Annotated in this window: 54 protein-coding genes and 1 tRNA gene (2 of these 55 cut by a window edge); 43 read left to right on the forward strand and 12 right to left on the reverse strand. The window is 48.7% G+C overall.

The features are described 5' to 3' along the window. Positions 1–676: the 3' portion of a MarR family winged helix-turn-helix transcriptional regulator gene (locus tag POREN0001_RS00360; protein ID WP_004332125.1), read on the forward strand. 41 nt of this gene lie to the left of the window's left edge; the window shows 676 of its 717 coding nt (coding positions 42–717); the start codon falls outside the window, past its left edge; its stop codon occupies positions 674–676. Here POREN0001_RS00360 and POREN0001_RS00365 read toward each other — a convergent pair. Genes POREN0001_RS00365 through purN form a run of 5 tightly spaced genes read right to left on the reverse strand, consistent with a single transcriptional unit; the run spans position 670 to position 4,343 of the window. Continuing rightward, complete coding sequence (locus POREN0001_RS00365; RefSeq protein ID WP_004332224.1) at positions 670–1,428, reverse strand: ABC transporter permease; 759 nt, start codon at positions 1,426–1,428, stop codon at positions 670–672. The two genes, POREN0001_RS00360 and POREN0001_RS00365, sit on opposite strands and share 7 nt — an antisense overlap. A 5-nt stretch (positions 1,429–1,433) precedes the next feature. Further along, positions 1,434–2,135, reverse strand: a complete 702-nt coding sequence (locus tag POREN0001_RS00370; protein ID WP_004331987.1) for an ABC transporter ATP-binding protein — start codon at positions 2,133–2,135, stop codon at positions 1,434–1,436. Between the two features lie 20 nt (positions 2,136–2,155). Further along, entirely contained in the window at positions 2,156–3,100 is a 945-nt protein-coding gene (locus POREN0001_RS00375; RefSeq protein WP_004332258.1) for an ABC transporter substrate-binding protein, read from the reverse strand. Positions 3,101–3,111: 11 nt separating this feature from the next. After that, positions 3,112–3,765, reverse strand: a complete 654-nt coding sequence (gene nth / locus POREN0001_RS00380; protein WP_004332133.1) for an endonuclease III — start codon at positions 3,763–3,765, stop codon at positions 3,112–3,114. Then, entirely contained in the window at positions 3,762–4,343 is a 582-nt protein-coding gene (gene purN / locus POREN0001_RS00385) for a phosphoribosylglycinamide formyltransferase (RefSeq protein ID WP_004332100.1), read from the reverse strand. The genes nth and purN overlap by 4 nt, the downstream gene beginning before the upstream one ends. Positions 4,344–4,524: 181 nt before the next feature. On the opposite strand from purN, the gene POREN0001_RS00390 reads away from it, so the two are divergent. From POREN0001_RS00390 to spt, 4 genes are all read left to right on the forward strand, one after another. Further along, a complete protein-coding gene (locus POREN0001_RS00390) occupies positions 4,525–4,761 on the forward strand; it encodes an acyl carrier protein (protein ID WP_004332124.1) in 237 nt (78 codons plus the stop codon). A gap of 7 nt (positions 4,762–4,768) precedes the next feature. Then, positions 4,769–6,025, forward strand: coding sequence for a beta-ketoacyl-ACP synthase II (gene fabF / locus POREN0001_RS00395; protein ID WP_004332178.1), 1,257 nt, complete (start codon positions 4,769–4,771; stop codon positions 6,023–6,025). A gap of 213 nt (positions 6,026–6,238) precedes the next feature. After that, complete coding sequence (locus tag POREN0001_RS00400; protein WP_004332123.1) at positions 6,239–7,135, forward strand: ribonuclease III family protein; 897 nt, start codon at positions 6,239–6,241, stop codon at positions 7,133–7,135. Between the two features lie 19 nt (positions 7,136–7,154). After that, positions 7,155–8,345: a serine palmitoyltransferase gene (gene spt / locus POREN0001_RS00405; RefSeq protein WP_004332021.1), complete on the forward strand. Its 1,191-nt coding sequence runs from the start codon at positions 7,155–7,157 to the stop codon at positions 8,343–8,345. Positions 8,346–8,538: 193 nt separating this feature from the next. Here spt and POREN0001_RS08915 read toward each other — a convergent pair whose 3' ends face one another. From POREN0001_RS08915 to POREN0001_RS00430, 5 genes are read right to left on the reverse strand one after another with little or no spacing between them, the layout of a single operon-like run. Then, positions 8,539–8,931 carry a helix-turn-helix domain-containing protein gene (locus POREN0001_RS08915; protein ID WP_004332154.1) on the reverse strand — a complete coding sequence of 131 codons (393 nt, stop codon included), beginning with the start codon at positions 8,929–8,931 and terminating at the stop codon, positions 8,539–8,541. Further along, positions 8,922–11,735, reverse strand: coding sequence for an excinuclease ABC subunit UvrA (gene uvrA, locus POREN0001_RS00415; protein ID WP_004332079.1), 2,814 nt, complete (start codon positions 11,733–11,735; stop codon positions 8,922–8,924). The genes POREN0001_RS08915 and uvrA overlap by 10 nt, the downstream gene beginning before the upstream one ends. An 11-nt stretch (positions 11,736–11,746) precedes the next feature. Then, positions 11,747–12,532: a TrmH family RNA methyltransferase gene (locus POREN0001_RS00420; RefSeq protein WP_004332213.1), complete on the reverse strand. Its 786-nt coding sequence runs from the start codon at positions 12,530–12,532 to the stop codon at positions 11,747–11,749. After that, complete coding sequence (locus POREN0001_RS00425) at positions 12,516–13,289, reverse strand: biotin--[acetyl-CoA-carboxylase] ligase (protein ID WP_004332071.1); 774 nt, start codon at positions 13,287–13,289, stop codon at positions 12,516–12,518. The genes POREN0001_RS00420 and POREN0001_RS00425 overlap by 17 nt, the downstream gene beginning before the upstream one ends. Continuing rightward, on the reverse strand, positions 13,270–13,659 hold the full coding sequence (locus POREN0001_RS00430) for an MmcQ/YjbR family DNA-binding protein (RefSeq protein ID WP_004332003.1): 390 nt from the start codon (positions 13,657–13,659) through the stop codon (positions 13,270–13,272). Before POREN0001_RS00430 ends, POREN0001_RS00425 begins: the two co-directional genes overlap by 20 nt. Positions 13,660–13,713: 54 nt before the next feature. Here POREN0001_RS00430 and rdgB point away from each other — a divergent pair, with 54 nt between their 5' ends. The 30 genes from rdgB (at position 13,714) to POREN0001_RS00580 (ending at position 48,407) form a co-directional block, all read left to right on the forward strand. Then, positions 13,714–14,304, forward strand: coding sequence for an RdgB/HAM1 family non-canonical purine NTP pyrophosphatase (rdgB, locus tag POREN0001_RS00435; protein ID WP_004332206.1), 591 nt, complete (start codon positions 13,714–13,716; stop codon positions 14,302–14,304). Further along, positions 14,301–16,610 (forward strand): type IX secretion system anionic LPS delivery protein PorZ, encoded by a 2,310-nt coding sequence (gene porZ / locus POREN0001_RS00440; RefSeq protein WP_004332129.1) that lies wholly within the window; start codon positions 14,301–14,303, stop codon positions 16,608–16,610. The genes rdgB and porZ overlap by 4 nt, the downstream gene beginning before the upstream one ends. Positions 16,611–16,640: 30 nt before the next feature. Next, on the forward strand, positions 16,641–18,044 hold the full coding sequence (locus tag POREN0001_RS00445; protein ID WP_004332057.1) for a C1 family peptidase: 1,404 nt from the start codon (positions 16,641–16,643) through the stop codon (positions 18,042–18,044). 386 nt (positions 18,045–18,430) lie between these two features. Continuing rightward, entirely contained in the window at positions 18,431–19,942 is a 1,512-nt protein-coding gene (locus tag POREN0001_RS00450) for a PAS domain-containing protein (RefSeq protein WP_040579872.1), read from the forward strand. 77 nt (positions 19,943–20,019) lie between these two features. Continuing rightward, positions 20,020–20,925 carry a nucleotidyltransferase family protein gene (locus tag POREN0001_RS00455; protein WP_004332218.1) on the forward strand — a complete coding sequence of 302 codons (906 nt, stop codon included), beginning with the start codon at positions 20,020–20,022 and terminating at the stop codon, positions 20,923–20,925. A gap of 47 nt (positions 20,926–20,972) precedes the next feature. Beyond that, complete coding sequence (locus tag POREN0001_RS00460; RefSeq protein WP_004332115.1) at positions 20,973–23,015, forward strand: M13 family metallopeptidase; 2,043 nt, start codon at positions 20,973–20,975, stop codon at positions 23,013–23,015. A 117-nt stretch (positions 23,016–23,132) separates the two neighbouring features. Continuing rightward, positions 23,133–24,470, forward strand: coding sequence for a dGTP triphosphohydrolase (gene dgt / locus POREN0001_RS00465; protein ID WP_004332029.1), 1,338 nt, complete (start codon positions 23,133–23,135; stop codon positions 24,468–24,470). Positions 24,471–24,688: 218 nt separating this feature from the next. Then, a complete protein-coding gene (locus tag POREN0001_RS00470; RefSeq protein ID WP_004332106.1) occupies positions 24,689–25,465 on the forward strand; it encodes a ParA family protein in 777 nt (258 codons plus the stop codon). Positions 25,466–25,489: 24 nt separating this feature from the next. Next, the gene (locus POREN0001_RS00475; RefSeq protein WP_004332045.1) at positions 25,490–26,344 is read left to right on the forward strand and encodes a ParB/RepB/Spo0J family partition protein; all 855 of its coding nucleotides are present in this window, start codon (positions 25,490–25,492) and stop codon (positions 26,342–26,344) included. A 9-nt stretch (positions 26,345–26,353) separates the two neighbouring features. Beyond that, on the forward strand, positions 26,354–27,181 hold the full coding sequence (locus POREN0001_RS08920; protein ID WP_004332118.1) for a DUF5683 domain-containing protein: 828 nt from the start codon (positions 26,354–26,356) through the stop codon (positions 27,179–27,181). Continuing rightward, positions 27,181–28,590 (forward strand): lytic transglycosylase domain-containing protein, encoded by a 1,410-nt coding sequence (locus tag POREN0001_RS00485; protein ID WP_004332195.1) that lies wholly within the window; start codon positions 27,181–27,183, stop codon positions 28,588–28,590. The genes POREN0001_RS08920 and POREN0001_RS00485 overlap by 1 nt, the downstream gene beginning before the upstream one ends. A 22-nt stretch (positions 28,591–28,612) precedes the next feature. Then, a complete protein-coding gene (locus tag POREN0001_RS00490; protein WP_004332281.1) occupies positions 28,613–29,800 on the forward strand; it encodes an ABC transporter substrate-binding protein in 1,188 nt (395 codons plus the stop codon). Between the two features lie 187 nt (positions 29,801–29,987). Then, positions 29,988–30,060 (forward strand) — tRNA-His (locus POREN0001_RS00495). Between the two features lie 66 nt (positions 30,061–30,126). After that, on the forward strand, positions 30,127–30,756 hold the full coding sequence (locus tag POREN0001_RS00500; protein ID WP_004332048.1) for an IMPACT family protein: 630 nt from the start codon (positions 30,127–30,129) through the stop codon (positions 30,754–30,756). Further along, the gene (locus POREN0001_RS00505; RefSeq protein WP_004332132.1) at positions 30,753–31,712 is read left to right on the forward strand and encodes a bile acid:sodium symporter family protein; all 960 of its coding nucleotides are present in this window, start codon (positions 30,753–30,755) and stop codon (positions 31,710–31,712) included. Before POREN0001_RS00500 ends, POREN0001_RS00505 begins: the two co-directional genes overlap by 4 nt. Before the next feature lies 1 nt (position 31,713). Continuing rightward, on the forward strand, positions 31,714–32,187 hold the full coding sequence (locus POREN0001_RS00510) for a DUF695 domain-containing protein (protein ID WP_004332084.1): 474 nt from the start codon (positions 31,714–31,716) through the stop codon (positions 32,185–32,187). Positions 32,188–33,289: 1,102 nt separating this feature from the next. Then, the gene (locus tag POREN0001_RS00515) at positions 33,290–35,071 is read left to right on the forward strand and encodes a BSAP5a family pore-forming toxin (RefSeq protein WP_083797810.1); all 1,782 of its coding nucleotides are present in this window, start codon (positions 33,290–33,292) and stop codon (positions 35,069–35,071) included. Positions 35,072–35,258: 187 nt separating this feature from the next. Further along, complete coding sequence (locus POREN0001_RS00520) at positions 35,259–35,651, forward strand: GmrSD restriction endonuclease domain-containing protein (protein WP_004332221.1); 393 nt, start codon at positions 35,259–35,261, stop codon at positions 35,649–35,651. A gap of 709 nt (positions 35,652–36,360) precedes the next feature. Next, positions 36,361–36,855 (forward strand): hypothetical protein, encoded by a 495-nt coding sequence (locus POREN0001_RS00530; RefSeq protein WP_004332210.1) that lies wholly within the window; start codon positions 36,361–36,363, stop codon positions 36,853–36,855. A gap of 370 nt (positions 36,856–37,225) precedes the next feature. Next, complete coding sequence (locus tag POREN0001_RS00535; protein ID WP_004332194.1) at positions 37,226–37,495, forward strand: co-chaperone GroES; 270 nt, start codon at positions 37,226–37,228, stop codon at positions 37,493–37,495. Positions 37,496–37,574: 79 nt separating this feature from the next. Next, on the forward strand, positions 37,575–39,221 hold the full coding sequence (gene groL / locus POREN0001_RS00540; protein ID WP_004332101.1) for a chaperonin GroEL: 1,647 nt from the start codon (positions 37,575–37,577) through the stop codon (positions 39,219–39,221). Positions 39,222–39,332: 111 nt separating this feature from the next. Next, the gene (locus POREN0001_RS00545; protein WP_040579883.1) at positions 39,333–39,797 is read left to right on the forward strand and encodes a peroxiredoxin; all 465 of its coding nucleotides are present in this window, start codon (positions 39,333–39,335) and stop codon (positions 39,795–39,797) included. Further along, positions 39,794–40,867 (forward strand): recombinase RecA, encoded by a 1,074-nt coding sequence (gene recA, locus POREN0001_RS00550; RefSeq protein WP_004332309.1) that lies wholly within the window; start codon positions 39,794–39,796, stop codon positions 40,865–40,867. The genes POREN0001_RS00545 and recA overlap by 4 nt, the downstream gene beginning before the upstream one ends. A 35-nt stretch (positions 40,868–40,902) precedes the next feature. Continuing rightward, complete coding sequence (locus POREN0001_RS00555) at positions 40,903–41,901, forward strand: GNAT family N-acetyltransferase (protein WP_040579885.1); 999 nt, start codon at positions 40,903–40,905, stop codon at positions 41,899–41,901. After that, on the forward strand, positions 41,888–43,057 hold the full coding sequence (locus POREN0001_RS00560) for a DUF7033 domain-containing protein (protein ID WP_004332131.1): 1,170 nt from the start codon (positions 41,888–41,890) through the stop codon (positions 43,055–43,057). Before POREN0001_RS00555 ends, POREN0001_RS00560 begins: the two co-directional genes overlap by 14 nt. Before the next feature lie 4 nt (positions 43,058–43,061). Further along, positions 43,062–43,304: a polysaccharide deacetylase family protein gene (locus POREN0001_RS08925; protein ID WP_004332202.1), complete on the forward strand. Its 243-nt coding sequence runs from the start codon at positions 43,062–43,064 to the stop codon at positions 43,302–43,304. Further along, complete coding sequence (locus POREN0001_RS00565; protein WP_004332173.1) at positions 43,280–44,554, forward strand: glycosyltransferase; 1,275 nt, start codon at positions 43,280–43,282, stop codon at positions 44,552–44,554. The genes POREN0001_RS08925 and POREN0001_RS00565 overlap by 25 nt, the downstream gene beginning before the upstream one ends. 8 nt (positions 44,555–44,562) lie before the next feature. After that, positions 44,563–45,657, forward strand: coding sequence for a bifunctional 3-deoxy-7-phosphoheptulonate synthase/chorismate mutase type II (locus POREN0001_RS00570; RefSeq protein WP_004332203.1), 1,095 nt, complete (start codon positions 44,563–44,565; stop codon positions 45,655–45,657). A 39-nt stretch (positions 45,658–45,696) separates the two neighbouring features. Continuing rightward, positions 45,697–46,077, forward strand: coding sequence for a 2-amino-4-hydroxy-6-hydroxymethyldihydropteridine diphosphokinase (locus POREN0001_RS00575; RefSeq protein WP_004332215.1), 381 nt, complete (start codon positions 45,697–45,699; stop codon positions 46,075–46,077). A 38-nt stretch (positions 46,078–46,115) separates the two neighbouring features. Further along, the gene (locus POREN0001_RS00580) at positions 46,116–48,407 is read left to right on the forward strand and encodes a RelA/SpoT family protein (RefSeq protein ID WP_004332107.1); all 2,292 of its coding nucleotides are present in this window, start codon (positions 46,116–46,118) and stop codon (positions 48,405–48,407) included. Positions 48,408–48,467: 60 nt separating this feature from the next. On the opposite strand, the gene POREN0001_RS00585 is transcribed toward POREN0001_RS00580, so the two are convergent. Further along, positions 48,468–48,728: an RNA recognition motif domain-containing protein gene (locus POREN0001_RS00585; protein ID WP_004332052.1), complete on the reverse strand. Its 261-nt coding sequence runs from the start codon at positions 48,726–48,728 to the stop codon at positions 48,468–48,470. Between the two features lie 807 nt (positions 48,729–49,535). Between POREN0001_RS00585 and POREN0001_RS00590 the strand changes: the two genes are divergently transcribed. From POREN0001_RS00590 to POREN0001_RS00620, 7 genes are all read left to right on the forward strand, one after another. Beyond that, on the forward strand, positions 49,536–52,085 hold the full coding sequence (locus POREN0001_RS00590) for a TonB-dependent receptor (protein ID WP_004332054.1): 2,550 nt from the start codon (positions 49,536–49,538) through the stop codon (positions 52,083–52,085). A 385-nt stretch (positions 52,086–52,470) separates the two neighbouring features. Further along, on the forward strand, positions 52,471–52,881 hold the full coding sequence (mce, locus tag POREN0001_RS00595; protein WP_004332086.1) for a methylmalonyl-CoA epimerase: 411 nt from the start codon (positions 52,471–52,473) through the stop codon (positions 52,879–52,881). Between the two features lie 31 nt (positions 52,882–52,912). Continuing rightward, the gene (locus POREN0001_RS00600; protein ID WP_004332160.1) at positions 52,913–54,466 is read left to right on the forward strand and encodes an acyl-CoA carboxylase subunit beta; all 1,554 of its coding nucleotides are present in this window, start codon (positions 52,913–52,915) and stop codon (positions 54,464–54,466) included. Between the two features lie 22 nt (positions 54,467–54,488). Then, positions 54,489–54,965, forward strand: coding sequence for an OadG family protein (locus POREN0001_RS00605; RefSeq protein ID WP_004332187.1), 477 nt, complete (start codon positions 54,489–54,491; stop codon positions 54,963–54,965). A 7-nt stretch (positions 54,966–54,972) separates the two neighbouring features. Then, complete coding sequence (locus tag POREN0001_RS00610) at positions 54,973–55,164, forward strand: hypothetical protein (RefSeq protein ID WP_004332205.1); 192 nt, start codon at positions 54,973–54,975, stop codon at positions 55,162–55,164. Positions 55,165–55,202: 38 nt separating this feature from the next. Further along, positions 55,203–55,628 (forward strand): biotin/lipoyl-containing protein, encoded by a 426-nt coding sequence (locus POREN0001_RS00615; RefSeq protein WP_004331992.1) that lies wholly within the window; start codon positions 55,203–55,205, stop codon positions 55,626–55,628. Between the two features lie 37 nt (positions 55,629–55,665). Further along, a complete protein-coding gene (locus POREN0001_RS00620; protein ID WP_004332091.1) occupies positions 55,666–56,826 on the forward strand; it encodes a sodium ion-translocating decarboxylase subunit beta in 1,161 nt (386 codons plus the stop codon). Positions 56,827–56,924: 98 nt separating this feature from the next. On the opposite strand, the gene POREN0001_RS00625 is transcribed toward POREN0001_RS00620, so the two are convergent. Then, a complete protein-coding gene (locus POREN0001_RS00625; protein ID WP_147286665.1) occupies positions 56,925–57,188 on the reverse strand; it encodes a hypothetical protein in 264 nt (87 codons plus the stop codon). A gap of 337 nt (positions 57,189–57,525) precedes the next feature. Between POREN0001_RS00625 and rplS the strand changes: the two genes are divergently transcribed. Continuing rightward, positions 57,526–57,671, forward strand: partial view of a 50S ribosomal protein L19 gene (rplS, locus tag POREN0001_RS00630; RefSeq protein WP_004332247.1) — the 5' portion only. The gene runs 220 nt beyond the window's last position; 146 of the gene's 366 nt are visible here — the first part of the coding sequence; it begins with the start codon at positions 57,526–57,528; its stop codon lies off the right edge, out of view.

A 57,671-nucleotide genomic window follows, 5' to 3' on the forward strand; every position in this document is an offset into this window, starting at 1 on the left:
GGAGGCATACGGAGCCATCTGTCCCGAGGGGGAAGAGACGGATCTCGCCTCTTTTTCCGCCTTCCTGAGTGAGCGAGTACGCTACCGAGCCGATCGCTTGCCTGGGGGGCAAGAAGTCCCCAAAACAGAGCAAGATGAGGTGCTCCTTGAGGCTGCCATGGCGCGCGAGATTAGCCACCTATTCCGCTACATGCGGGGGTATTTTAGGAAGGCTTTGCGCTCCAATAAGTCGGTTATTACGATGGATGATTATACCTATTTGGTTTGCCTTCTGAGGATACCCATGATGACCAAGACCGAGCTAAACAACCTCAATGTGATGGAAAAAACAAGCGGTACGGAGGTAATCAATCGGCTCTTACGTCGTGGGCTTATAGAGCAGCACGTAAACGAAGAGGATCATAGGAGCTTCTATGTCTCCATTACGGAAAAAGGGCGTGAAGAGGTAGTGAAATTATTCCCCGAACTCAAGAAGATTGTTACGATATTCTTCTCGGGGATTACTTTACCGCAGAAAATTGTACTGCATCAGCTGCATCAGAGGCTTGCGGACTGCAATCAGGTGTTCTTTTTGGAGCATCGAGATGAGAATATCGAGGAACTTTACCGCCGAGTCAATGAGAAGGTGGCAGGGGAGACTTCTCCCGGAATAGAAGGGCAAGGCGACTCCTACTGAGCGCGTCGCCAAGGGGCTAAGAGATACTCCGCGCAGTCGGTGAGCACAAAAAGTAGGAAGCCCGTAGCTCCTAAGAAGGCGATGCCGGCATACATATCGAGGTAGTCTACTCGCATCCAAGCGTTAACTATATAGTACCCCATACCCCGCGAGGTGCCGTATGTCTCCGTAACAAAGAGTACAGAGACAGCGGTGCCTATGGCTATGCGTAGAGCCGAAAGCAGGGCAGGTACAAGAGCCGGTAGTAAAAGATGTCGCAGCATGGCCGGCGTCGAAGCCCCGAGTGAATGCATCACAATGTAGTTGTCTTTGGGGATGGCAGCAAGGGCATCGCGTAGAGAAACTATGAGCTGGAAGAGCACGATTAGGAGGATCATGATAATTTTTGTGCCCTCTCCAAGTCCCCCCAAGAGCATGACAATAGGAAGCAACGCGAGCTTGGGAATGGGGTAGGAAAAGTAGATAAAGGCATTGAAGACCTTGCCAAAGTGCCGGTAGCGGTGCATGGCAAGGGCAATGATGAGGGCGATAAGGAGAGCAAGTGCAAGCCCTACCCCAATGCGGCCAAGGCTAGCTGTGAGATGCCCGGCCATACCCTCTTGCCAAGCCGTAGGCATGTGGGTATACACAGCCCAAGGGGTGGGGAGGAGTGCCTTTTGCATTACAAGGGAAAGAGTAGCCCAAAGAAGGTGAAGCAACAAAGCCCCCAAGAGAATGTATCCTAAACGAGCAAAAAGAGACTTATTGGGCATGAGGGTTAGGCTAGCTGGGTCAATATGGTACGTATCTCCTGCTCAGAGGGGGAGTGTAGGTCGGCAATAATTTTCCCGGGTTTCCCCCCTATGAGTAGAACGTGATCGGCCAGCAGTGCTGCCTCTCTAGGGTTGTGCGTGACCAAAAGGCACGTTGTGGGGAACTCCGCGAGCAGACTGCGAAATAGAGCATAGCTACGCTCTGCCGTTGCCATATCGAGGGCCGAGAAGGGCTCATCGAGGAGCAGAAGATCGGGCTTCATTACAAAGGCTCTTGCCAAGGCAACCCGCTGCCGCTCTCCGCCACTAAGGGTTTGAGGGTAACGCTTTAAGAGGTCGGCTAGTCCCAGCACTTGCACAATTTCCTCAAAAAAATCTGTGTCTACAATGTCGTGCCCAAGGTGAGCCGGTAGTAGGATATTCTCCCGTACTCTCTTCCATGCTAGGAGTCCGTAATTCTGAGGAACAAATGCCAAACGATGGCGCTTGGGGTTGGGGGCCTCTCCAAAAATCTGTACAACTCCTTGGGTTGGGGGCATTAGTCCTGCGAAAACACGCATCAGGGAAGACTTACCGCTCCCCGAAGAGCCTGCCAAAGCACAGATCTCCCCCCGAGGGATGCTGAGGTTTATATCCTCTACAGCCAAGGCACTATTGGCACCATGGCCGTAGGAGAGGGAGAGGTGTTGGGCGATGAGAGCCTCCATACCGTCGTAGGTGTTGGGTGTTATGGAAGGAGCTGTTGGGTGGAGTAGCCCTCGTCCACAAGTTTTTTACTCTTGAGCCATCGGTTCATCTCTTCTAGCTCTTGAGGGGTGGGGGTCGCTACGGGAGTGAAGTCGGGTAGCTCCATGACTAGCGCCGCCGTCTCGGAGATGCCAAGCTCGCTGATGAGTACCTTTACCCACTCTTCTCTAGGGTGTTGTTGCATGTATTGCACCCCGAGGTTGTATCCTTGATGCAGTAAGTTTACCGCCTCTTTGCGTTCGCTAGCCTCGCGTGTGAGGGCAATCCCCGTAAGGTTAATACCCAGTTCTTTTGTGGAAATAAGGGAGGTGAGCCCGCTCTCTAGCGCCATGGTGGCAAAAGGCTCGGGCAAAACGGCCGCGTCTACCTCTCCGTTGCGGAGCATCTCTAGGCGGAGGGGGATTTTTACGATCTCTACTTTCTCCACCTCTTCCGGTGCAATCCCAGCCTGATCTAGCAGTTTGTCGGTTGTGTACTCAATCACCGTGTTGCTACTAAGCGCCAGCTTCTTGCCTTTGAGGTCTTGCAAAGAGGAGATCGATTTGCCCTGCCCAACGATGAGGCGAAAGGCTCCATCGCACTTCATGTCTAGCACAATGGGCAGTTGGGCGGCATTGAGGAGAGCGGCAGAGGTGTAGTCTGTAACGGCACCGTCTAGTACCCCACCTTGTAGCGCAGCGTCGCGCTCTACGGGAGAGAAAAAGTGCTCAAGCCGGAGATCCAGCCCCAGAGAGTCGTATATGCCTTTGTCTAGCGCCACCGCAAAGGGTAGGTAATCGACCGAGGCCATTACGCCGAGGGAGAATTGTTGTCGGTCGGGATTCTCATCTTTTTCCTTGGATGTTTTCTTGCCACAACCGGGGAGTAGGGAAAGAATAAGTAGTGCAAGAGTTGCACAGCAAGAGGAGAGTTTGAGTCGCTTCATTGTAGGGTGTTTTATTTGTTTGTGGTGAGATTATTTTTCTGTGCATAGCGGCACCAAGAGGTAATGCCGCAAGAAGAGCATTTGGGCGAGCGAGCCAAGCAGACATACCGGCCGTGTAAGATGAGCCAATGGTGCGCCTTGGGGATGAGCTCGGGAGGGATATAACGCACGAGGGTTAGCTCTGTATCAAGGGGCGTTTTGGCACGGGTGGTTAGTCCTATACGCTCCGAGACCCTGAATACATGGGTGTCAACGGCCATCGTTGGCTGGTTGTAGAGAACGGCAAGGATCACGTTGGCAGTTTTGCGTCCCACCCCGGGGAGGGTCATTAGCTCCTCACGAGTGGCGGGGATGGAGCCTCCAAATGTTTGCACCACTCTCTGTGCCATTTTGCTTAGGTGCTCTGCTTTGCTGTTGGGGTAGCTGATGCTTTTGATAAGAGCGAGTATCTCCTCTTGGCTCGCTTGCGCCATCGCCTCTACTGTGGGTAGCGCGGCAAAGAGAGCCGGGGTGACTATATTAACTCGCTTATCGGTGCATTGTGCAGAGAGCATTACAGCCACCAGCAGTTCGTAAGGCGACCGGTAGTGCAGCTCCGTCTCCGCCACAGGCATGTTTTCTCCGAACCACGCCAGTATCCCTTCAAAACGCTCTTTCTTGGTCATATCTCTTCCTTCATCCGTTGTACCATCTGGCGTACTGCCACAGGGTAGTATAGGTGCTCTAAGTGATGAATGCGCTCGGCAAGCGAGTCGGGGGTGTCTACCGAAGGGTAGACGGGGCAGGTCGCTTGGCATAGCGTACTCCCATGGTCGTATTCAGCATCCACGTAATGAATAGTAATGCCCGAGACCACTTCTCCTGCTGCCAGTACGGCCTCGTGCACGAAGTGCCCATACATTCCTTTTCCCCCAAAGCGAGGTAAGAGGGCCGGGTGTATGTTGATAATGCGTGAGGGATAGTGCTCTACAATATTTTGAGGGATGCGAGAGAGGAAGCCTGCTAGCACAATGGCATCGATTTTCTCATCTTGCAATAGTTGCAATACGGCGGTGCCTTCGCGGAAGTCGGCACGACTAAAAACATGAGTAGCCACTCCCAATCTTTTGGCTCTTTGGAGCACTCCGGCTTGTGCATTGTCCGTAATAATTAGGGGGTATTGGAGCAGTTCGGAGGGTTGTTGTAGGATCAGATTTTCTGCATTCGAGCCATTACCGCTAGCGAGTATTGCTATTCGTATCATTCTTTTTTAGTCAAAAATCCGCACAAACTGTATTGTGTTGTGCAGAAACATTGTATATTTGCCCTCGCAAAGAGGATCGAGTTCCTAGGTAGTAATACCTATCTTTGCTGCAAAGATAGTGCGAAACGCGCGATTTTTGCACCCAAAATAAATAGTATAAACCCTCTAATAGAGTAAGGCAATGAACGAAATTGAAGCAAAAGTAATCGAACTCATCGTAGACAAACTTGGTGTAGATGCTAGTGAAGTAACCCGTGAGGCAAGTTTCGCCAACGACCTTGGTGCAGACTCTCTCGATACTGTAGAACTCATGATGGGCTTCGAAAAGGAATTCGATATGACGATCCCCGACGAAGAAGCTCAGACTATCAAGACTGTAGGCGACGCTATCAACTACATCGAAAGTCACAAGGCTTAATCTCGCCATGGAGTTTAAGAGAGTTGTTGTCACGGGTCTTGGAGCACTTACCCCGGTGGGTAATAGTGTGTCTGAGACGTGGGAAAGTCTCCTCCAGGGGAAGAGCGGTGCCGGTCCTATCACCCTCTTCGATGCGTCCCACTTTAAGACGCAGTTTGCCTGCGAAGTGAAGGGATTTAATCCCAACGATCACTTCGATCGCAAAGAAGCTCGCCGCTACGACCGCTACACACAGTTCGCTTTGGTTACTGCCAAAGAGGCTCTCGAAGATTCTGGTCTCGACCTCGAGAAGACAGATCTTGAGCGTGTAGGGGTAATCATCTCAGCCGGTATCGGAGGTCTCGAGACCTTTGAGCAGGAGGTGATGGACTATAGCCCCGAGAAGGGACCGCGCTTCAATCCGTTTTTCATCCCCAAGATGATCTCGGATATTGCTGCGGGGCTTGTTTCTATTCAATACGGCTTTAATGGTCCCAACTACTCGGTAGCTTCGGCTTGTGCCTCGTCTACCAATGCTATCATCGATGCCGCTATCATGATTCGTCTTGGTAAGGCAGATGTAATGGTAGCCGGGGGTAGCGAAGCGGCTGTTACCATTGCCGGTATTGGTGGATTCAATGCTATGAATGCCCTCTCTACGCGCAATGATAGCCCTGAGACAGCGAGCCGTCCCTTTAGTAAGAGCCGCGATGGCTTTGTACTAGGGGAGGGGAGTAGTATCTTAATCCTCGAAGAGCTAGAGCACGCTTTGGCTCGTGGAGCTAAGATCTATGCAGAGTTTGGAGGCTTTGGTCTCTCTGCGGATGCGCATCACCTCACAGCGAGCCACCCCGAGGGGCTTGGCGCAAAGCTCGTGATGCAGCGCACGCTAGAGGATGCAAACCTCAAGCCCGGTGATGTAGATTACATCAACGTGCACGGAACGAGCACGCCCGTAGGAGACATTAGCGAAGTGAAGGCCATCACGGCTGTTTTTGGTGATGAAGCTAAAAAGCTCAACATCAGTTCTACAAAGTCGATGACGGGTCACCTCTTAGGTGCTACGGGAGCTCTCGAAGCCCTTGTGGCTGTGAAGTCGGTTTGTGAGGATGTGGTTCCTCCCACGATTAACCATCAGCCGGATGATGAGGACCCGGAATTCCCTGCACTCAACTACACATTCGACAAGCCTTGCCACCGCACTGTACGTGCTGCCATGTCTAATACATTTGGCTTTGGTGGTCACAATGCTTGCGTTCTTTTCAAGAAATACGTTGGTAAATAACTTCAGATTTCTTTTAAGGAGAAGCGCGCAATGTCGTAATTATCACTATTAAAGAGGGATACTCAGAGAGTGGCTTTAACCGCTTTGTTAGTGGGTTAGGTTCCTTTGGGTATCCCTCTTGTTTTGTGATTTCCTATCTACTTTTAGCATCAACCACACTCTCTACATTAGCCAACTAACAAGGGATACGTAGCCGAATTTTACTGTCTACACATGTTTTTCTCTGCCCTTCTCTCACGATTCCTCCCCGCACTTACAAAGAAGAAAAAGAGGCTTGAGCCGGACTGGAAGACGCTGGAGCAGATCCTAGGGTTTGCCATCCGCGACAAAGAGTACTACCGTTTGGCTCTCATAGACCCCTCTACTACGGCTTCGGGTAATGGCGGTAAGCGAGCTGCCGGACGGAGTAAAATGACATCTAACGACAATAACGATCGACTAGAATTTCTAGGAGATAGTATTATTGGCGCAGTGGTTTCCGAGACACTCTATCGCACCTATCCCAATAGCCCTGTGGGGGCTTTGTCGGAGCAAAAAGCCAAGATTGTCTCTCGCAAAATAGGGGATACCATTGCCAAACGTATGGGCATAGATGGATTGATACAGCACTCGAGTGAAAATTTCCTAGCGAAGGATGCTCCGGGAAATGCCCTTGAGGCGATTGTGGGCGCCATATATTTAGATCGAGGATTCGACTTCGCCCATCAGTTTGTCAATCACAAAATGCTCGGGATTTATCGAGAAATCCGTGAGACGCAGCCCGATCTCGGAACCAATTTCAAGAATAAACTTATCGAGTGGGGTCTCAAGCACAAGTGTACGGTAGAGTTCTGTCTTATCGCACATGCTCCGGGGCCACGCGGTTATTTTGTCTCACAAGTATTCATAGACAACCAGCCTATGGGGCATAGCAAAGGCTCCACCAAAAAGGGATCGGAGCAAGGAGCTGCCAAGCTCGCTCTAGAGGCGATTGAGTCCGATAAGGACTTCCTTGAGTCTTTGCAGCATAATGGCTTAAAGCAGGAGGAGGTACTACAAAATGTCGATGCAGGCTCTTGTTGCTTGCAAAACGCGATTTCCTCCCGAGACGCCATGCCTATATCCAAATAGAAAGCAAATTAATCTCTCTATGCACCTACTTCAGGAGAAATTAGCACACTACACTGCCCCTCAGGAGGCACAAGCCAAGGGTATCTACCCTTATTTCCGAAAAATTGAGTCCGAGCAAGATACAGAGGTGATTATTGATGGCCGTCGTGTACTCATGTTTGGCTCTAATGCCTATCTGGGCTTGACCAACCACCCCAAACTCAAAGAAGCTGCTATTGCTGCAACAGAGAAGTATGGAACGGGGTGTGCCGGCAGTCGTTTCCTTAATGGGACGCTCGACTCTCACCTTGAGTTGGAGCAGCGATTGGCTCAGTTTGTGGGCAAAGATGATGCCATTATCTTCTCTACGGGTTTCCAAGTTAATCTCGGGGTTATATCTTGTCTTCTAGGTAGAGAAGACTATATAATTTGGGATGAATTGGATCATGCTTCCATTATCGAAGGGATCCGTCTCTCCTTTGCCAAGTCGTTTAAATTCCGCCATAATGATATGGCTTCGCTCGAGCGTCGCCTAGCTCAGTGTGCCCCCAACAAGGTGAAACTTATCATTGTGGATGGTGTGTTTTCTATGGAAGGGGATGTATGTAACCTCCCTGAGATTGTAAAACTTGCAGAGCGCTACAATGCCACCGTAATGGTGGACGAGGCACATGGCTTTGGGGTACTGGGGCAAAATGGTCGTGGAGTGTGCAACCACTACGGACTCACCGATAAGGTAGATCTTATCATGGGTACATTCAGCAAGTCGTTCGCCTCCTTGGGAGGGTTCATTGCCGGAGACAAAATCCTGATTAACTACCTTCGCCACCATGCTCGTAGCTATATCTTTAGTGCAAGTTGCACGCCTGCCTCTACCGCAGCAGCCGGAGCGGCTCTAGATATTATGCTGAGCGAACCCGAGCGTTTGGATCATCTCTGGGAGCTTACGAGGTATGCCCTTGAGCGTTTCCGCGCCCTAGGATTTGAGATTGGCAATACTTCTACCCCCATTATTCCGCTGTTCATTCGCAACAACGAAGCTACATTCTGCATTACACGCGATGTTTTTGAAGAAGGCGTGTTCGTAAATCCCGTAGTTTCTCCGGCAGTAGCGCCTGAGGATACCCTTATCCGTTTCAGCCTTATGGCTACGCATACTAAGGAGCAACTGGACTTTGCGATAGACAAACTCCATAAGGTCTTTGTAAAAAATGGGGTATTACCTCACTGATATTCCGGCTAATTTCGTTTGATTTTCTGCCCTAAAATGGGGGCGAAAATAGCTGATATTTTTCTTGGTTTAGCCTAGAAATCAAAAAGATTTAGCGCACGAGTTATTTGTTGATAGCTCGGGCGCTTTTTTCTTCTGCGCTTTTCCCGTTCTCTAAGTCGGCCTCTCGAAAGAGAGAGGAGAGCCTTCCTTTTTACTCGAATGGCTCGTCGTTGGAGTCGTGGTGTACGCTACCTTGGGATAAGCGATAGGCGTTGAAGGCTTTGAGTAGCCCCTCCACCTCGTTTAGAGAGATGCGCAGTTGCTCTATTACCTTGCGCTTGTTTTCCTCTTTATTGGGGTTTTGGAGGTAATGTTTTACGCCATCGCTGGTAAACTTTCTCTCGCGGATGAGGAAATGAATCAGCCGTAACGTCTCTATGTTTTGCGGCGTGTAGCGTCGGTGGCCGCCCCGGCTCCTTTCGATGGAGAGCCCAAAGGTATCTTCCCAATAGTAGAGGGTGTGCACGTCCTCCCCTATAAGTTCGCAAACTTCGTGGGGGGAGTAGAATAGCTTCTCGGGTGTTATTTTCTTCTTTAGGGGCATAGGGGTTGTAGTTTTTCTCGTAGATATTGCCCTGTAATAGACTGAGGCGAAGCTGCCACCTCCTCTGGAGTGCCGCAAGCCATGAGTAATCCTCCTTTGGCTCCTCCCTCCGGGCCGAGGTCTACAATGTAGTCGGCACACTTGATAATCTCCAGATTATGCTCAATGATGAGTACCGAATGCCCCTTCTCTATAAGGGCTTGCAGGGAGTGGAGTAGGCGAGAAATGTCGTGAAAGTGTAGCCCTGTAGTGGGTTCGTCGAAGATGAACAGTGTGGGGTCTACCGTGCGTTGTGCCAGGTAGTAGGCGAGCTTTAGACGCTGGTTTTCTCCCCCCGATAGCGTAGAGCAACTCTGCCCCATTTGCACATATCCTAGGCCTACCTCTTCGAGTACTTTGAGGCGAGAGACAATAGCTTTGGTGTACTCTTCTTCGGGGTATTGTTGGAAGAAAGCGACGGCTTCGGATATGCTCATCGTAAGGAGATCACTGATGTTGACCCCATGGTATTCCACCTCTAAAATCTCACGTTTGAAGCGCTTGCCTCCACAGGTATCGCAGGTGAGGATGAGGTCTGCCATAAACTGCATTTCCACCGCAATAGTCCCCTCTCCTTTGCACTCCTCACAGCGGCCTCCATTCTTGTTGTTGAAGCTAAAGAAGGAGGGCTTGTAGCCCATCTGGCGAGAGAGCGGTAGACGACTATACAGCTCACGGATCGAATCAAAAGCTCCGATAAAGGTAGCAGGGTTACTTCGCGCATTGCGCCCTGCCATATTCTGATCTACGTATTCTACGGCTTTTAATCTCTTGAGATCGCCTGAGAGAGAACCTGGCTCGTGTGTATCGAAGTAGAGCCGGAGATCTTCGTAGAGTACGTCGCGTACTAGGGTACTCTTGCCCGAGCCACTAATGCCGGTTACCACGGCCAAGACCCCGAGAGGGAGGTCGAGGGTTAGGTTTTGCAGATTGTTTTTCTGAGCGTTGTGTATGGTGATATGGTGTTTGTAGGCGCGACGTGTTGTGGGGATGGGGATAGAAAGCCGTCCGGATAAATACCCAGCAGTGTACCCCGGGGTCTCTTTTGTTATGGTTTTTGGGGAGCCTACATAGATCACTTCTCCCCCATGAATGCCTGCATCGGGTCCGATGTCTACGAGCGTATCTGCTGCACAAATCATCTTCTCGTCATGCTCCACCACCACAATGGTATTGCCGGCATCGCGCAGACGCTCTACCACCCCGATGAGTCGCTCCGTATCGCGCTCGTGTAGTCCTATGCTAGGCTCGTCGAGTACGTACATAGCTCCGTAGAGGTTGCTCCCTAGCCGGGTAGAGAGGGTGATACGTTGGCTTTCTCCTCCCGAGAGTGTATTGGAGAGACGATCTAAGGTGAGGTACTCTACCCCCACGTCGCAGAGTACTTGTAGTCGGCTTCGTATCTCGTAAAGAAGTCGCTCCGCGGCTTTGGCTTGAGCTTCGGGTAGTGTGATCCCCTCGAAGAAGTTACGGGCATCTAGGATAGAGAGTTGGGTAATTTGGTCAATTGTTTTTCCCTCAAATTGCACATATAATGCCTCGGGGCGCAGTCGCCTCCCTCCGCACGAAGGGCAGATGGCTTTCCCCCTAAAGTGGGCAAGCCGCACCCTGTTTTGCACTTTGTACCGCTCCTTCTCCAGCATCTTGAAGTAGCTGTTAATACCCACATATTCTTGGTATTGCTCGTGGTAGAATCCCCGCCAAACCTGCCGCTGTTGCTCCTCACTAAGGTCTTTATAAGGCGTGTGGATGGGGAAGTCTTCCTTACTGGCAAGAGCCATAAACTCCTTTTTCCAGAGGGAGGATTGGGGCCCGATCCAGCAGGCAACGGCGTCTTCGTAGATCGAGAGTGAGGGATTGGGGATAATCAAGTTGGGCGATAAGCCGAGGATTTTTCCGTACCCTTCGCATTCGGGGCAGGCTCCTGTGGCATTGTTAAAGTCGAAGAGATCGGGGCTAGGCTCAGCAAAGGTGATTCCGTCTGCTTCTAGTCGGTTGCTAAAGTCTAGTTTGATGGGGTTCTCCCCCTCTCCTATGATGCTGCAAGCCCCATGCCCCTCATAAAAGGCAATTTCTACCGAGTCGGCAAGTCGGGTCTCGAAGGCTCCATCGGCATGTCGCACCGACATTCGATCCACTACGAGGTAGAGAGCCTCTTCTTCTTCACTAGGAGAAAAATCTCCCAGGCGCACCACTCCCCTTTTTTCGCTCCAAACTCGGCTGAATCCGGAGCTTTGATAGATCTGGAGTCGGCTCGCAAGAGCCTCGCCGCGCTCCTCTAGAGGAGCCACTATGTAGATGCGAGCTCCCTCGGGGAGGGTGCCCACCGCTTTTACTACATCGTGGGGAGTATGTTTTTTGACCTCGGTGCCGGAGATGGGAGAAATGGTCTTACCAAAGCGCGCAAAAAGCATCTTTAGATAGTCGTAGATCTCCGTGCTTGTTCCCACGGTACTACGTGGATTGCGGCTGATTACGCGCTGCTGTATAGCCACGGCTGGCGGTATGTAGCGGATAAAGTCGCAGTCGGGCTTGGGCATTCTGTCTAGGAATTGACGTGCATAGCTCGATAGACTCTCTACGTATCTTCGCTGCCCTTCGGCGTAGAGTGTATCAAAAGCAAGAGAGCTTTTCCCCGAGCCACTAACCCCCGATACAACGGTGAGTTTCCCTCTGGGTATGGAGAGATCAATGTCCTTTAGGTTGTTTACACGATTCCCACGGATCTCTATATAGCCTTGGTCGTGCTTGATTGTTTCGTTCATAGAGGGAGAGGTTAGTGACGGTGCAGGCAGGCCAATACAATAGCAGTAGCGGCAGCTACGTTGAGGCTTTCTACCTGTTTGCCGTCCGGAGAAGAGGAGGGGATAGTAAGACGTTGGGTTACATATTGAGCGACTGTGGGGGAGATGCCTTGCCCTTCGTTGCCCATGATTAAAAGATAAGGGGAGGAGAAAAGGGGCGTGCTGTGGTGTGCGAGAATATCTTCGCCCTCTAAGAATGTCCCCAAAATAGCAACTCCATCCCTATGGGCTTGCCCTAGGGTATGGACGTCAGTTATCGGCGTTACCTTGACCCGTGCCAAGGCGCCCATCGTTGCCTGTACCACCTTAGGCGAAAAGGGGTCTGCTGTGCCCTCTGTGGTAAATACAGATCGGCAACCAAACCAATCGGCCGTGCGTAGGATGGATCCTACATTGCCAGGGTCTTGTACGTTATCAAGCAAAAGACTGGGAGCGGTAATGGTAGAAGCCGAGGGGGGGGTTGGGAGCTCTAGCAAGGCAATCATGGGGCGCGGAGTACGCAGTGTGCTGAGGGAACTAAAGTCGTATTCTTCCGGCAATAGCACCACATGTTGGATCTGACCCAAGCCCTCCACAAGGGGAAGGAATGAGGCGGTAGTAACCAGCAATCGGCAAGGGAAGGTAGCAAGGAGTTCTCCTATAAGTTTGGGCCCCTCTGCCACAAAAAGCCCCTCCGCACGGCGTACTTTGGTCTGCTGGAGGGCTACAATAAGTTTTTTCTCACGCTGCGAGAGTGTGTTGCTAGAGGTCGTGAACATATTCTATCTCCTTAAAGGCGAAGTGTTTGAGCCCATCTTCTACCATCATCACAAGGAGCCCATTAGGTTGAACATCGCGTATTATTCCCATAAACTCCCGTCCGTCTTGGGTATTGCGGAAGGTGGCTTTTTCGTCGCGTTTGTAGAGTCTCTCGAGGTAATCAAGGTGATACATATTGAGCGTGGGGGCGAGCGTGGCAATCTCCCCTAGGCGTTGCTCCATCGATTGGTAGAGGAGGGAGCGTACGAGAGAGAGGTCTAGCTCTTTCCCAACTATCTGATAAAGGGATATAGGGTTGGGGAGGTCGGAAGGGAATGTACGCTCATTGACATTAAGCCCTACCCCTACAATGCTATAATTGATGCGCATTTCCGAAAACGAATGTCCTACCAATATGCCTGCAAGTTTGCGCTCTCCGTAGTAAATATCATTGGGCCACTTGATGCGTAATAGCTCTGGAGAGGGTACGAGAGGGGCTACAGCCTCCCAAACGGCGAGTGCTGTAAGCTCCGAGACTGCCCAAGCCATGGGGGCATAGAAGTGAGGAAAGCGAACGAGAAAGGAGGGTAAAAGATTTTTCCCCTCCGAGGAGTACCATGAGTTCCCCTGCTGACCGCGCCCTGCCGATTGGTAGGGCACCTCTAGCACATAGGCGTTCGGGTCTTGAGGGTGTTGTGCAGCCCAATCGTAGAGGTAGGTGTAGGTGCTCTCTACGGGTGAGGTGGGGGATAGTACGCTAAAGCTGAGGGTGGGCATAATCTGCGAGGGAATCCGGTAGGGTAAGTGTGCAACGAAGTCGCTTGGGTAGCCCTTGTACTACAAGATAGTAGCTGTGTAGGAGCATCTTTTCTACTCGCTCCCAAGAGAGCGTCCCCCCTAAAATAACACTATTCCAATGCTTCTTATTCATGTGAAATGCAGGCTCTACCTCCTCAAATCGGAGCCGCCACTCTTCGGCGAGATCGGGGTCGCACTTGACCATCATTTGGGGATCTTTCTCTAGGGGAATAAGGGCAAACATCTTTCCACTTACCTTAAAAACGAGCGTTGTTTCGTCAAAAGGGAAACATTCTTCCACGCCCGGAAGAGATAAACATAGCTCCTGTATTTGGATAATATCTGCCATCTTGCTAATTTTGCTACCTGTGTGGAGTTTAGGAACTCTACACTCACAAAGATAATGGAAAAACTACTTTTCGCTACGAATAATACGCACAAGCTCGCAGAGGTGCGCCAAATCTTGCAAGAGCGATGTACTCTAATCAGTCTGGCAGAGGCGGGAGTGCAAAGCAATCCTGTGGAAGATGCTCCTACCCTTGAGGGAAATGCCCTTATAAAGGTGCGCGATGCTCATCGCCTTTCTCAGCTCCCTACGATTGCCGATGATACGGGGCTCGAAGTCAATTGCCTGGGAGGAGCTCCCGGAGTTCACTCGGCGCGATATGCCGGAGAGGCGCACAACGATGCTGCCAATCGGCAGAAGTTGGTGGAGGATCTTCGCTCTTTCTCTCCTCCTTACAAAGCTCGTTTTCGTACCGTGGTTGCCTATATTGATGCCGCCGGTGCCGAGCATCTTTTTGAGGGATGCGTGGAGGGGACGATCATACTAGAAGAGCGCGGAGAGGCGGGCTTCGGGTACGATGCTCTTTTTGTGCCGGAAGGGGAGGAAAGAACCTTTGCCCAAATGACGGAGCATGAGAAGAATGCCATGAGCCACCGAGCGCGCGCCATAACCGCCTTTAGTCAATACCTCAAACAATATCCCCTATGAAGCCATTACTTCGCCTTGCCCTAGCTTTGGGCGTTTGGGTTGTGTCGCTACTCCCCCTTGCCGCTCAGGAGGCTCTTTGGCAGCCGATCCTTGCCATGAATCACTATGAGCAAATAGAGGATACCCCGACCCATGTTTACCTTGTTGCCAATGGCAGTCTTTTTGGTATTGAGAAGAAACGCCCCGACCGCGTACACCTCTACAGTCATGCGGATGGACTAACAGATAATCGTATCTCTACCATCTACTACGAAGCTTCGGCGCAGCGACTATTCATATACTACCTATCCGGTAAAATGGATGTGCTCTCGCCCCAAGGGGTTGTGAGCAATACGGCCTTGTACGACAACTACCGTTTGGCAGACAAAAAGCTCCACCGCCTCATCGGCGCCGAGGACAAAGTGTATCTTGCCGGAGGCTTCGGCATCTCTCGAGTGACGCTGGAGCGCGCCCACATAGAGGCTACCTACTTTTTGGGTACTGAGGTGCGAGATGTTGCTCAGCTAGGGAGCGTGCTTTACGCTCTACGCCCCGATGGCTCGCTATTCCGAGGAGATGAGACGCGTAATTTACAAGACCCCTCTGAGTGGAAGCGCGTAGACCTCCCCCACAATGCGACTCAATTACTACAGATTGCAACCTATCAGGGGGATTTGCTTCTGTTGCACAAAGACGGTTCTCTCTACCGCCTCCCAAAAGGAGAAGGGGTTGCCACTCTTTTCTATTCGGGGATTGAGAATCTTCTTAGGGATCACAAAACGACGTTGGCACAGGGAGCGAATCAATTCATTCTTCTTGATGAAAAACAGGAGCCGCGCGCTCTTTCGCCTTTGGCTAGCCTCACCGACTTTGCCACGGCAGGCCTCCCCACGGAGCTTTGGCTTGCAGCTTCGAACAGAATAGAGCGCCTCACACTCTCAGGGGCTGATGCGAGTGGCGAAGAGTGGAAGCCTCAATACGATAGCCCTTGGGATAATAATTATTTTTACACTGTGCTATCCGGAGGCCGATTTTACGCCGTCTCCGGAGGGAGAGGAGGCGACCGTAACCGCATCCCGGGGTGTATAAAGATACAAGACCGAGTACATCCTTGGATCAAGATTACAGAGGAGGAGATACAGGGGCGTGTAAAACCTCAGTACTACGACGTGGTTTCCTTAGCCGTAGACCCTCGCGATCCTAAGCATTTTTTTGCCAGCACTTGGGGCGAAGGTCTGCTGGAGTTTCGTAATGATGAGCTGGTACAGCAATATTCGTTGGAGAATAGTCCCCTCTCAAGTGCCCTCCCCAATAAACCCTACAGCAATACTTTTGTACGAGTGGGGAGCCTGTCTTTCGACTCGAAAGGGGGGCTTTGGATGTTCCAAGGCTCTGTTCCCGAAAATATTGTCTACCTCGATGCTAAGGGAAATTGGCATAAGTTCCTAGAAATGAGTGTGCGTGATGCCAATGCTTTTGGCCCCTCCCTCGTACTCCCCGGGGATATTGTTTGGTGTACAATCGTGCATGGCGATAGAACGGGTGTGGTAATCGTAGATATAAACGGCACCCCCGATAATACAGCCGATGATGTGATTCGTAGTATTTCTCAGTTTGTCGATCGCTCGGGAAAGAGTATTGCCACGCGCACTTTTTACTGCATGGCTCTTGATAGAGAGGGTGTCCTTTGGTTGGGTTCGGATAAGGGTCCCATCATTGTAAACGCCCCCACTCGTGTGCATAAAGCCGCCTCTCCTGTGGCTTCTCGTCCCGTAGGAGGGGTAGAGCCTAACCTATACTACGTTCTTGATAACGTCCGTATCAATGCCCTTGCTGTAGACAGACTTAACAACAAATGGGTGGGAACGGCAAGCGACGGTCTCTATTTGCTCAGTAGTGATGGTACCAAAATATTGGCTCACTATCGCGCTGAAGATACTCCTCTCCTAAGCAACAATATAAATACCCTCTCGCTTGACAATGCTACGGGGTTGCTCTATATTGGCACTTCCGAAGGGCTGATTACTTTGCAAACAGGCAACTTCGATACGACTGAAGAGTCCTTGAGCTCTATCCATGTGTACCCCAACCCTCTGCGTCCCGAAGACCCGGACTTGGTCACCATCACAGGGCTCAATACCGGTATGGAGTTGCGCGTTACCAATGCTCAGGGAGGCTTAGTACATAGTGCCGTTGCCACGGGGAACGAGTATCCGCTCACCGTGCGCGCCTCGAGTGGAGAACGCTATGCCCCGGGCATTTACTCCGTACTCATCAGTGACCCTAAGAGCCGAAAAGCTCGCGTTGTGCGCTTTGCTGTCTTGTAAACAAACAATCCAAATAGAAATAATAGAACAATGAAAAAAAATCTACTCACCTCGCTATCGCTGGCGTTAGCTATCACGCTTTCTCTGCCGGTTGCAGCTCAAGTGGGCAAGGGTGGTCTTACCGAGCAAGATCTCTCTACTATCCGCTCAGGGTTTGATCAAAGCCCTGCCAATCGTGCTCTCCTCAATGCAATCCAAGCCAATGGAATGGTGCTTACCAGTGCCGCTCCCAAGGACTATCCTACAGGGGAATTCTCTAACCGAGTAGCGAGCCGAGGCATCGCCGACCAAAAGCAGAGCGGACGTTGCTGGCTCTTTACCGGTCTGAATGTGCTCCGTGCCGAGCTAATGCAAAAGAATAATGCAGGCGAGTTCTTCTTCTCGCATAACTATTCTTTCTTTTGGGATCAGCTGGAGAAATCCAATCTTTTCCTCCAAGGGATTATCGATACGCGTAAGAAACCCATCGACGATCGTACGGTAGCTTGGCTCTTCCGCAACCCTATTGGTGACGGAGGTCAGTTCACGGGCGTTTCGGACAACCTTACTAAGTATGGTGTGGTGCCGAGCGAAGTTATGCCCGAGACAACCAACAGCAATAATACAAGCCGTCTCTCTTCTCTTATCGCTAAGGTATTGCGCCAAGGGGGGATTCGCCTTCGTCAGGCTGCAGAAAAAGGGGCCAGTGAAAAGCAACTAGAACAGCAAAAACTAACCGTTCTCAAGAGCGTGTATCGTCTCTTGGTACTCAATTTGGGAGAGCCTCCTACGAAGTTTACCTACACGCTCCGCGATGCTCAAGGCAAGGCTATCAGTACAAAAGAGTACACCCCTAAGAGCTTCTATCAAGAGTTTATAGGGCGTGATCTCCGCAACGAGTACGTGATGATTATGAACGACCCCTCGCGTCCTTACTACAAAACCTACCAGATTGAGTACGACCGCCACATGTACGATGGTAAGAACTGGACGTACGTAAATGTTCCCATCGAAGAGCTAAAGACAATGGCCATTGCCTCTATAAAGGATAGCACAATGCTCTATTATTCTTGCGACGTGGGCAAGGAACTCGATAGCAAGCGTGGGGTACTAAGCTTGGGTTATAATGACTACGAAGCTATCCTAGGTTACCCCATTGATATGAACAAAAAGGAGCGTATTGAGACCGGCGATAGTGGTTCGACCCACGCCATGACCCTCGTTGCTGTGGATCTGAATGCAGCGGGTAAACCTACCAAATGGATGGTGGAAAATAGTTGGGGAGCTGCCTCGGGACACCAAGGTCACCTCATCATGACCGACGAGTGGTTTGATGCCTATACTTTCCGTATCGTAGTGGATAAGAAATACCTTACAGATAAAGTGCGCGCTGTGATGAACGACAAGCCTACCATGCTTCCCCCCTGGGATCCTATGTTCCGTGCCGAAGAGTAATACTTCGCTCTAAGCTCTAAGCAATCGAATGCTGCTATCTTTCTCTTTGGGTAGAAAGGTGGCAGCATTTTTCTTTTGCCCCGAGAGGGATTCCCTTTCTGCCTAGAAAAGGACAGAAAACTAGCCAGAATCGCCTCACTATATTGCCTGATTTTTGAAGAAATCTAGCCCAAGAAATGTTTTCTTTTAGGCCTGTGTGCAAAAAAATATAGGCTGTCGTTTCTCTTTTGTTCTGAGTGTGGGGAGATTCGATTTCTTCTCAATGTTTTTTTATCGTACAGAATTACATTATTAAGGTGATTCTCTGTACATTTGTAATGGTCTTGTGGGTACATTGTGTTGTAGCCCAAGCACAAACAAATAATCACAAGCATAAAAAAGAAAGTATGACTCCGACAAATCCCATATTCGATAGCCTAGACAAAGGCAAATTGCAGCGCATGCTCCAAATTCGTAGCGAGTACAGCGATGGTTTAATCCCTCTAGAAGAGGCTAGGAAACGTATGCTCCAAGATGTGGGGCGTATCACTCCTGAAGAGTTTGCCGCCGCTGAGCAACTGGTAAAGGGAGAGGAAGATCCCGATGAATGCCGCACGGAGGATGTGCACGAGATACTGCAAATCTTTGAGGGTCTTATTGAGCAACCCAAACTCTCACTCCCCTTTGGGCATCCCCTTGATGCCTATTTGCGAGAAGCAGAGAAGATGAAAGCCTTGCTCCAAGAGGGCGAAAAATTGCTGCAAGGAGCGTTTGCTCCAGAGCCCTGGATGGCTTTGATGCAAGAGATCATGCCCTATAAAGTGCATTTTAGTCGTAAACAAAATCAACTCTACTCCGTACTCGAGAGAAAGGGTTTTACTCGCCCCTCTACTACGATGTGGACATACGATGACTATGTGCGCGATGAGATGAATAAGGCAATGGATCTATTGCAGTTGGGCAATTATGCCGCTTTCCCTGAGGCCTTCCGCACCATGGCAACCGATATGCTCGACCTGATCAGCAAAGAGGAGCTGATACTCTATCCCACCTCGCTCAAATTAATTTCTGAATCAGAGTTTGAGGCGATGAAGCATGGGGACTACGAGATCGGATTTTTTGGTATCGAAATGCCCGAATACACGCCTTCTCGCACTCAGGCTCCTAAGGGCGACTTTATGGGAGAGCTTGCCGATTTGCTTGCACGCTATGGACTTGGCTCCAAGGGGCAGTCGTCAGACGAGGTCCTGCATGTGGCTGAGGGGCGATTGACTTTGGAGCAGATTAACCTTCTATTCCGCCATCTCCCCGTAGATCTTTCTTATGTGGATGAGAACGAACTAGTCAAGTTCTATACCGATACACCCCATAGAGTATTCCCTCGTAGTAGGGAGGTGATTGGTAGAGAGGTAAGCAAATGCCACCCGCCAAAGAGCGTCCATATTGTGGAGGAAATCATAGAGAAGTTTAGACGAGGCGAGCAAAGTAAGGCGGAGTTTTGGATCAATAAACCCGCTCTCTTTATCTATATCGTTTATGTGGCTGTGCGTGATGCCGAAGGGCACTTCCGAGGCGTTTTGGAGATGATGCAAGACTGTACTCATATCCGTAGCTTAGAGGGCTCCCGCACCTTGCTTACTTGGGACGAAGAGCAACAGGAGCCAGAGGCTTCGGAGGAAGAGAGCGGCAGCTCGGTACTATCTCCCGATACTAAGTTAAAAGACCTGCTCAAACGTTATCCCCAATTGAAGGAGGATTTGTCTTCGATCAACCCCAAGTTTGCGATGTTGCAGACACCTATTGCCAAGGTGATGTTGCCTATGGCTACCCTCAAAACAATGAGTGAACGCGCTGATATGCCTCTCAATGAATTGATGAGCCGATTGGCTGCGCTTATCTCCTCGTATGGAGGGAATTAACTTCTGAGAAGGGGTATCTAGCCAAAAAATCCTACCTTTGTAGGCGAAAGAGACGAAGGTATTTAGATTTGTAATATATGAAACCGACCCTTCTTGTAATGGCTGCCGGCATGGGAAGCCGGTATGGAGGCCTTAAGCAATTAGACGGCGTAGGACCCAATGGCGAGACCATTATGGATTATTCTATCTATGATGCACTGCACGCCGGGTTTGGCAAGGTTGTATTTGTAATTCGCCGGGATTTTGAAGAAGAATTCCGTTCGAAGGTGTTATCTAAATATGAGCACGCCATTCCTACGGAGGTCGTTTTTCAAGAGATTGATAAGCTCCCTCATCCCTTTGTTTGCCCGGAAGGGCGTGTAAAACCTTGGGGTACAAATCATGCTGTATTGATGGCTGCTGAGGCTATTCATGAGCCTTTTTGTGTGATCAATGCCGACGATTTTTATGGCAGGGAGGCTTTTGCCGTGATGGCAGAGGCTCTACAAACTATTGACCCTTCTACTAAGGGAGACTACTGTATGGTAGCCTATCACTTGGGGAATACGCTTAGTGAGGGGGGGACGGTCTCACGTGGCGTTTGCTCGGTAGACTCGGAGGGGTGTTTGCAAAAGGTAGAGGAGCAGACTGCTCTTGCTCGAGACCCTAAGGATCCCTCTCGCTGTCTTGATGGAAAGTCCGGGCTAGCCTTCCCATTGTCTACCCCCGTTTCGATGAACTTTTGGGGCTTCACGCCCGATTATTTCGACTACTCCCAAAAGGCTTTTGTACGCTTTCTAGAGGAGCATATTGCCGAGCCCAAGAGTGAGTTCTACATCCCCCTAATGGTAGATACCCTTATAAAAAGCGGAGAGGCAAAGGTGCGTCTTCTCTCGAGTACGGCGCAGTGGTTTGGTGTAACATACCAAGAAGATCGTAAAAACGTGGTAGCCCGTCTTGCCTCATTGGCTGCCGATGGTACGTATCCATCTCCGCTTTTCTAAAGCTATTCCTTTCTTTTTGCCCAAAAAACTTATTCATTATAAAACCTATGAAAGTAAAGATGTTACTTCTTCTGCCCTCTTTTATGGGGCTCATGCTCACAGGTTGTAGCGGTGGCAATGGTACAAAAGACCAGGATGCTATGCCGGCTATCGATCTCTCGGCACTAGACACGACGGTAAACCCAGCCGAAGATTTTTATCTCTTCGCCAATGGTGGTTGGATGAAAAACAACCCTCTCCCTCCTACTCATAGCCGTTATGGCTCATTTGATGTTCTCCGCGAACGCTCTATCGAGCAGATCCGCGACATCGTAGAAGAGCTTGCCGATAAGACGCAAAAAGAGGGTACTAATGAGTATCGCGTTGCCGTACTTTACAAGCAGGCAATGGACAGTACTACCCGTAATGAATTGGGTGCTACTCCTATCAAAAAAGACCTCGAAGAGATCGAAGCTATCGCTAATAAGCAAGACCTCCCCAAGATCTTTGGTAAATGGGAAGCAGAGGGACGTTCTGTATTCTTTGGCACTTATGTAGCTGCCGACGACATGAACAGCACAATGAACATCATGCACGTGTCTCAGCCCTCTCTCGCTCTTGGTAATAGAGAGTACTACCTATCTGCAGAGAATGCACAGATCTTAGAGGAATACAACAAGTACATCAATAAGGTACTTACTCTTGCCGGTTATAGCAAAGAAGATGCTGATCGTATTACCAAAAACAATGCAAAGATCTCTCGTGAACTAGCCCAAATGAGCTACTCGCAAGAGGAGTTGCGCGATAGCCGTGCCAACTATCACTTTGTTGCAGTTAAGGAGTTTGCCGCTTCTCATAAGGGCTTTGACTGGAACGCATATCTTGCCGAACGCAATCTTTCGAATCTCGAAAAGTGGGATGTAACCCAATACAACTACTTCGATAAATTTGACAAGTGGTTCCCCACGGCAGACCTCCGCGAGATTAAAGACTACCTTATTGCTTCTGAAGTGGATGGGGCTGCTAGCTACCTTAGTGACGACTTCTCTCTTGCCTCGTTTGAGTTCTACGGAAAGACTCTTAGCGGTAGCAAGGAGCAACACCCTCGCTGGCGTCGTTCTGTCAACTTGGTTAACGGCGTTCTCGGCGAAGCTCTCGGTGAGGTATACGTAAAGCGTCACTTCTCGCCCGAGTCTAAGGAAAAGATGGCTCAACTTGTTAAGAACCTCCAGGCCGCTCTCGGTGAGCGTATCGCTAGCCTTGATTGGATGAGCGATGCTACCAAGGCAAAAGCACAAGAAAAGCTCAATGCCTTTACCGTAAAGATTGGCTACCCCGATAAGTGGAGAGACTACTCAAAGCTCGCTATTAGTGCCGATAAGAGTTTCTACGAAAACCTCAAAGAGGTAACTCGTTTTGAGCAAGACTTCAATATGAGCGAGCTCGGCAAACCCGTAGATCGTGAGCGTTGGCTCATGAATCCTCAGGATGTAAATGCCTACTACATGCCTACAACCAACGAGATTTGCTTCCCTGCAGGTATCTTGCAACCGCCTTTCTTCAACCCCAATGCAGATGATGCAGTAAACTATGGTGCCATCGGGGTGGTAATCGGTCACGAGATGACACACGGATTTGATGATCAAGGCCGTAACTACGACAAGGACGGAAATATGAACGATTGGTGGACTTCGGAAGATGCTGCCAAGTTCCAAGCCGCTACCTCTAAGCTCGTGAATCAGTTCAACGCACTCACCGTAGTGGGTAACGTGAAGGCAAATGGTGCTCTTACTTTGGGCGAAAACATTGCCGACCAAGGTGGTCTTATCGTAGCACACCTTGCTCTACAAAAAGCTCTTGAGGGTAAAGAAGTTCCTACGATTGATGGATTTACTGCCGAACAACGCTTCTTTATCGGTTATGCACGCGTTTGGGGACAAAACATCACGGAGCAAGAGATGATCCGCCTTACCAATATAGACCCTCATAGCTTGGGTATGTATCGAGTAAATCAAACGCTCCGCAATATCGAAGCTTTCTTCAAGGCTTTCGGTATCAAAGAGGGTGACAAGATGTATCTTGCTCCCGAAGATCGCATACTCGTTTGGTAATATAGCATAGGAGAGAGAAGCTCTCTTCCGTAAATCTTTGTGTGTCCTAGCAGAGAAGACCTTTTCCCTCTGCTAGGGCACTTTTTTGCTCTCGAATGAGTATCTTTGTTCTCACCTATGGGACAGATGAATTGGCATACTCTTTTATCCGACAGACGCCTTGAGCGAGAGGTTTCTTCGCTTCCCTCCTTTCGCTCTCGGGTGCGCAACGAGTTTGAGCGAGACTACGACCGTATGGTCTTTTCCGCCCCTTTCCGGCGATTGCAAAACAAGGCACAGATATTTCCCCTCCCCGGTACTATATTTGTGCACAACCGATTAACGCACAGCTTAGAGGTAAGTTGTGTGGGTCGCTCTCTAGGGAATATCGTTACAAGTGGACTGCGAGAGCGTTACGAAGCATTGCCTTTTTATGATTCGGATATTGCCAACATCGTTTCGGCTGCTTGCCTTGCTCACGATATGGGCAATCCGCCCTTTGGTCATAGTGGGGAGCGTGCTATCTCTGCGTTTTTTCGTGAGGGAGCCGGAGCAGAATGGGAAGACGCTGTGCGTAGTGAAGGCGGTCGGTGGGAAGATTTTATCCGATTTGAGGGGAATGCCAATGCTTTCCGTTTACTTACTCACCGCTTTGAGGGGAGACGTCCCGGGGGCTTTGCTCTTACCTATAGTACCCTGGCTTCCATCGTAAAGTATCCCTATTCATCTCTCTCGGCAGGAGGTAAAAACAAGTTTGGTTACTTTGCTACCGAGGAGGAGACTTTTGCCGAGATTGCTCAGCATTTAGGCATTCTTCGCTTGCAAGATTCTCCCGAAGTTTATGCTCGTTATCCCTTGGTCTTTTTGGTGGAAGCTGCCGACGATATTTGTTATCAAATAATGGACTTGGAGGACGCCTATAAGCTACGGATCATTTCGTATGAGGAGGTTTCCCTTCTTTTTATGTCCTTTTTGGATACAGAGGAGCAAGATACTTCGCGAGAGGTATTGCACTCAATCGAAGATCGTAATGAGCGAGTGGCTTACCTCCGCTCTAGGGTTATTAATCACCTGACCGAGGCTTGTGGGAAAGCCTTTTTGGAGTACGAACCCGAGATTATGACAGGGGAGTTTCGTAGTCCTTTGGTTGCTGTAATCCCCGAGGCAGAAGCCTATAAAGCGGCAAGTCGTTACGCCTACAAACATATCTATACTGCGCAAGATGTAGTGGATGTAGAGCTGGCCGGTCATCGGGTCTTTTCCGAGATTATAGAGAGGATGATGCACGCCTTGATGCATCCCGATAATGCCTATTCGAGAACGTTTCTCAACCGCGTAAGTAGTCAGTACAACGTACACGAGAAGACAACGTACGGTAAGATCCAATGCACCCTAGACTATATATCGGGTATGACGGATCTCTACGCCTTAGATCTCTACCGCAAGATTACGGGGATGAACCTCCCCTTTGCTTGACGTTTCCCTCATCCTCTTCGGGATTTTTTGCTACCTCTCCGCTCTAAGTGTCCCGTTGTGGGCGCACGAGGAACTACGGATAGTAATAGTTTGAGAGAGAGTAGGAAAGGGGCAGAAGATAGGGGTAAGGTGGAAATCTCCGAGGAGAGAAGTTATCAACAATTAAGCAGTCGAGTCGCTTTTTATTCGTAGTTTTGCCCCTGCAAAAGAAGAGAACTATGGGAAAAATCATTGCACTAGCGAATCAAAAAGGGGGGGTAGGCAAGACTACAACAACCATCAATCTTGCAGCCTCTCTCGCTACCCTTGAGCAGAAGGTGCTTGTAGTGGATGCCGACCCTCAAGCAAATGCGACTTCGGGATTGGGCGTAGCTGTAGAGCAACAAGCAAAGACTATCTACGAGTGTTTGGTGATGGAGGCTTCCCCTCGGGAGGCTATAATCCCTACAGGTATAGAGATGCTCGATATTCTTCCCTCGCATGTAGACCTTGTGGGCGCAGAGATAGAGATGCTGGAGTTCGCCCAAAGAGAATCCGTGATGCGCAAGATGCTCACCCCTCTTGTAGATCAATATGATTACATACTCATAGATTGTTCTCCCTCCCTTGGGCTTATCACAGTCAATTCTCTTGTGGCAGCCCACTCAGTAATCATACCTGTACAGTGCGAGTATTTTGCACTCGAGGGTATTAGTAAGTTGCTGTCGACTATACGTATTATCAAGAGCAAACTCAATCCGGAGCTGGCGATTGAGGGCTTTTTGATGACCATGTACGATAGTCGCCTTCGCCTTGCCAATCAGATTTATAACGATGTGAAGCAGCACTTCGGGGATATGGTCTTTGAGACCGTAATCAACCGCAATGTGAAGCTTAGCGAAGCCCCTAGTCACGGAGTCCCCGTGATCCTTTACGATATCGAAAGCAAGGGGGCTGTGAACCACTTGCAGCTTGCCGAGGAGCTAATCCGACGGAATCCCAAGCGACGCAAATAGACTTCTGTTAAACGATCAATCACTATGAAAAGAGAAAATAGGCCCCTCGGACGAGGACTCGACAACCTACTTGGAGAGGCTTCGGGCACCTCGAGCATCAACGAAGTTAATATAGATAGTATACAACCCAACCCGGATCAACCTCGGCGAGCTTTCGACGAAGAGAGTTTGGCGGAGCTTGCTCTCTCTATTCAATCCATCGGGTTGGTGCAGCCTATTACGCTTAAGCAGCTCCAAGATGGTACTTATTTGATCATATCCGGGGAGCGGCGTTGGCGAGCTTGCAAACGGGCAGGTTTGTCTACTATCCCCGCCTACATCAAGACGGCAGACGATGAGCAAATTATGGAAATGGCACTCATCGAGAATATCCAACGTGAGGATCTCAACGCCATTGAAATAGCCCTTGCCTACCATCGTTTGCTCCAAAACTCTGATATGAAGCAGGAAGATCTTGCCAAGCGAGTAGGTAAGACGCGCTCTTCTATCAGTAATTATCTTCGTCTCCTCAGGCTCCCTGCCGAGATCCAATTGGGCCTGACAGAGAAGAAGATCGATATGGGGCATGCCCGTGCCATATTGGCTCTCCCTCGCTTGGAGGATCAGTTGTCGGTATACGCTACCACCATCAAGAAAAATCTGTCGGTACGCCAGATTGAGTATTTGATTAAGCGTATGATGAGAGAGTCGGAGCTGGTGCGTACGGGGCGCGAACCCCTACCAGACTTCTCTGTCCTCAATACACAGCTATCGAAGTTCTTTGGTAGTAAAGTAAAGATTACGGGCAATAAGTCGGGTAAGGGAAAGCTTACCATCGAATTTGCCAATGAGGCAGAACTCGCTCATATCATAGAGCGACTAGAGGAGCAACGTAAGTAGACTTTCCCCATGCGAGCTGCGGCATCTCCATCCCCTCTTCCCCAAAAAAGGGCTTCCCAGTGGAGCCTTCGCTTTTGCCGCCTTGTGGGGTGTGGTCTGTTGCTCGTAGGGCTTCTCGCCTTTACCCATAGAGAGGCTTTTGCCAAAGGGACTTCCTATACTTTAGACGAATTTACCCTCCTGCCTCTGCAGATCGATAGTGTACAAAAAGACACAATTACTCAAGTCGCAGAGTTTGCCCCCTCTGCTCCTTTGCTAGACACCCTACAGATGCTTCCCACTCCGGAGGCACCTCTTCGCCGTAACTTCCTTGCTACGAGTAGCCATTTTGCCCCCAATCCTACCTTTGCACTGCTCTATGCTCTTATCCCCGGAGGGGGACAGTTGTACAATCGTAAGTATTGGAAGATCCCTCTTGTGCTTGCCGCAGCTACCGCCTGTACCTATGCCGTTTCGTGGAATGCTCGTCTCTACAATGAGTACCACACGGCATACGTAGATTTCATGAACGAGAATCCTCTCGAAAAAGACTCTTGGAAGGGTTTTGTTCCTAATGGAGGAAACCCTGCAGATTATGTGGGAGATGGCAACATCCAGAGCCGTCTCAAAAAAGGTACCGAGCTATATCGACGCAATCGCGACTTGAGTATTATCGTGTCGGCAGCCGTGTATCTTCTCTCCATCATCGATGCTTATGTGGATGCTGAGTTATTTCTTTTCGACGTATCCCCTAACCTTTCGATGTCTCTTGCTCCCTCGCTGATCGCTCAGCCATGGGGCTCTACTTCGCCCTCGCCTACCGTGGCTCCGGGGCTTTCCTATAGATTATTGTTCTAATGACTTATAAAGAATTTTGCCACACCTATGGCCTCATCCTTATTGTCCCTTTTATAGGCATACTTAGTACGCTTGATCTCTCTGCTCAGCAACGCAAAGTACTATCCGGTTCTAGTGAGATCGTTACCCCTCCCAGCCTCGAGGCTGATGCCGATGCTCTTATTGCCAAATGGAACCAGGGCTACAGCACCAATCTCCCTGCTGATACAACCTGTGGTGCTATCCGTCGTAATGTACTACAGAAGACGTCCGAGATGCTCTATCGTGAGCGAATATTCCGTCTCCCTACGGCCATGAATATCCCTTTGAATCAGCAAGTGCGCAATGGTATAGAGATCTTTTTGACTCGTAAAAAGACGCTCATCTCTGCGATGCTCAGCTTGGGCGATTATTATTTCCCGACCATAGAGGCTATCCTCGATAAGTATAAACTACCTCTCGAACTCAAGTATCTCATTATTGTAGAGTCGGGGATGAACCCCACAGCCGTATCCCCTGCCGGAGCTGCCGGACTGTGGCAATTTATGGCACCTACCGCCAAAGCCTACGGATTAACCATTAATTCTCTGCTTGATGAACGGCTAGACCTCGAGAAGAGTACAGATGCTGCTGCCCGATACTTACGCGACTTATATCAGGTTTATCACGATTGGTTTATGGCGATGGCTGCCTACAATTGTGGCTTGGGCAACCTCAATAGAGCAGTTTACCGAGCCGGAGGGCGTACTGACTACTGGAGCGTTTACCCCTATTTGCCACGTGAGACGCAAGGCTATGTACCTCTATTTATCGGAGCATTTTATGCCATGCACTACCATGCAGACTACCAAATTTGCCCCAAAAATGTATCGCTTCCCCTGGCTACCGATACGCTGCTTATTCGCCATTCTCTCTCTATTCGTGAATTGTCCGAGGCGGCTGAGGTGTCCCAAAGTCTCTTCAAACTCCTCAATCCCCAGTACAAGCAAGGAACCGTTCCGGGGCATATCTCCCCTTGTTCTATACGCTTGCCCATGAAGGCAATTAACCGACTGGATAGACGATTGGAGGAGCTATACCAGAATGTAGAGAAGGTGCGACTTGGCAAGATGACATCTGCATCTGGAGAGCTTTTGGCAAGCAATGGAGAGGGTAAAGAGGGAGAAACAACAGAGGTTGATAAGCCTGTAGTAGCTTCCGCAAAGACGACTACTTATACCATACGTAAGGGAGATACCCTAGCCGGTATTGCTCAAAAGCATGGTATTACGATGGATCAGCTCATGCAAGCGAATAACATCAAAAATACCCGCTACAAGCTAGTGCCAGGGAATAAGCTCATCATCCCGGTTAAGGATGCAAGTCCCAAGGTGACGAAAACAAAAGCTACTCGCAAAACGAAAAAGAAGCCCCGTCGTCGCCGTCGTTAGTCCTATTCCCCCTGCTTAATCAATGAAAAGATTTTTTCATATCCTCCCCAAGAGAGTTCTCTATCCCTTGCTGGCTTTCCTAGTTCTTGGGATAGGTTACCTGTTTTGTACGAGCAGTAGTTCGCCCGCTCAGGGCTCTTATCCCGATTTGGAGGCCGCTCATCCTTCCATTATTTTTTCTGAGCACCTCTCTGTGACTCACTTGCCGGAGGCTCAGCATCGGGTGGCAATCCTCGATCCTACCCGTCAGGATACGGTGGCTAGATACCTATTGGTCCCCCGGCAGGATGTGGAAAAAGTATCTCCTCGCCCCAACGAGCGTATTATCCCCATCCCGGTTCGCCGTGTGGTGTGCCTTGGTCTCTCAACGATTGGCGCTCTAGAGGTGCTCAATGAGCGAGCTAGCATCGTAGGGATAGAGAGTGTAACAAAGCTCTATGACAATGACTTGAATGAACGCCTTAGGGCTGGAGCACTCGATACTTTGGGGAGAGGAAAAAATATCAATGCAAGAAAAATAAAAGAACTTGACCCGGATATTATCTTGTGGAGCCCCTTGCCGGGCTATCCAGGGGCCGCAGTTGCACCCGAAGAACTCGCGGATAGAGTAGTCCTTTCTTACGACATCTATGAGCGAACTCCTCTAGGGCGTGCCGAGTGGCTCAAGTTTATCGGGCTTTTGATGGGCAAAGCCAAGACGGCGGATAGTCTGTTTTCGGCCACAGCATCGCGCTATGAGTCTCTGCGCCTGATAGCTCAAGACCGTCCGGAACGCCCTCGCGTAGTCTTTGCGCAAAGGGTGGAGAACGGATGGCAAATACCCTATCCGGCCGGTTATGCGGATTATCTTTTGCATGATGCCAACAGCAAATTCGTCCCCCTCAAAGGCTCTATTGTCGGTCTTACACTCAGCTCTCAAGAGCTTCTTGGTCGCTATCGTGATGCCGAGTACTGGCTCTCGTGGGAAATACCGGGGATACAGACCTTGGAGCAATTTGGGGAGCTCGATCCTGAGATTCGGGGCATTCAGGCTTTTCGTAATGGGCAGGTGTACCTCAATACAAGGCTGGTAGACATACAGGGTGGCAACGAATATTGGGAGCAAGGGTGGTATCATCCCGATCTTATTTTGCAAGACCTTGTGTACATCTTACACCCCTCCTTGCAGGCACATGGAGCGGTGCATAACTATTGGATGCAACTGCAATAGCGCGAAAAAGGAGAGATGTTGAGGGCAATCAGTGGTGTGGAGAAGAGCCTTGTATGGCCCTTGCCTTTAGAGATTCTCTCAAGAAAATAGGGAGGAATTCTTGTGTATATCAAAACTATTTGTACCTTTGCAGCACCAATCGCGGAGGTGTGTCATAAAGAGACCGCAGCGAGGTTGGTTTAATATGGTGGTCGTAGCTCAGCTGGTAGAGCCCCGGATTGTGGTTCCGGTTGTCGTGGGTTCGAGCCCCATCGTCCACCCATAAGAGAAGAAGAAAGAGTCGGAATAGGGCGCAATATCCTCGTTCCGACTCTTGCTGTTTTACGATGATGGAGCAGGAAAAACAAGATCATTACGAGACCCTTGCAGAGCAAAACCAAGCGGAGTACTCCGTACAGAGAAGCCGATTTATAGCCCATGCTTACCCTATTCATTCGGTAGAAGAAGCTTTGGAGCTGGTTGCCTCTCTACGCAAAGAGTACTATAATGCTACGCATGTTTGCTGGGCTTATGCTGTGGGCGCCCTGCGAGAAGAGAATCGAATGAACGACGATGGCGAACCGTCTGGCACGGCAGGCCGCCCCATCTATGGGCAGATCTTGGCTCAGGATGTAAGCGATGTACTGGTGGCTGTGGTGCGTTACTTTGGTGGAGTAAAGCTCGGGACGGGAGGGCTTATAGATGCCTACAAAGAGAGTGCTCGCCTCGTGCTTATGGAGGCTCCTCGTCGGGAGGTAATTCTCTTGAGCCCTTTTACGCTCCGCTTTGCTCCTCATCTTACAGGTACCGTGATGCGCCTTGTCAAAACCATGGGCGCCGAGATACTAGAGCAAGGGTTTGCACAAGGGGAAAGCCTTTTGGAGTGCCGCATACGGCAGGGGCAACTGGAGATCTTACGTTCTGCCGCTGCTGCCATCTATGGACTCACCTGTACAGTTGAGGAGCCGAACTCATGAAGCACACGCTCTATCGCCCTATCCCCAGTCGCTTTATGCGGCGTATCAAAGACTATGGGTTACCTATTGCCATTCTTATAGGGATTCTCTTTTATCGTTGGCTCAGCCCTCTGAGTGTTGCCATTCCCTATATGATTGTCTGCATGCTCTTCTTTACGTTCCTAAAGTTGCGCCCTAGAGATCTTCATTTTTTACCCGTCCATGGGCTTCTCGTTATTCTGCAAATTGGCTTTGCTCTTGGCTCTTATTACCTCCTTCGCCCCTTCTTCCCCGAGAGTATAGCTCAGGGGGCTTTTAATTGTTTTCTATGCCCTGCTGCCTCTGCTTCGCCTGTGATTATTGGCATGCTTGGGGGCAATATTGCCGTAGGTACAGCCTATGTGCTGCTTACAAGTATCGGTATTGCCTTTGTGGGGCCTCTCCTTTTTAGCGTAGTGGGGGAGGGGAATGTCCCCTTTTGGGAGTCGGTACTGACGATTTTTGCGCACGTGCTCCCCATCGTCTTGACTCCGCTCCTTTTGGCTTGGGGGTTGCGCGCCCTAGTGCCCAAAGTGCACGCTCGTTTGACCGGCTTGTCCTCTGTTTCGTTTTGGGTTTGGGTGGTTGCCCTTGCCATTATTATAGCCAAGACAGTGCATTTTATGGCGGAGGAGCCTCGTTCCGAAATACCCTCTATGCTCCTGCTTATTTTGGTGGGACTTGTGGCTTGCCTAGTCCAATTCGCCTTGGGTAAGTGGCTCAGTAGGCGTTTCCTTAAGGAGAGTATTACGCTAGGGCAGAGCCTAGGACAAAAAAACTCAAGCTTGGCTATTTGGATGGCTCAGGTATATCTCAATCCTCTATCAAGTGTAGCAATGGCGGCCTATTCGATCTGGCAAAACCTGCTCAATAGCCTGCAATTGATGCGCGAAAGTAAACGACAATCTCGGTGTGCGAGAGAGCAAAAAATACAATAATATGGTATTAACGGATAAATGGTTCACCACCATCGCTAGCGACGATAGCGGTGCTGTAGTAATAATGAATGGGAGACTTGATCTCGAAGCCTTTCGTCTATCGGGGAAACTAAAGCATCGTATCGAGATACGACTTCCCTACGAAGCAGACGAAAGGGGGATGCCTACGCGTGAAGCGGAGCGTATCATAGCCCAAGTCGATGATCTATTGCGTCCCAAAATGGAGCGAGATAAATTGGCCATCCTAACGGGCAATCACCTCGGGGGTGGGGTTAAATACTGGGTCTACTATGCCCGCACCGATAGGGTTTTCTTCGAGCGACTCAACGAGGCACTTGAGCCGCTTCCTCTTCTCCCTCTAGAGTTCGACAACGAGCTGGATCCTGCATGGGACGAGTACTTAGATATGCTCTCGATGAATCCCGACGAGGGAGAGGATGAGGAAGATGAAGAGGGCGATCTCACAGAAGAATAAGAGTCTTTTATCCCATTTAATCGCTATTATAGAGTAGTCACTGCCCAAAAAATGCCTATCAGAAGGTATTGTGGAGAGTAGAAATCCGTGCTAATTTTGCAGCAGAGATTTAGTTAGATAGCGATTTGATTAAATCTTAGTTCGAGAGGGGGCTAGGATAGAGTATTTTACTTCTTCCTCCTTTGGAACGGCAGAGCGACCCCCAGAGTGGGGGAGCATTGGTTGAAGTGTTATCCTTACGAAGCCGGAGAGCCGGAGAGCTTTCGGAGCATCTTCTAGAAGGATTCCCTCTGTCTAAGAATTAGATTTTCTCTCTTTCAAATTTATTTCCTTAATTCGTTGCGTGCCGCCTTCCCTTCGTCTCTAGAAGAGGAGGCGGTACGTTTCTTTTGGGAGTGCTGCCTGGTTTTCTGAGAAAAACTGGGCAGCACTTTTTTTGTTTTAGACCTAAATCTCTAGAAGTTTAGTCCTAGAATTTTTTATTTCTTGGGCAGAGAATCCCCTACAAATCAGCTGAAAATAAAAAGCCCTTTTATTTGTATTATCAAAAAATGCCTATATTTGCGGAAGCTTTGCTTGAGAATTAAATACAACAATAGTATGAGAGGTGGAAATGTAATCTTTAAAATGAGTTCTTTGCTCACTCTCCTTTTGAGTGTTTCCTTTGATTTTAGTCTAACATCTTGTGGTGGAAAACTTCTGTGGTAGGAGATGTTGCCCCTGTAGGAACCGCTTAGAGAGCCTCTGTATCTGCAAAAGATACAGAAAGAAAGTTCGTAGATGTTGCGATCAAATTTTCTTCTCTTGGAAATCTTGTAGGTCGTTGGCATTTTGAGGAGGAGCGAACTGTATTTTGGTCTACATGGAATGAGAGTGTAGGATTTGTCTTTTGATCCTCAGGTGTTTAGTTCGTTTTGTGTCTCAGGTCTTCAAGATTCTAGAGTTGTACAGATTTCAATTCTTGTATGAGATCCTTAATTCAGATCGGATTATTACAGCGCTTACAGAAAAGACGTTTTTGTCTTCTCTCATAGACACTTCCTCGTGGACAATTGGATTCAAGTTGTGATATATTGTTTAATAATACTGTAAGTTTAAAGAAATGAAAAGAAGGTTTTTGAGGTTGATGCTACAAAGATGTAGTGCTATTCTTTTTCTCAATTTTGCTTTTGTCGCGTGTCAGTTAGATGACCCTAAGGAAGAGAATTGGGGGCAAGATCAAGACAAGGGAGAGATTATTTATTCTCGTCAAGGAAGTACTCCTATTATTCTGTGTAAAGATGTAAATGATCAGGATGAAATATTTTCACGCTCAAGTTCTCCCTATGCAACAAAACAATATATGGGGTTTGCGTATGACCCGGAAAGAGGGATTGTGGGCAACCATGAGTGTTTTAAAAGACCTGTTTTAGACATAAGTCGTTTTGCAGAAGAAAGTCCTCGTAGTTTTGAGCGTTTCCCATTAAATAGGCTTGTTGCTGAGTGCAACACATTTGCTAGTGATAATTCTTTTAGGTCTAGTATGGCTAAGAAATATTCCAACGTCTTTACTGCGGGAATTGATTTTAAGATCTTTAAAATAGGGTATGAGAGAACCTTTTCATCAGCTTTTAGTAGCACCTTTGATTTTAAGGAAAGACATGTGTATGCTGAATTGAATGTCCTTTGTCAAGAAGCTCGTTATACTCTAGAGCGATCGAAGGACTTGGATAACATTATTCAGAATAGATATCTATCGGATGCTTTTCGTAGTAATCTTTATAATACACCCTTTCAAAAGCTATTTCCCTCAACTGGGCGATATGGATCTTTGGTTGTCACGCAATACATCTTAGGAGGGAAGGCGAATTTCCTATATCAAGGTATGTCTAAGGAAGAGACAAATGAGACTAAATTAGAGTCTGAAATTAGAAACAAAATAGACGCCTCTTGTACTATTACAAAAGGTTCTTTTAGTATAACTCCTTCTGTAGGAAATAATAATGGAAATTCTAATTCTTCTAGTTCTTCTTCTACGGATTTCTTTGAGTCTTTAAGAGTTGTCTACGAAACGATTGGAGGGGCCTTCGCAATGGGGTTTAGTGCTCCTATGAAATTTGATAATTTGAAGGTGGATTTTGCGCCTTGGGTAAATAGCTTGAATGACAAGTCTACTCATGTACTTATTGATATCCCAAGAGGAGGGCTTACCCCCATTTCAGAGTTTGTCCAGGAAGAGAATTTTAGTAAGCGTATCGTATATGAGGCATACAACAAGAGTTTTAGTGAGCCCTATATGGAGATCCGACTTGGGAGAAATGACGAATTTGGGGGAGTGCCTCATGAGACCTCTCCTCAGTTCCCTTATAAATCGCCACGTCCCCTTGCGTTGATTTTACATACACGATATGGCGACGAAATCTCGTTACGTCCCATACACGTTAGCGATAATTCTTTTTGGCAGGCGCAATACAAAGGAGAGTATAACCGCAAGGTTAAGGAGATTGCTGACTATGCACGTAAGTATTACAATTTGGACATAAGAAAAACATTTTGCAGATCCATGCTGGAAGGCCCTGTATATTTGGCTTCTAAACGAAAATCCTCCTCTATTATAGATAACCTGATAGACCAAACTGTTCCCCTCTCACGAACGATCTCTATAGATTTGTTTGGACTTAAAGAGGGTAAACTTAAACGTTGCAAGCATCCTTATTATTATAATGAAGCTAAAGGACAGTTTATGCAGTATCTTTACTTTGTAGAGGGTGGTAAGCGTTATGCCTTTGCTATCTACGACCCCTATATCTTAGATACGTATGGGATTCGTGCCCTCTTTAATAGTGCCAAAGAAGAGCCTTTGAGTATCTACGATCTGAAGAATTTTAGGATTATCGGATTGTGAAAAGTATTGCCTAAAGAGGAGATTCCCTCTTTCGACTAGCTTGATTTCCCTGTAAGGGCTGGGGGATGCGTTACTCTCTTCGTACGCGTTCCTCAGCCTTTTTTCTTCTTCTCTTGAAGAGAAACCCAAGTGCTAAAGTCCTCCTTTCGGAGAACAATTTTATTTCAACGAACCCATTCAAGGGGGTATGCATTTCTTTTCTTATGTAGAGCGACACAGACATCAGTACCAAGCATTCTGCCAAACTAAAGAATACAAAACTCTTCACACCATTATACAGGGGAACACTGAGGAGGATTCTACACTTCGGGATAGTTTTGGCAATTTGGTTATGATCTCTCAAGGGCTTAACTCTTCGTTGAAAAATGAGTCCTACGAAATCAAGAAAGCTCATGTAGAATCCTATTACAATGCCTCTAAGTGGGGTTCAATTGAAAGCCTTAAATTGCTAGTGTTATATCGGGACTACCCAAACACGTGGACAAAGAAGGATATAGAAGATCATGGGAAGAAGATGTACGGGTTCCTTACTGAGGATTACCAACAAAAAGAAGACAATGATATGAACTCTGAGAAATAGAGGGGGCATGCCATGGAGGGAGTTTCTTTTGAAATACCTACATTTGCGGTAGACTCACTCATTGTAAGTGTCGTAACAGTATGAGAGACAGGATTATAACCACTAAAACGAGTTCTTTACTCACCCTCTTTTTGGGCATTTTCTTTGCCTTTAGTTTAACGTCGTGCGAGAGGTCAGTGCCTACGAGTTCTGATGTAACCCTCGTTGGCACTGCTTGGCAAGGAACTGTTGCTACAAAAGATACAAAAGGACAGCTCGTAGAGGTTTCGGTCAAGATCTCTTTCCATGGTAACTCTGTGGGGCACTGGCATTTTGAGGAGGATCCGGCTCCTTTTTTAGGAGCGTGGGATGAAGGAAAGATGTCACCTTTGCCTGAGTCTGATAGGTTTAGTACCTTCTCATACTTCAGGTTCTCTGAAAAGGTTTTAGAATTGCGCGGATTCCGAAATCTGTATGAGCCCCTTATTGCAGATTGGATGATTACAGAGCGCACGAAAAACAAGTTTTCTCTAACTTCGCGTGCTGCTTTGCCATCGAGGACGGTTTGGCTTAGGTTAAAACGCATTCCTTAGTAATGTCTTTAACATTAGAGGGATGAGGTGGTCGAAGTCTTGCTAGGCAGGATTAGCCTCATGTGATCGGTTCGTTTGGGAAATCTCCCTTATACATAAGTTGAGTACAATAGAATTTTGCTACAAATTATCATGGTATGGAAAAAAGAATTGCATCCTTTAAAGTGAGTTCTTTGCTCACCCTTTTCTTGAGTGTTTTCTTCGCCTTTAGTGTAACATCGTGTGGAGGAAATGATCCTGTAGACGATATTAACCTTGTCGGTACGGCGTGGAAAGGCTTTGTTTCTACAAAAAATGCAGATGGGAAGCTTGTAACAGCACGAGTAAATATCTCCTTCCTCAAAGAAAAAGGACGTTGGTACTTTGATGAAGATCCCACGCCTTTTGTCAGTGCATGGGAGAGAGAATACGTGAATATGTACGATAATCGGTTTACTGGTTTCTCCTATGAGAGGCAGGGACTTTCTCTTGTAAAACTTTATAGGTTTGACAGGGATTACGCCTTTTTGTATGGTTCTTGGATTATAACTAAGCTGACTAACAATGATTTTTCCCTTGTAGTTCGTGCAGAAGAAGGGTCACGAGCTGTTTGGTTAAAACTCTCTCGAATGCCTTCTACTCCCACTAAGTAAAGGTTCGTACTACGGGAAAGAGGGATATTTATTCGGTTGTGAAAAGTATTGCCTAGGGAGGAGATCCCCTCTCTCGGCTAAGCTGATTTCCCACTGAGGGCTGGGGAATGCGTTACTCTCTTTGTACGCATTCCTCAGCCTTTTTTCGTCTGCTCTTAAAGAGAATCCCAAGTGCTAAAGTCCTTCTTTTTAGGCTACTTTTTCCTGCAAAGAAAGGGGAGACAAATTGTCTTCTTAGCCTATTTCCACCTCTTGGCATAGTATTTGTATGAATTTCCGATGTCAAGGATGGGCTCGGCACTAGCGAGTGCATATAGAGCTAATCCCCAAGAAGAAATAAATAGAATAGTAACATAATAATCGTATTCGTATGAATATCAAACCGCTTGCAGATCGTGTAGTAGTGAAACCTGCTGATGCAGAACAGAAGTCCCAAGGTGGCATCATCATTCCCGATACCGCTAAAGAAAAGCCCCTCCGTGGTACTGTTGTAGCCGCTGGTAAGGGTACTAAGGATAACCCGATGGAATTAAAAGAGGGAGATGTAGTACTCTATGGAAAGTATGCCGGCACAGAAATCGAGCTTGAGGGTGATAAGTTTATCATCATGCGTGAGAGCGATGTTTTGGCTATCCTCTAAGAGTGATGCTTGGAGAGAAGAACTAACAATATCAAAGTAAGACAACCTAAATAGAATACATACAGCAACAACAAAAGCTATGGCTAAAGAGATATTATTTGATCAAGAAGCACGCGACCTCCTTAAAAAAGGAGTGGATCAGCTTGCTAATGCAGTGAAGGTAACCCTCGGTCCTAAGGGGCGTAATGTGATCCTTGGTAAGAGCTATGGTGCTCCCCATATCACCAAAGACGGGGTAAGCGTAGCAAAGGAAATCGAGCTTGAAGGTGCCTTCGAAAACATGGGTGCTCAGCTCGTGCGTGAGGTCGCATCTAAGACCAACGACGATGCCGGTGATGGTACCACTACGGCTACCGTTCTTGCCCAGAGCATTATCAATGTAGGGCTCAAGAATGTAACAGCCGGTGCCAATCCTATGGAGTTAAAGCGTGGTATTGACAAGGCTGTGGCTACCGTGGTTAAAAACATTGCCGCTCAGAGCGAAGCTGTAGGCGACGATCTTAAGAAGATTGAGCACGTGGCTAAGATCTCGGCTAATGGGGACGAAGAAATCGGTCGCCTTATTGCCGAAGCTATGGGCAAGGTAAAGAAAGAAGGAGTTATCACGGTAGAAGAAGCTAAGGGTACCGACACCGAAGTAAAGGTGGTAGAGGGTATGCAGTTCGACCGTGGTTATATCTCTCCCTACTTCGTAACCAATACGGAGAAGATGGAGTGCCAAATGGAGAACCCCTACATCCTCCTCTATGACAAGAAGATCTCAGTTATCAAGGATATTCTTCCTCTTCTCGAGAAGAGCCTACAAACAGGCCGTCCTCTTTTGATCATTGCAGAAGATATTGACAGCGAAGCTCTTGCCACTCTCGTAGTAAACCGCTTGCGTGGTGGGCTCAAGATCTGCGCCGTGAAGGCTCCCGGTTTTGGTGATCGCCGTAAGGCTATGTTGCAGGATATTGCCATCCTCACAGGGGCTACTGTGATTAGCGAAGAGACAGGTTTCTCTCTTGAAGCTGCTACAATTGAGATGCTTGGTCAGGCCGAAAAGGTAACGGTAGACAAGGATAATACTACTATTGTAAATGGTATGGGCGACAAGGGCGAACTAGAGGCTCGTGTAGCTCAGATCCGTGCTCAGATCGAAAATACCAAGAGCGATTACGATCGCGAAAAGCTCCAAGAGCGTTTGGCAAAACTTGCCGGCGGTGTAGCTGTTCTCTACGTGGGTGCTGCCAGCGAAGTAGAGATGAAGGAGAAGAAAGATCGTGTAGAAGATGCCCTCAGTGCCACTCGTGCCGCTATCGAAGAGGGTACCGTTCCCGGTGGTGGTACGGCTTACATTCGTGCCATTGATGCTCTCGAAAGCCTCAAGGGTGAGACAGACGATGAGACAACCGGTATTGAGATCGTAAAGCGCGCCATCGAAGAACCTCTTCGCCAAATCGTGGCTAATGCAGGTAAGGAAGGTGCCGTAGTAGTACAAAAGGTACGCGATGGTAAGGCCGACTTCGGTTACAATGCACGTCTTGATAAGTACGAAAATCTCGTTGCTTCCGGGGTAATCGACCCTGCTAAGGTGTCTCGTGTTGCTCTCGAAAATGCTGCTTCTATTGCCGGTATGTTCCTAACAACGGAATGCGTTGTAGCAGAGAAAAAAGACGATAAAGCAGATATGAATGCGGCTGCCGCTGCCGCTGCAATGGGCGGTGGTATGGGAGGTATGATGTAATCCTCCTAGAGGATCATCCGTAATCTTAAGTAGGGTGTTGTCTCGTGTGAGAGACAGCACCCTTTCTTATAATAGATACGCTTTGGACGAAAAGAATTACCTTTGTGTGTGATGAATATAGGAGATAAAATACCCGAGATATTGGGGCCGGATCAAGATGGTACCCTACTTAAGAGTAGCGACTTTTTAGGGTCGCCATGGATACTCTATTTTTACCCAAAAGATAATACCTCCGGCTGCACAGCCGAGGCTTGTTCGTTGCGCGATCACATTGAGGCTTTGGCCGAGAGAGGGTATCGTGTTGTGGGGGTAAGCAAAGATTCGCAGGCTTCCCACCAACGCTTCCGTAGCAAGTACGACCTGCCTTTCTTGCTGATTGCCGATGAGGAACATCGCCTGCAAGAGGAAATGGGCGTATGGGTGCCTAAGAAAATGTATGGCAAAGAGTACATGGGTACTCTGCGCTCTACTTTTGTGGTAGATGCCCAAGGGGTAATACGTTATATATTCAGTGGCAAAGAGGTGAATACCTCTAAGCACGCTGAGCAGATACTCAAAGTAATAGACAACTTATGAACGAAGAAGAAAAGCTCCCCGAGAGCACGACTCCCGATACAAAGTCTAATCCCACCAAAGAAAAGGTGGCTATAGACAAAAACAAACTAGCCGCCATACAGATGGCGATGGAGCGCATTGAGAAAACTTACGGGAAGGGCTCCATCATGAATATGGGAGAGAGAACTTCCGATAGTGTAGACGTGATCCCTACTGGGAGCCTTGCTCTAGACGTAGCCCTTGGCGTAGGCGGATACCCTCGTGGGCGCATTATCGAAATCTACGGTCCCGAATCTTCCGGTAAGACTACGCTTGCCATCCATGCCATTGCTGAGGCGCAGCGTATGGGCGGTTTGGCGGCTATCATCGATGCCGAGCACGCTTTCGACCCTACTTATGCCGAGCACTTGGGCGTGGATATTGAGCGTCTTTGGATCTCACAACCCGACAACGGTGAGCAGGCTCTAGAGATTGCCGAGCAGCTCATCCGCTCGTCTGCTGTGGATGTAGTGGTAGTGGACTCTGTGGCCGCTCTTACCCCCAAACAAGAGATTGAGGGCGAGATGGGCGATAAGAATATAGGCCTACAAGCTCGCCTTATGTCGCAGGCGTTGCGTAAGATGACTAGCGCGGTAAGCAAATCGAATGCCGTCTGCATCTTCATCAATCAATTACGTGAAAAGATAGGCGTTACCTACGGCAATCCGGAAACAACAACCGGGGGGAATGCCCTTAAGTTTTACGCCTCAGTGCGTCTTGATATTCGCCGTAAAACTCAGCTCAAAAATGGCGATGATGTCTATGGTAATGAGACGCGCGTAAAGGTGGTAAAGAACAAAGTTTCTCCTCCATTTAAGACCGCTGAGTTTGAAATTATCTTCGGAGAGGGTATCTCTTCGGAGAGTGAAATAATCAACCTGGGTACCGATTTTGGCATTCTTCAGAAGAGTGGTTCGTGGTACAGCTACGACGGCACCAAGTTGGGGCAAGGCAAGGATGCGGTACGTCGTATCTTGCAAGATAATCCGGAGCTTAGCAGCGAACTTCGTGAGAAGATTGGCGAGGCTCTGCGTCAGCAACGAGGGATTTAGTAACCAATCGCCCCGGGCAAAGCTTTGTGGAGAAGGTGACTATCGTTACCAGTCGCACTGAGTATGAGACGTTTGTTGCCGAGCAGGCAGAGACGGTTCCCTTATATTACCATCCTTGGTGGCTCGATGCCGTAACAGGTGGTGCGAAGGGGTGGCAGCCTTGGTGTGCCCTCTCCGATGATGGTCGAGTACTTGCCGTTTTCCCTTTATACACTCCCGTGCGAGGGGTGGCTCTATCTCCTCCCTACACGCAAGTAGGGGGGATTTACTTTTCTCCTGAGGGGGAGGGTGGCGAGGGGTCTCCCCAAAGTCAGCATGGAATCTTTGTGCAGAGACGCAAGATAACGATGGCGTTTGTGGAGGCTATGCCGCAATTCAAGTACTTCGAAGTTCCTTTTCCCACATCCTTTACAGACTGGTTGCCCTACTATTGGCAGGGGTATAGTTCTTTTGTTCGTTACTCGTATGCTAGAAGGTTGCCCGAGGACGAAAAGGCCCTTCTTGCGAGCGAAAATAGGGATATTCGGCATAAAATCTCGTTGGCAAAGCAACTGGGGTATCAATACCAAGAGGCCTCTACTCCCGAAGATTTACTGCGCCTCTCTTGTACGCTTTACCGCAAAAAGGGGCTTGCTCGTCACCTCCTCTCAACTCTAGAGCATACGGTGGATGTTGCAATGAGTCGTGGGCAAGGGCTTCTGTCTACCATCTATTCTAAGGAGGGCGATCTCCTTGCCGCCGGTTTTACTCCCTATGAGGGTTCCACCGGTTATCTCATAGCTTCCGCATCCGTTGGGGGCAAAGAGCACAAAGCGGCTCCTGCCTATTTGATTCACTCTACCATGCTTGCCTTGGCGCGTTGCCACCTGACCCATTTTGATTTTGAGGGCTCTATGTTGCAGGGCGTTGAGGCGGTATTCCGTTCTTTTTATGGGGAGCAATATCCCTTTTATCGGATAAGTAAAGGCTCCCTTTCCCTCGTGCAGAGATTGCGTTTAGCCTACCATTACAGACAGCTCCATGCGCACAGATAAAATTGCTCGCTATATTATCTCCTTTCTTTTGAGGGAAGAGGAGTTGCCGGGGAAGCTCACCAATGCGGTGGGTTATACAGCCAATCTTGTCGAGATGTCGCGCTATAAGGTGGTGATCATGCCCTCCGGATTCTTTGACGTAGGGGTGTATGGTACAGAGGCAGCAGATCCCAAACTTCCGCTTTTGGAGTGGGAGGGTATTCCTTTGCTCTTTGGTACCCCTTGCGTAACGAGGGCATATGCCGGAGGTCCTATTCTGATTCATGCCGATATTGTAGCCTCTACATATTACCTTGTCTCGCGCTACGAGGAGATGTACCGCCGTACGGAGCGCGACGCTTACGGGCGTTTTCCCGGAAAGAAAAGCCTCCCCTATCGAGCTGGTTTCTTGCATCGTCCTATTGTAGAAGAGTATGGAGAGCAACTTCGCTCTTTGCTGCAAAGTGCTTTTCGAGAGAGCGGTCAAGAGGAGTATTCTAAGATTGAAATGCCCTCTATCCCTCGTAAGTTTGCCCGAGTTCACCTTACGCACGATATTGATTGTCCGTACGAATACCATGGCGTGCGTAGCCTCTTTCGTGCTTATGTAAAGGAGCATAAGAGTCTATGGAATGCCTATCAATTGGCTTTTCGTTCCCTGCTAAGCGACCGTTATTTCACCTTCGATCGATTCTTGGAGTGGAATAGAGAGGTAGAGCGTAGGCTTCCAAAGGGGAAGTGCAAGACGCTGTTTTTCTACAAAACACCGAGCAAAGAACCCGAAGATCGTCCCAACTATCGTGTTACGCACGGTGCGGCTCGTCGGGTACATCTCTATGCCCGTAAATATGGAGTAGAGGAGGCTTTCCATATCCCTATGGAGGGATCTCTTCATCCCGAGCGCATTGAGCAGCAGTTGCATTTGCTGGAGCACGATCTCAAGAAGAGCATTACGCACGCTCGTTATCACTATTTGGCGGCTCGTGAGCCCGAGGATTTTTTTATACCTTCTCAATGCAGGAATACTAGACGACTACACGATGGGCTACCCCGATGTTGCGGGTTTCCGACTTGGTACTTGTCGTCCGATTCATTACATTATGCCCTCTACCGGTACCATTACCAACCTTGTATTGCATCCGCTTACGCTAATGGATTGTTCGCTAGACCGTACTAAATATATGGGACTAGGCGCACGCGATGCTCTAAAGTACAGTTATCAGTTGCTCATTGCAACGGCAAAATACAACGGAGAGCTTAATTTACTCTTCCATAATGACCTGCTAGCCAAAGAGGTACACCCCTATCACTCCCGACTTTATCGCGAGTTGTTGCGTATCATATTGCGCATAGAAGAGTGTAACGCAACGGAAGAAATGCCTCTAGAAGAGCTTATACCATGTCCCGACGTATTCTCGTACTAGCCGATCTCTATCCACCTCATTTTGCACCACGCGCCTTTTCCCTAGTGAGCTATTGGGTCTCTTTGGGGTGGCAAGTGGTGGTGGCTACTGAGGATATTAAGCAATGGAATAACTCAGGGCACGGCAAGGTGTTTGAGGGAATGGAGGATCTTTGTCCCACGTATCGCATCCCTTTGAGGAAGTCGTATAGCGTGTGGGAGTCTCTCGGAGAAGCTTTCTTCTCCACTAAAGAACGTGCCTTCAGGGAGGCTCTTGAGGGGCTACTTAAAATCAATGAGTTTGACTTGATTATCTCTTTTTCGTACCGCACTTTCCCTCATGGTACGGCTGCTCAACTTGCCAAAAAGTACCATATCCCTGTAGTGATGGATTCGCGAGATATTGTAGAGCAATACCCTCGTTACGAGTTTCTTCCCACCCACAAAGGGCAAAAATCGTTACCCAAAAAACTCTTCCTTTCTCTCCTAAAACGTCAGTATATCCGCCAGCGGAATAGGGCGTTTCGGTCGGCACAAAAGATTGTTACTGTCTCCCCTTGGCACCAACGAATCCTCCAAAAAGCCTCAAAAGGGGTACCTGTGGAGGTGCTCTATAATGGCTATGACCGCTCCCTCTTTTTCCCTCGGGAGCCGGAGAGAACACCTCGCTTTACCCTCCTTTTTACAGGGCGATTATTGACCCTTGCTCGCTCTAATCCGACTCCCCTTTTTGAGGCGTTGAGTAGTGCCGCTTTGCGCCCAATTATAGAAGAGGGGTTGCTAGAGGTGGCTTGGTATGTAGACGACCAGTCGCGAGATCTTATTGAGGGGTGTTTGAGTCGTTTCCCTAGCTTTGTCGCTTCTTTGCAGCGCATCCATAGTATGCAACCCTTTGTTAGAGTGCCTCAGTTGTTGCAGCAAAGTAGCATGGTGCTGATGTTTGGCACGCCCGAAACTCCGCATGGGGCACATGGTATTGTCTCTACAAAGATTTTCGAGGCACTTGCCATGGAAAAGCCTATCCTTATGATTATGAGCGATAAGGCAATTGGGGAGGAGATACTAAAGAGGGCACGAGGGGGCTGCCCTGCCGGCGAGGCTTCCGAAATAATTGAGTACATTTGTCGCTACTATGAGCAGTGGAAAACTTTGGGTTATACCCACACAGTAGAGCCTAATAGAGAGTATATTGCTACCTTTGCACGTGATGAGATTGCCGAGCATTACACGTCGATACTAGAAAACGAGCTGGCATCTTATCAGACATTATAGGAATAACGATGAACGAACAATCCGCACCTTCCCCGAAGTCTTCTCCCTTGCCGGAAGAGCCTACAGAGCCACGATCATACCGCCTGATTGCAGGGCCGTGCAGTGCAGAAAGCCGTGAGCAGCTTCTTGCTACGGCCGAGGGTTTGCAACCGCTCCGAATAGATCTCTTCAGAGCCGGCATCTGGAAACCCCGCACCAAACCGGGTGGATTTGAAGGGGTCGGAAGCGAAGGGTTTTCTTGGTTAGCAGAGATAAAAGAAAAATTTGGCTACCGCACTACCACCGAAGTTTGCACGTGTAAGCATGCCGAGGCAGCCCTAGAGGCTGGTGTGGATGTGCTATGGATTGGAGCGCGTACCTCTACCAACCCTCACTCGGTACAGGAGATTGCCGAAGTACTCCGAGGATCCAATACCCCCCTTATGATTAAGAACCCGATGTGTCCCGACTTGCAATTGTGGATCGGTACCATTGAGCGTTTTTGGCAAGTAGGTATTACGGACATTTCTGCCATCTTCAGAGGGTTCCCTCCTCCCCCTGCCATCAAGGTCGATTACCGCAACGCTCCCTATTGGGGCGTCGCCTTTGAGTTCCAAAACGAATTGCCCGATATCCCTCTTATCTGTGACCCGAGCCATATTGCGGGGCGCAGAGAAGCTATTCAGGCTGTGAGTCAAAAGGCGTTGGACTTGGGCTTCCAAGGCTTGATGGTTGAGAGCCATATCAACCCTGCCAGTGCTCGCACGGACGCTCACCAGCAGGTTACCCCTTCTGATCTTAAGGCGATAATAGATAATCTTGTAATAAGGAGCAAGACAAACCGTGTAGACGATATACGCCTCGTTTCTTACCGTGCCACTCTTGCCGAGATGGACAATCTCCTTATCTCCAATCTAGCGCAACGCATGGTCATTGCGACTCGTATTGGAGAGCTAAAGAAGCGTGCCGATATTCCCGTTTTGCAGGAGGCGCAATTTGAGGCCAACCTGGCAGAGTGTACCTCGTGGGCTGAGAGCTTGGGGCTTGATCCCTCCTTCGTAAAAAAACTTATGACCCTTATACATGAAGAGTCGGTGCGTATCCAGCACAACAACCGTAAGTAATCCCTATACAATTATACTAGAGAGCGCATTATTATAGCAATGACAAACAAAGCCATTATTAGCATAGGTAGCAACAAAGATCGAACGAATAATATCAATAGTGTTACCCAGCTACTGCAATCTTCGTACCCGGGGAGCCGCTTCTCCACACCCGAGATTACCGAACCCATAGACCTACCCGAGGGCACTAAGCCCTTTCTAAACTTGGTCGCCATGATCCCTACCGGGGAGTCTTGTGAGGACTTTTGCTCTCGCCTCAAGGCGATAGAAAAAGATTTCGGGCGCGATCCGGATGATGACGAAGAGGGAATTATCCCCCTTGATATAGACCTTATTGAGTGGAACGACGAGGTGATAAAGCCTCACGACTTGGTGCGTCCTTATGTAGTGGCAGGGATGGAAGAGATCGACGAGTTTTAGTCGCTTCTCCTTCTTCCCTAGAGAAGAAAGGAAAGTATATGCAGCCGATAGATGTAACTCCTGAGGGGAAACTTAATCCCACCCCTCCGCAAGAAGAGAATTATTTCTCCCGAGAAGAAAAGGCTCGCTTGCTGGAGCTGTACCGAGAGCTGAGGGGGCTACCGCATATCCAAGTCCCCCCGTCGGTATATCGGGAGCGGCTCACTTTTTTAGTGAAACAGGGCTGTTTTGCCCGAGATGAGTTTGGCTACAACGGGCTTCTTCGTCAGCTCGAAGTAGCCCTTATTGTATCTAAGGAGTTTAATCTCAGTAGTGTATCACTATCGGCAGTACTCTTCTATAGAGCTGTTTACAAAGGCTTTTTTACCCCGGAGGAGGTAGCGAAGTTTACTCCGGAGGGGACTATATCCCTAATAGGTCGTATACGTGAGACGGCTCAGATCTATATGCGTCGCTCCCATGTGGAGGACTCTCTCTTTCGCGAACTGTTGCTCACGGTGGCCGAGGATGTGCGCGTACTGCTTCTGATCATTGCAGACCGTCTCTATCGGATGCGCACGGCTAAAAAATATCTGCCCGAGGAGAAGCGTCGCGAGCAAGCCGAGGAGGTGAATAGTTATTTTATCCCTCTAACGCACAAACTTGGGCTCTATGCCGCCAAGGGAGAGCTGGAAGATCTATACCTAAAATACACGCAACCCGAATCTTTCTATGCCATCAAATCGATGCTGGGAGAGACCAAACGTGCACGCGAAGAATACTTGCAAAAGTTTGTTGCCCTCCTTAGGCAGTGCATTGATAGTGGTACCAAACGATGGCGTTATGAGATAAAATCCCGCACCAAGAGCATTAGCTCCATCCACAACAAAATGCAGAAGAAGGGGGTTTCTTTCGATAACATTTTCGACCTTACCGCCCTGCGCATTATCATAGAAGCCCCTCCCCACGAGGAGCATGAGGCCTGCTGGTACTGCTATAGTTTGATTACGGACAAATTCACGCCCGATACGGAGCGTCTGCGAGATTGGATTACCACGCCCAAGGCCAATGGCTATGAATCGCTCCAAATCACCGTGGAGGGACCCGAAGGTCGCTTCATAGAAATCCAAATCCGTACACGACGTATGGATGAGGTGGCAGAGCGAGGGGTGGCTGCCCACTGGCGTTATAAGGGTCTTAAGAGTGAGGGAGAACTGGACAAAACGCTTACTTCGGTGCGTAAAATGCTAGAGACAAAAGCGAATGTATCTACGGACGAAAACGAGAAGTACAGCCTAGGATCCCCCAAAGAGATATTTGTCTTTACCCCCCGAGGAGAGCTGAAAAAACTTCCCCCCAAGGCTACGGTACTCGATTTTGCCTTCGCCATTCACTCCAATGTGGGGGCTACGGCGGTGGCGGCTCTGGTCAATGGCAAGAATGCCTCCTTGCGTACCTTGTTGCAGAATGGAGATACGGTAAGTGTGACAACCAACCGCAATCAATACCCGAGGGAAGACTGGTTACAGATCGTGGTTAGCTCTGCAGCCAAAAATAAAATCCGCCAGAAACTAAGAGAACGGAGCGAGCGAGGGCTTAGCGAAGCACGTGCTACTCTCGAACGCCGCTTCCGCAATAGGCACCTTACTTGGGATGAGAGTCTATTCAATCAGCTCACGCGCAAAATGGGCTATGCTGCACTCAACGAGTTTTTCCGCGACGTAGCCGACGGCAAGTTGGATCTAAATCATGTTTTAGAGGAGTACCAACGTCGCTACGATGCCCAGTACACGACTTTGGAAACAGCCGCCAAGGAGGGTACATTGACCATCCCCCTCACCTACGAAGCTGTGCAAACAGGGGATACTCCCGGGCAAGACAATACCGTTGCCGGGCGTGGTGCCGGTACCGTGGTGATTATGGACGAAAGTCTTAATGGCGTTGATTACGCGCTCGCTCAGTGCTGCAATCCACAGTTTGGGGATGCTATTATTGCTTATCCCTCTCGCTCGGGGATTCGTATCCACCGCAAGAGCTGCCCCAATGTGCCCTATCTGATGCAAAATAACCCCGATAAGCTACTGCCGGCAGAGTGGAGTGGATTAGGCTCTACGCAACCCAAAGCCCACCTCTATGTAGAGGCTATCGATGATAGTGTGGAATTGGTCTCTCGGTTGATTTCTCTTGTCAAGAATAATACCTCGGTTGCGCTCTTGAGCTACAATATCCAAACAAAGGGAGGTTTGATTGATGCGGAGTTTACCGTACAGGCTCCGCGCCCTCGCATTCAGGCTTTACGCAACCAAGTTGCTGTGCTCCCCGGGGTGCACTCTGTTCGCCTGCGCTTCTAATACTTCTGTTTTTTCATGGGAATCCCCCTCCGTGTAGACGAAGGGGGATGGGATGGTTCGTTAGCGACGAGGAGCGCGCTCGGGGCGTTCTTCTGCTTGTTTTACAACAAGTTTGCGTCCCATAAACTCCTGTTCGTTAAGGGCTTCGATGGCAACCAAAGCCTCTTCGTCGTCCATTTCTACAAATCCAAAACCGCGAGAGCGACCTGTCTCTCTGTCTGTAATGATGCGAGCATTGGCTACGCTTCCATACTGTTGTACGAGGGCGGTAAGATCCTCAGCCTTTACCTTGAAATTAAGGTTACCTAGATAGATGTTCATTCCTCTTGTGAGAATTAAAATTAGTACTATGTCAAAAAAGGAACTACTTCTACTATCGGAAGTTATGAGTTAGGGGTCTGCTCCCCTTTGTAGAGGGTTTGCTCGCTAGCACTCTCGCCTACAAAGTATATCTCAAAGCCAATCCTACGGAATTAGATGTTCGCTTGTGACGAGACAAAGGTAGGTAAAACTCTCTAACTATCTTTTATCAATACGAAAAACATGTATGCAGTACTTTATTCTATTTCCATACGCACGGCTACTATCCCCTTAGAGGGGTGCTTTTTAGGCTATTTGCGAGGGGACTTTTTGTTTGTCGCTAGATGTCAAATGGCGGCTACGCTATTTCCATTTTTCTTTAGGCTGATTTTGTGGGGGCACTTTGCCCTAAAAATTTTTACTTCCTGCCTGTGAAATAGAAAAATCCTGCCCAGAAAAGAAAAAAGTATAGGGCAGTGATTTTTGAGTGTTTCACGCGCTGAGATTTTAGAGCCTGATGAAGAGAGGGGAAATAGGGAGGAGAGCTCGTTTTGCATAGATGCTTCTTACTGAATCGGAAGTTTTCCTTTGAGTCAGAGGGGTATTTGTAAGGTTTTTTGTTGAATTATCGTACATTTGCCCCATTGGAGGCATCTGAGGGCTGAGCGAGGCTCTCCGATCCTCTTCTTATCACGACTAGTTAAATTAGAGATAATAGAAGCTTCTCCTAGGCAACTCTCCTTGAGATGTAGGAGGAGCGAAAAGCAAAAAACGCTTATTATTATGAGACTGTACCCTATTAAGAAACCTAGAAATAGGTTTTTATGCTTGACTTTTTTGTTGGCTCTATACCTCGGTATAGGTGGAGCCGGAGCCCAAAATGGCCATTTGCTGCGAGGCATGGTATTGGATAGCCTTAGCCGTGAGCCGGTACCCTTTGCGGCTGTCTCTTTTACCCCTATTGCGGAGGGTAAGGAGGGGAGTGCTTTACAGCAACTTACCGATGATGGAGGGCGTTTTGCCATATCTCTACCTGTGGCCAATGAGTACAAGGTAGAAGCCTCTTTTGTAGGCAAGAAGATGCAATCTCAGATACTCCCTTACAGCAAGGTAAAAAGTATGGGTATGTTGCGTCTTTTTATGGAGGACGATGCCGAAAATCTTGCAGAAGTAACCGTTACGGCTGCTCGTCCTTTGGTACGTCTTGATGCCGATCGCATTGCCTATAATGTAAAGGATGACCCTTTGAGCAAGGCTGAGTCCCTCCGCGATATGCTCCGAAAGGTACCCCTTGTAACGGTAGATGGAGAGGGTAATGTAAGCGTTAAGGGGTCGAAGAATTTCCGTATTTACCTCAATGGTAAGCCCTCTAAAATGATCTCCTCAAATCCTAAGGAGGTGCTCCGTAGCATCCCTGCTTCTACCATTAAGTCGGTGGAGGTAATCACAGAGCCGGGGGTAAAATACGAGGCCGAAGGGGTTGGTGCCATCCTCAATATTATCACGGAACAAACCTCCTTCGAGGGTTATCAGGCACAGGTCGGAGTAAATGGCTCTATCATACAACCCGGTGGGGGTGGGAATGTGTTCTTCACCAGCAAAGTCGGTAAGTTTGGGGTTACTGCCAACTATCACGGAGGGGTGTACAACTTCTCTATGATGCCGATGCTCAATACCTCAGTCCTTACTTATCGTGATACGGGTATCCGTCTTACCAGCGAGAATACAGTGGAGCGCAATAAAAGTCGCTATGGCTACCACATGGGGGGATTGAACCTCACCTACGACATCAATGAGCGCAACCTCCTGTCGTTGAATGTGGATCTTTCTAGCCATAACACCCCGGGGGTGAATATTACCACCACACGCACCGAAGACCCCTCGGGCAAATTGCTTGCCAAGGATGGGTTGAGGGCTGATACCAAGAGTAGCTCCACAACGCTCGAAACTCGGCTCGACTACGAGCATACCACGGCTCTAAAGGGAGAGTCCCTGACCCTCTCCTACCAATGGGTTCATACTCCCAATCATAGCGAGGTTCTTACTGATCAGAAAATCTTTGACCCTAAGAATGCCGAGAGCATTCTGCAGACCAATCGACAATTCTCCCAAACCGATGCTACTTTTAATGAGCATACCGGCCAGATCGATTACGTTCGTCCCTTTGGCGATAAGTGGAAGGTAGAGGCAGGGCTTAAGAGTATATTCCGTTTGGGTGCAACCGAGTCTGTGTTTAAGGTCTTGGATAAAATTAGCAACGAATGGGTCGTTGGGAGTCTCTTTGGGCAGCATTTGGGTATTAGTGGCTCTCCCATGGCATATAAGCAAAATATCTATGGAGCCTATGGTAATGTCACGTACCGCAAAGGTAATGTCAATCTCGTAGCCGGAGCTCGCGCCGAGTATGGCGTACAAAACGTAGAGTTTGCCAAAGAACCCAAAGCGAATTTGCATCACACCTTCTTGGATGTAGTGCCACAGCTTATTGCTACATGGACTCTTGCCGATGCAGACCAACTGAAGCTAGGATACAACTACCGCATACAACGCCCCAGCATTACCCAGCTCAATCCCTACCGTGAGCAGGTGTCGCCCCTACAGGTGAAATATGGAAATGAAAACCTCTCCAACGAGAGGGTACATGCCCTAGATGCTACCTATTCGCACTATACGCAGAAGTTCTCGCTCATGCTAAGTGCCAGCTACCAATTCAGCAACAATAAAGTGGAGGAATACTTCTTTAGCCAACTTGACGATAAGGGAAATCGTATTTTACACCAGACATATACGGATAAGGGAAAGATGCGTTCTTTGGGCTTTAACATCTTTACGCAGTATGTGCCGGCGTCGTGGGTACGTCTCTATCTGCAGAGTAATCTAAACTTTGTAACCCTAGATGCTAGTGGCATTAAGATTAATGGGAAAGACGATTATGGCAATACTGTGATGAAAGGGCTAGGAGGTAACAGCTTCATGGGTGCGACGTTTACCCTTCCCAAGAATTGGAGTCTGGGAGTAAATGCAGGCATATTTATCCAACCTCCTACGATCAACCTAAAGAGCTTCTGGGGGTCTTGGCACCACCTGAGTGTGAGCAAGTCGTTCCTCAAACAGCGACTAACTGTTTCGGGATGGATTAGCAATCCTTTATCTCCTTGGTATGATCTCAGAATCGCTATGTCGTCTCCTTCATTCTCCGGAGAGACCCATGTCCGCAATTATGGCTTATCTACGGGTGTCTCGATCAGCTATAGTTTTGGTAACCTCAAGAGTGCTATTCGCAAGGTAAGCCGCACAATTGAGAATAAGGACTTGATGAGCAGCGAAAAGAAGGAGCAGGGGGCCGGAGGTGCAGCCGGAGGAGTTGGAGGGAATTAATCCCCCTCTACTATGAGGTAGAGGGTCTCCTCTATGAGCAAGTCGCGCTAAGCCTACTTCGGAGGCTCTCTCTTACCTGCATAGCATATACCCCATGGAGTTAAGAAAAAACTCTGTGGGGTATCTTTTTTATTCCCTCGAGGGTGTATATCTGCACCAAAATGAGGTTGATGTGCATTTGTTTTCTTACTGCTTATAAATCTGATGGTTACGGATATAGTTCCTAGCCATAAGCCCTCAGAAATTTCATTCTAACTCCCTATTTCTCCCTAATATATTCATTGGCTAGTGTATTATTACTATATTTGCACCGAAATATAGGAGTCTCACCTCTCTTGCCACAGAGGGGATGTCCCTATAAGAAGCAAATTAATAAGTGTAGCATATGGATCTATCACATATCGAACACCTGGGTATAGCCGTTAAGAGTATCCAAGAAGCTCTTCCTTTTTTTGAAGAAACTTTGGGGCTCAAGTGCTATAACATAGAAGAAGTAGCCGACCAAAAGGTACGTACGGCTTTCCTTAAAATTGGAGAAACTAAACTCGAATTGCTTGAGCCTACAAGCGAAGATAGTCCCATTGCCAAGTTCTTGGAGAAGAGAGGCGAGGGGATTCATCATATCGCTTTTGCTACTCCCGATGCCGGCGTTGCCCTCTCCGAAGCCGGAGAAAAGGGGGTGCAACTTATAGATAAACAACCCCGTAGAGGGGCAGAGGGGCTTAATATCGGCTTCCTTCACCCCAAGAGCACACACGGCCTATTGCTAGAGCTGTGCGACGCAAAAGACAAATAAAACAACGAATAAACACTTTAGAGATAATTATATGGGTCAACAATTAGAAAAAACGAGAGAACTGATCGCTAAGCGCGAAGAGGCTCGCCTCGGCGGTGGCGAAAAGCGCATCGAAGCACAGCATGCCAAGGGTAAATATACCGCTCGAGAGCGTATTGCTATGCTGCTAGACGAGGGTAGTTTTGAAGAAATTGATATGTTTGCCCTCCATCGCTCTACCAATTTTGGTTTGGACAAAAAGAAGTTTTTTGGCGATGGCGTAGTAGTGGGGAGTGGTACCATAGATGGGCGACTCGTATATATATTCGCACAAGACTTTACCGTATTGGGTGGAGCCTTGGGAGAAATGCTCGCACAGAAGATCTGTAAAGTGATGGATCTTGCCATGAAGGTGGGCGCACCTGTAATCGGACTTAACGACTCGGGTGGTGCACGCATTCAGGAGGGAGTAAACGCCCTCTGTGGCTTTGGCGAAATCTTCGAACGCAATATCCTCGCCTCGGGTGTGATCCCCCAAATCTCGGGAATCTTTGGCCCTTGTGCCGGTGGTGCCGTGTATTCTCCTGCTCTTACAGACTTTAATATAATGGTGCGTGGTACGAGCTACATGTTCCTCACGGGACCAAAAGTGGTAAAGACCGTAACGGGCGAAGATGTAACCCAAGAGGAGCTTGGTGGAGCTGATATACATGCCGGAAAGAGCGGTGTGGCTCAGTTTGCCGTAGATACCGAAGAGGATGGTATCCAGCTTATCCGTCGCCTCTTGAGCTATCTCCCTCAAAATAACATGGAAGAGGCACCTCTCGTAGAGTGTACCGACCCTGTAGATCGCAAAGAAGATCTCCTCAACGAGATTATCCCCGATGAGCCCAACCGTCCCTACGATATGTACGAAGTGATTGGGGCTGTGGTGGATAATGGAGAATTCCTCGAAGTACATGCCGATTACGCTCGCAACATTATTGTGGGGTTTGCACGCTTTAATGGGATGAGTACTGGTATTGTAGCCAACCAACCTCAGGTGATGGCCGGTAGCTTGGATAGCAACTCGTCTCGCAAGGCAGCTCGCTTTGTTCGCTTCTGCGATGCTTTCAATATCCCTATTGTTACCCTAGTGGATGTACCGGGCTTCCTCCCGGGTACTGGTCAAGAGTACAACGCCGTAATTGCACATGGGGCTAAACTCCTTTACGCTTATGGCGAGGCTACTGTGCCCAAGGTAACAGTAACTCTTCGCAAGGCGTATGGTGGGGCTTACATTGTAATGGGCTCGAAGCATATGCGTAGCGACCTAAACTACGCTTGGCCTAGTGCAGAAATTGCCGTGATGGGGCCCTCGGGAGCTGTAGAAGTTGTCTTCTCTAAAGAAGTGGCTGCCGCAGAAGATCCTGCCAAGGCTGCCCTAGAGAAGGAAGAAGAATACCGTCGTGCCTTTGCCAATCCCTATACAGCGGCATCGTATGGCTACCTCGACGATGTAATCGAACCACGCAATACGCGCTTCCGCATCATTCGGGCGTTGGAGCAACTCCGCACTAAGCGTCAGAGCCTCCCCGCCAAGAAGCACGATAACTTGCCTCTTTGATCGATTCCTTTCCACAGAGATTATGCAAGTAAATCGCTTACTAAGACGTTGCTCTATACTAGCCTCGGCGATAGTCCTTTCGAGCCTATCGCTGCTGGCTCAGAGCGAGTCTAAGGCTAATGAACTTCTCGCAGAAGACCCCTCTGGCATTGTGATGACCATCACGGCTATGCTCGTGGTTTTCTTTGGCCTCGCCGTGCTTTATCTATGCTTTAAGGGGGTAGGGAAATTTTCGCAACACCTCTCGGCACGTAATAGAAGGCGTGAAAATGCTCCTAAGAAAGTGGTAGCTCCTACCCAAAAAAATGGAATGTCTCCCGAGGTTGCCGTAGCTATTGGTATGGCTCTCTATGAGGCTGCCGGTGGTATGCACGACGAAGAAAGTGGTCTGATAACCATCACGCATACACAGTCTCACGCCCCCTCGGGTTGGAGCAATAAGGCCTTTAATCAGCGTGTCTCGGGGGTACCTCGTCGCGCCTCAGTTGCCGGAAGATAATATTATTATGAAACAAACTCCTACCACTCCCTCTCCAGAAGTGCTTGCCGCAATTGGCTTGGCTCTTACGGAGTCTCTTGCAGATTACATGCACGATACTACGGATATGCGCCTTACCATACGGAGACCCTCTGTCGCGTCAGCTTGGGCACTTAAAAGTCAGATCGTGCGTAGCGTTCCCTCCATCAAGGAGCATTGAAATTATTATATTATTAGAGAGATAGACAACCCTGCAAAATGAAAGAATTCAAATACAAAATCAACGGCAATGAGTATGCCGTTAAGCTCAATAAACTCGAAGAAAAAGAGGCAGAAGTAGAGGTAAATGGCACTACCTACCAAGTAGAGCTGCTTACCGAGAAAAAAGAAACTCCTCGTCCCGTAGTGAAGCGAGTAACCCCGGTGGTTTCGGCTCCTAAGGCTTCGGCTCCCTCTGCCGGTGGCGGTAGCAAGGGCGGTATCAAGGCTCCACTACCAGGGGTAATCCTTGATGTGGTAGTACAAGTGGGCGACGTAGTAAAACGTGGTCAGAAAGTAGCTGTGCTAGAGGCTATGAAGATGGAAAACAACATCAATAGCGACCGCGAAGGTAAGGTGCTCGAAGTAAAAGTACAAAAAGGAGAGTCGATACTCGAGGGTACAGACATTGTGGTGATTGGGTAAGATCACCTCTCAGTATAAATAAAACGTAACAACAATCATGGGTTTCGGTAGTTTCCTCGTCGATAATCTTGAGACCTTCCTCTCCTTTACAGGTTTTGCCAATGCAACCACAGGGCACTGGGTGATGCTGGCTGTAGGGCTTCTCTTCATTTTCTTAGCCGTTCGCTACGAATTTGAGCCCCTACTACTCATCCCTATTGGCTTTGGTATGCTCATCGGCAATATCCCATTTAAGGATGCAGGTCTGCAGATCGGTATTTACGAAGAGGGCTCTGTGCTCAATATCCTCTACCAAGGGGTGCGGCAGGGCTGGTATCCTCCTCTTATTTTCTTGGGCATCGGAGCGATGACCGACTTCTCGGCTCTTATCTCCAATCCCAAGCTCATGCTCATTGGGGCGGCAGCGCAGTTTGGTATCTTTGGGGCTTATATGCTTGCTCTTCTTTGGGGCTTTGCTCCCAACGAAGCAGGGGCTATTGGTATCATCGGTGGGGCAGACGGGCCTACGGCTATCTTCCTTTCGTCCAAGCTCGCCCCTCATTTTATGGGAGCTATTGCGGTATCTGCTTACTCCTACATGGCATTGGTCCCCATCATTCAGCCCCCCTTCATGCGCCTTCTTACCACAAAGAAGGAACGCTTGATACGGATGAAGCCTCCGCGTGCGGTCTCCAAAACAGAGAAGATTGTCTTCCCCATTGTAGGTCTTTTGCTCACAACTTTCTTGGTACCTTCGGGGCTTCCTCTTTTGGGTATGCTCTTCTTTGGTAATTTGCTCAAGGAGAGTGGTGTGACCAAACGTCTTGCCGATACGGCCAAGGGCCCCCTTATCGATACCATTACCATCCTACTTGGGGTAACGGTTGGGGCCTCAACGCAGGCAACGGAGTTCCTAACGGTCAATTCGATTAAGATCTTCGGGCTAGGGGCTCTCTCCTTCGTGATTGCTACCTGTACGGGGGTTCTCTTTGTAAAGGTGATGAATCTTTTCTTGAAGAAAGGGAGCAAAATCAATCCTCTTATTGGTAATGCAGGGGTATCGGCAGTGCCCGACTCGGCTCGTATCTCTCAGATAGTGGGGCTTGAGTATGATCCTACCAACTACCTGCTCATGCATGCCATGGGCCCCAACGTAGCCGGGGTAATTGGTTCTGCTCTCGCCGCTGGGGTGCTTTTGGGCTTCCTCGGTGCAAATTAAGTTTTGAGCCTAGCATAAGAAAAAGCCCTCTCCTACCACTTGCGGTAGGAGAGGGTTCTTTTTTATCACCTATGGGAGAAGGTGAGGAGGCTGTTTCTCTACTGCACTCCAACAGAGATGCCTACTCCATTATTGGAAATGTGCTTGTACACGATTTGTTCCTCGCCCTGCTCCACGGCTATAAGTCTGCCATTTCGAAAAACAAGTCGTTGGTTAGCATAGATGTGAGCTGCGCTTTTGTCCCACTCGTTCATCAGTGTCTTGAAGTAAAGGACTTCTATTTCCGAACCATCCTTGTCAAGGTGCTTGGCAACCTTTACGGGGCGCAAACGCGTTTGTTTATAGACTTGTTCGCGGGTCATGCCAAGCTTCGCTCTAGAGAAGGTGTACGAATCCGATAGACTTAATAGTGTGCTACAGCTAGTTAGCAGTAGGGAGGAGGCAAAAAAGCCTCCAAGGATAATAGATTTAAATTTGCTCATGTTGTTTGGTTGTATTTCTATTTTAATCCTTTCGCAAAAATAGTTGTTTCTCTCCGTTTGTTGTTCCTAGTAGGTGAATTATTTGGTTGGAATGTTGTACCTTTGCAGGGCTTTGCGCAATCTCTGGCGAGACGATGGGTTTTCCTGATTGGGGCACTTCTTCTGCAGCTCGTTACATTGCGTTTGGTAAGAGTACTAATTAAAAAAGAAAGAGTGTATGGACTTCATTAAGTTGGTCAACGACGAATTTAAGTCGGGTAAAGAGCATCCTAAGTTTACCGTTGGGGATACTATTACTATTGAGTATCGCATCAAAGAAGGTAACAAAGAACGTATCCAGAAGTATCGTGGAACAGTTATTTC

Origin of the sequence: Porphyromonas endodontalis ATCC 35406 (assembly GCF_000174815.1) — a bacterium.
In the GTDB taxonomy this organism is placed as follows: Bacteria; Bacteroidota; Bacteroidia; order Bacteroidales; family Porphyromonadaceae; genus Porphyromonas; species Porphyromonas endodontalis.

Coding starts and splice junctions, on each gene's coding strand:
- POREN0001_RS00510 (WP_004332084.1), top strand. CDS start 31,714: ATGGTATTAACGGATAAATGGTTCACCACCATCGCTAGCGACGATAGC.
- POREN0001_RS08915 (WP_004332154.1), bottom strand. CDS start 8,931: ATGCCCCTAAAGAAGAAAATAACACCCGAGAAGCTATTCTACTCCCCC.
- POREN0001_RS00560 (WP_004332131.1), top strand. CDS start 41,888: ATGCGCACAGATAAAATTGCTCGCTATATTATCTCCTTTCTTTTGAGG.
- nth (WP_004332133.1), bottom strand. CDS start 3,765: ATGACCAAGAAAGAGCGTTTTGAAGGGATACTGGCGTGGTTCGGAGAA.
- POREN0001_RS00430 (WP_004332003.1), bottom strand. CDS start 13,659: ATGGCAGATATTATCCAAATACAGGAGCTATGTTTATCTCTTCCGGGC.
- POREN0001_RS00575 (WP_004332215.1), top strand. CDS start 45,697: ATGACAAACAAAGCCATTATTAGCATAGGTAGCAACAAAGATCGAACG.
- purN (WP_004332100.1), bottom strand. CDS start 4,343: ATGATACGAATAGCAATACTCGCTAGCGGTAATGGCTCGAATGCAGAA.
- POREN0001_RS00600 (WP_004332160.1), top strand. CDS start 52,913: ATGGGTCAACAATTAGAAAAAACGAGAGAACTGATCGCTAAGCGCGAA.
- POREN0001_RS00515 (WP_083797810.1), top strand. CDS start 33,290: ATGAAAAGAAGGTTTTTGAGGTTGATGCTACAAAGATGTAGTGCTATT.
- POREN0001_RS00490 (WP_004332281.1), top strand. CDS start 28,613: ATGAAAAGATTTTTTCATATCCTCCCCAAGAGAGTTCTCTATCCCTTG.
- POREN0001_RS00565 (WP_004332173.1), top strand. CDS start 43,280: ATGTCCCGACGTATTCTCGTACTAGCCGATCTCTATCCACCTCATTTT.
- POREN0001_RS00460 (WP_004332115.1), top strand. CDS start 20,973: ATGAAAGTAAAGATGTTACTTCTTCTGCCCTCTTTTATGGGGCTCATG.
- POREN0001_RS00470 (WP_004332106.1), top strand. CDS start 24,689: ATGGGAAAAATCATTGCACTAGCGAATCAAAAAGGGGGGGTAGGCAAG.
- groL (WP_004332101.1), top strand. CDS start 37,575: ATGGCTAAAGAGATATTATTTGATCAAGAAGCACGCGACCTCCTTAAA.
- rdgB (WP_004332206.1), top strand. CDS start 13,714: ATGGAAAAACTACTTTTCGCTACGAATAATACGCACAAGCTCGCAGAG.
- POREN0001_RS00375 (WP_004332258.1), bottom strand. CDS start 3,100: ATGAAGCGACTCAAACTCTCCTCTTGCTGTGCAACTCTTGCACTACTT.
- dgt (WP_004332029.1), top strand. CDS start 23,133: ATGGGACAGATGAATTGGCATACTCTTTTATCCGACAGACGCCTTGAG.
- POREN0001_RS00535 (WP_004332194.1), top strand. CDS start 37,226: ATGAATATCAAACCGCTTGCAGATCGTGTAGTAGTGAAACCTGCTGAT.
- POREN0001_RS00585 (WP_004332052.1), bottom strand. CDS start 48,728: ATGAACATCTATCTAGGTAACCTTAATTTCAAGGTAAAGGCTGAGGAT.
- POREN0001_RS08920 (WP_004332118.1), top strand. CDS start 26,354: ATGCGAGCTGCGGCATCTCCATCCCCTCTTCCCCAAAAAAGGGCTTCC.
- POREN0001_RS00545 (WP_040579883.1), top strand. CDS start 39,333: ATGAATATAGGAGATAAAATACCCGAGATATTGGGGCCGGATCAAGAT.
- POREN0001_RS00365 (WP_004332224.1), bottom strand. CDS start 1,428: ATGCCCAATAAGTCTCTTTTTGCTCGTTTAGGATACATTCTCTTGGGG.
- POREN0001_RS00610 (WP_004332205.1), top strand. CDS start 54,973: ATGAAACAAACTCCTACCACTCCCTCTCCAGAAGTGCTTGCCGCAATT.
- fabF (WP_004332178.1), top strand. CDS start 4,769: ATGGAGTTTAAGAGAGTTGTTGTCACGGGTCTTGGAGCACTTACCCCG.
- POREN0001_RS00605 (WP_004332187.1), top strand. CDS start 54,489: ATGCAAGTAAATCGCTTACTAAGACGTTGCTCTATACTAGCCTCGGCG.
- POREN0001_RS00445 (WP_004332057.1), top strand. CDS start 16,641: ATGAAAAAAAATCTACTCACCTCGCTATCGCTGGCGTTAGCTATCACG.
- POREN0001_RS00570 (WP_004332203.1), top strand. CDS start 44,563: ATGAACGAACAATCCGCACCTTCCCCGAAGTCTTCTCCCTTGCCGGAA.
- POREN0001_RS00455 (WP_004332218.1), top strand. CDS start 20,020: ATGAAACCGACCCTTCTTGTAATGGCTGCCGGCATGGGAAGCCGGTAT.
- POREN0001_RS00485 (WP_004332195.1), top strand. CDS start 27,181: ATGACTTATAAAGAATTTTGCCACACCTATGGCCTCATCCTTATTGTC.
- POREN0001_RS00615 (WP_004331992.1), top strand. CDS start 55,203: ATGAAAGAATTCAAATACAAAATCAACGGCAATGAGTATGCCGTTAAG.
- spt (WP_004332021.1), top strand. CDS start 7,155: ATGCACCTACTTCAGGAGAAATTAGCACACTACACTGCCCCTCAGGAG.
- POREN0001_RS00425 (WP_004332071.1), bottom strand. CDS start 13,289: ATGCCCACCCTCAGCTTTAGCGTACTATCCCCCACCTCACCCGTAGAG.
- POREN0001_RS00530 (WP_004332210.1), top strand. CDS start 36,361: ATGGAAAAAAGAATTGCATCCTTTAAAGTGAGTTCTTTGCTCACCCTT.
- POREN0001_RS00450 (WP_040579872.1), top strand. CDS start 18,431: ATGACTCCGACAAATCCCATATTCGATAGCCTAGACAAAGGCAAATTG.
- POREN0001_RS08925 (WP_004332202.1), top strand. CDS start 43,062: ATGGGACTAGGCGCACGCGATGCTCTAAAGTACAGTTATCAGTTGCTC.
- mce (WP_004332086.1), top strand. CDS start 52,471: ATGGATCTATCACATATCGAACACCTGGGTATAGCCGTTAAGAGTATC.
- POREN0001_RS00520 (WP_004332221.1), top strand. CDS start 35,259: ATGCATTTCTTTTCTTATGTAGAGCGACACAGACATCAGTACCAAGCA.
- POREN0001_RS00370 (WP_004331987.1), bottom strand. CDS start 2,135: ATGGAGGCTCTCATCGCCCAACACCTCTCCCTCTCCTACGGCCATGGT.
- porZ (WP_004332129.1), top strand. CDS start 14,301: ATGAAGCCATTACTTCGCCTTGCCCTAGCTTTGGGCGTTTGGGTTGTG.
- POREN0001_RS00625 (WP_147286665.1), bottom strand. CDS start 57,188: ATGACCCGCGAACAAGTCTATAAACAAACGCGTTTGCGCCCCGTAAAG.
- POREN0001_RS00505 (WP_004332132.1), top strand. CDS start 30,753: ATGAAGCACACGCTCTATCGCCCTATCCCCAGTCGCTTTATGCGGCGT.
- uvrA (WP_004332079.1), bottom strand. CDS start 11,735: ATGAACGAAACAATCAAGCACGACCAAGGCTATATAGAGATCCGTGGG.
- POREN0001_RS00420 (WP_004332213.1), bottom strand. CDS start 12,532: ATGTTCACGACCTCTAGCAACACACTCTCGCAGCGTGAGAAAAAACTT.
- POREN0001_RS00390 (WP_004332124.1), top strand. CDS start 4,525: ATGAACGAAATTGAAGCAAAAGTAATCGAACTCATCGTAGACAAACTT.
- POREN0001_RS00620 (WP_004332091.1), top strand. CDS start 55,666: ATGGGTTTCGGTAGTTTCCTCGTCGATAATCTTGAGACCTTCCTCTCC.
- POREN0001_RS00400 (WP_004332123.1), top strand. CDS start 6,239: ATGTTTTTCTCTGCCCTTCTCTCACGATTCCTCCCCGCACTTACAAAG.
- POREN0001_RS00500 (WP_004332048.1), top strand. CDS start 30,127: ATGATGGAGCAGGAAAAACAAGATCATTACGAGACCCTTGCAGAGCAA.
- recA (WP_004332309.1), top strand. CDS start 39,794: ATGAACGAAGAAGAAAAGCTCCCCGAGAGCACGACTCCCGATACAAAG.
- POREN0001_RS00580 (WP_004332107.1), top strand. CDS start 46,116: ATGCAGCCGATAGATGTAACTCCTGAGGGGAAACTTAATCCCACCCCT.
- POREN0001_RS00475 (WP_004332045.1), top strand. CDS start 25,490: ATGAAAAGAGAAAATAGGCCCCTCGGACGAGGACTCGACAACCTACTT.